The sequence below is a fragment of the Streptomyces sp. CA-294286 genome, assembly GCF_050947155.1.
Taxonomy (GTDB): Bacteria; Actinomycetota; Actinomycetes; order Streptomycetales; family Streptomycetaceae; genus Streptomyces.
The window spans coordinates 905455-962477 of the sequence record NZ_CP192004.1 but is presented as its reverse complement, the minus strand read 5'-3'; the positions used below and the strand labels follow the sequence as shown (position 1 = coordinate 962477).

Below are 57023 nucleotides of genomic sequence, written 5' to 3'. Positions count from 1 at the left end.
CCCAGGGGTCGTCGAGTCCCATGGCGTCGGCGGGCCTGGCCAGGGCGGGATCGTAGGAGTAGGCGACCGCGTCGAGGTCCTGGGGCCGCAGGCCGGCTCTGCGCAGGCACCAGGCGGCGGCCTGCTCGGGCAGTTCCCAGGCCGAGAACGGCAGCGGCCGTTTCCCGTGCTTGCGCCGGGAGAACCGTTCCTCCTCGGCGGCGGCAACCGTTCGGCCGTCGATCACGAGGGCGGCGGCGGGGTCGTGGAAGAGGGCGTTGATTCCTAGGACGCGCATGGGGTGTCCGAGATTCTGTCGAGGGTTCGTGGCACGTGCCGGTGTACGGTCCTGCGCGGTCGCGCGACCGCGGCACGGACATGACCGAATGGAGTCCGCGCGGTGGTTCTCGCGCGGCGAGCGGCGCGGTCGACGCGCCACCGAGGGGTGGGAGGAGCACTCCGCCGATCGGCAGGGGTGAACGCACCGACGGCCGGCGGAGCGCGGCGCCACGTGTGCGCCGCGCGGCCGATCAGCGTTCCGCTGTGGCGCGGAACCAGTCGATGGTCCGCCCCAGGCCCTCCCGGGCCGCCACTTCCGGTTCCCAGCCGAGCTTGTCGCGCGCCAGGGTGATGTCGGGGCAGCGGACGGCCGGGTCGTCCGTCGGCCGGGCGATGAAGCGGATCTCCGAGCGGGACCCGGTGAGTTCGATGACCAGGCGCGCCAGTTCGAGCATCGTGATCTCGGTGGGGTTTCCGATGTTGACGGGGCCGCGCATCTCGTGAGCGGCTGCCGCGAGGATGCCGCGCACGGTGTCGTCGACGTAGCACAGCGAGCGGGTCTGGTTCCCGTCGCCGGTGACGGTCAGGGGCTCCCCGTCCAGCGCCTGCCGGACGAAGGTGGGCACCGCCCTGCCGTCGTGTCCGCGCATCCGCGGGCCGTAGGTGTTGAACAGCCGCACGATGGCGGTGTCGGTGCCTTTCGCGTCGGCGTGGGCGGTGGTCAGGGCCTCGCCGAAGCGCTTCGCCTCGTCGTACACGCTGCGCGGTCCGACCGGGTTGACGTGTCCCCAGTACCGCTCGTTCTGCGGGTTCTGCTGCGGGTCCCCGTACACCTCCGACGTCGAGGCGAGCACGAAGCGGGCGTCGGAGCGGTGCGCCAGGTTCAGGGCGTTGCGCGTGCCGAGACTGCCGGTGTCCAGGGTGTGCAGGGGCAGCCGCAGGTAGTCGGTCGGCGACGCCGGCGAGGCGAAGTGCAGGACGAGATCGGGTCGGCGCTCGACGGTGAACTCCTCGGCCACGTTCGCCCGTACGAGCTGGAAGCCGGGACGGTCCAGCAGCGGCGCCAGGTTCTCCCGGCGTCCCGTGCTGAAGTCGTCCACGCAGGTCACGGCCGTTCCTTCAGCCAGCAGGGCGGCGCACAGATGCGAACCGACGAAACCGCCGCCGCCGGTGACGACGGCGTGCTCCCACTTCCCTGGCGAAGCTGTGGTCATCCGAATCTCCTCCGTACGGGGGACGGCGCGCCGCGGCGCCGGCCTCCGGTCGTCGAGTGCGCTCAGGACCGCCGAGTTCCCGATCAGCCTCTGTCATCCGTGCACGGACGGCTCGACGGGACGGGGCATACGGGTGACCGCGCCGGGCCGGGCCTCCTGGCACACGCGCCCACGCGCGCACGGCCCCGAGCGCCCCCGGGCACGCGCGATGCCCGCTGCCACCGCGCTCGGGGCGCGGTGGCAGCGGGCATCGGTCGTGCCGGGTGCGGTCTCTTCCGGAGCGGGAATGCCTGAGACCGCGCGGAGGGGCGCGGCTCCGTCCGTCAGTCGTTCTCGCCGGTACGGGCGCGGGCGCCGGCGCGGGTGCGGGACGAGCTCTGGGCGCGCTGCGGGTGACGGCGTACGTACTCGCGTTCCAGCTCGTTCATCCGTTCCGTATGCGTCGACAGGGCGTCGTCCGACGCGTGCAGCAGGGTTTCGTGCCGCGTGCGGTGGATGGCCTCCAGTTCCTTCAGAAGCTGTCCGTCCTCCAGGTTCCGGGCCGACGGCCCGCCCTCGTGCACGGTCATCTCGGATGCGACTCCTTCGCCTCGACAGGTGCGGGCCGGCGGTGGACGTCGTGCCGGCCCCTTCCGCCTCCGATCTCATCCTGCCCCGTGGCGCGGCCCTGCGCACAGGAAGCCGTGCCCGGTATGTCCACGCGGCCGGCGTGTCCGGGCGCGGCCGGCGGCGGGCTGCGGCACGCACCTCGTGCACCGCGAGCACCTCGCCAGGGGGGCGCAGGCGGCCGTGCCCGTGCGACACGCACGACCGGCCCGTACGACCGGCCCGTACGACCCCCGCGGCGGTCGGCCCGGATGCTCCCCCTGCGGAATCGGCACCCGCCCCCAAGGGGCCGACACCCTCACCCACAGCAGGGCGAATTGTCATGAGTTATGCATCGCGGTCGCCGGGGAACGAGTGTCACGTCATGTTCAGCGAACACACCCGTCGCGGAGGGCCTCCGCGGGCGACGGTGGCACAGAAATGGGGAATGTCCCGATGACGAAGGCGCGCGACATCATGACCGGCAACACCGAATGTGTCGGAGCGGACGAGACCGTGCTCGACGCCGCCCGCAAGATGAAGGATCTGGGCGTGGGGGCCCTGCCGATCTGCGGAACCGACAACAAGCTCAAGGGCATGCTCACCGACCGCGACATCGTCGTGAAGGTCCTGGCCGCGGGGAAGGACCCCGCCACCTGCCCGGCCGGTGAGCTGGCGCAGGGCGAAGCGGTGACCATCGGCGCGGACGACGACGCCCAGGAGATCCTGCGCACGATGACCGCGCACAAGGTGCGTCGGCTGCCGGTGATCGACGGCCACGACCTGGTCGGCATGGTCGCCCAGGCGGACGTGGCCCGTTCCCTGCCCGATCCGCAGGTCGGGGAGCTGCTGGAGGCGTTGTCCACGGACTGACGCACCGACGCCCCAGGGCCCGCCGTCCGTCGTTTCCGCCCGGAGACCGCGGCATCCGTCGGGAGCGACGGCAGGGCCCGCGCCCGGAAGACACCGACACCTGGCGCCCACAGCGGCCGACGACCGAGGACTCATGAGCGACGCGGAGATGACCGTCTTTGCCACGCTGGCCGACTTGACGCAGTTGGTGAGCGGCGACCGGGGCCTGTACGTGCGCTGGTCGCGCGGCCCCTCGCCGGACCTGGGCTCGGTCTCCAGCAGGGACGACCTCACCGGCGTGCCCCTGCCCGGACTGTCGGTCAATTCCCTCGACGTCGCCGACTGGTGGGGCGAGCGGCCCGTGCACGTCTGGGTGGCGCGACGGCTCTACGACTACTCGCACCTGCCACGCCTCAAAGGGGCGTTCACGCGCCCCTGGGTGCTGCGCGGTGTCGAGACGGGCAGGGGCCCGGACAACGAGCCGCTGGTCAACGAGGTCGTACCGCTGGGCTGGATCGAGCCGTCGGTCATCGCCGAGGCCAACGAGGTGATCACCAGCCTGCCGGGAAGCTGGGGCCCGGTGTGCCGACACAACGGGTTCTGACCCCAGGGAGTCACCGCATGTACGCACGCACGCGGTACGGATGTGAGGAGAGCGTCGTGCCGGATGACCTCGGGTCGCAGGAACTGCATGAGCAACTCGCCGCGCAGGCCGAGGTGTTCCGGCGACGCGCGGCCTCCGCCGAGGCAGTGATGGCGGATCTCCGGGCCGACTGCGACCTCGACGCGGCGGACGCCGCCTCGACCCGCGCCGCCCTCGCGGAGGAACACGGCCGCGCCGAAGAAGCGCGCCGGCAACTCGCCCGCACGACGGCTGCCCTGCACCGCTTGGACGAGGGCACGTTCGGACTCTGCGCGACCTGCGGCGCCGCCATCGACCCCGAGCGGCTCCTCGCCGTGCCGCACACCCGGTGGTGCGTCGCCTGCCGCCGTGACGCGGAGGACCGCCCCGCGAGGTGAACGGCGACCCCACCCCGCACGGGTGCCGCACCACGGTGGGGCGGCCGAGCCGGGGACATCGCCAAGCCGGCAGTCACCCGTCCGCACGAGCGACGCCCGTCCCGGCGCGAGGGGCGGCCCACCCGATCGTCCAGCGTCCTCAGCCGCCGAGCTTGCCGACCGCGTCGTCCAACGACGCCGCCATCAGGGCGAGGTCCTGCGCGGTGGGACGCGTGGTGCCCAGTCGGTCCACCAGGTCCGCCCGGGTCAGCACCACCACCGCCCCACGGAGGTCGTCGCCGTCCAGGGCGGCTGGTCCGGCCACCCTGGCGCGGCCTTCCAGCAGGACGAGGGCACAGTCGTCCGCCGAGTCCAGCAACTCGCGGACCAGAGTCTCGCCGATCATCACGTGTTTCCCTCCTTGTTTCCGCTCTCGCTTCGCGTCGCCCGTGTTCGCGCGGACGGCCCGCCCCGGAGGGCGGGCCGTCTTCGTCACGCGGTTCAGCCGTCCTTGCCCATGGCCTGGCGAACAGCGTCCTTGGTGCGGTCCATCAGTGCGGCGACGGGTCCCAGCGCCATGTTGGCCGCTGCCGACTCGACTCCCGGGTGGGGGCGGGTGGGAGCCACCGCCTCTGCCGCCTTGACGGCCTTGGCCATCGCAGCCAGGTGGGTGACGTCGGTGCTGCGCCGGATGTGGGTGAACTCGTAGCGTTCCTCGGCCCGGGCGTGCGCCTGCACTTCCGCGCGCAGCTTCAGCAGCTGCGGCATGAATTTCGGGTCGTCCGTGTCCAGGTCGTCGAGGGCCGCCAGCGTCTCCTTGGCCGCCTTCTCCTCCGCCAGCCGGTCGTCGGCGACCTGCCCGCCGCCTGCCAGGTTCTGCCGGGTGAAGGGATGGACGACCTCCTCCTCGGCCGTCTCGTGCACGGCCAGCAGGCGCACCAGCCGACGGAACGCGTTGCGGCGCTCGTCTCCCTTGGTGGCCTCGACCTCGTCGAAGAGGTTGCGGATGTCACCGTGCTGGCGCATCAGCAGGGACACGACATCGGTGTCGGGAGCGTGGTCGTCCCCGGCGTGGGGGGTCCGGAGGTCGCTCATGCCCCGGCACCGCCCTTCTCCCGCTGCGAGGGGTCGGGGTGCTCGCCCTCGGTCTCGACCCGGTACTCGCGGCCGAACATCGCGTCGTGCTCGACGATGACCCGGTCGCTGGGGGGCGCCTCGCCACCGTGGATGTCCTCCTGCATCTTCTCGAACCGCTCGTGCGCGTCCCGCACGTAGCCCGCGCCGAGCGTGGTGAGGTCCATCTGCGTGTCCAGCAGTTCCCGCAGATAGGCCTTGTTGGGCTCGAAGGTGAGCACGTTCGGCAGCTCGGGCGCGAGGACGGACTCGGGGTCGCGGCCGTCGTGGCGGCGCATCAGGTCGCAGGCGACGTGGAGGTGTTCCAGCTCCATGTTGAGGTGGAGCTCCCAGATGGCCTTCACCCTCGGGTCGCTCTCCTGCTCCATGAAGGAGTGGTAGAGGTAGCACTCGTTGTACTCGTGGTTGACCAGCTGCTCCCACCACGTCTCGCCCGGGTCGACCAGCGACTCGTAGTGGGTGACGTGTTCCTCCTCGATGAGCCCGATCTCCTGGTAGAGCTGGCGGGCGATCGGCTCCATGTAGGTGGGGCCGGTGTTCATGTAGAAGTTCATCGTCTGCTGCTCCGCCGACATGATCGTCAGTGCGTGCAGCTTCGAGAGCGGGTTCGTCTCGTCCTTCACGTACGGGTCCCGCACGTTGTCGACGGGGTTGCGGTGGTGGAAGCGCGTCGGGCGGCCCGGCATCACTTCGGTGAGGCCGTCGACGATCGCGTCGGCCTTGCGGTGTTCGATCATCTCGTACAGGTTCGCGTACCGGTACAGGTGGTCGAAGTCCTCCAGCACACCGAACTGGTACGCCTGCTTCAGGTACGGGTCCGGCTCCATCCGCGCCACCCACGCCGTCAGGTCGACCGCCACCTGCTCGTAGGCGATCGTCGTCTCCAGCACCGACGAGACGCCCGGCAGCAGCCAGTTGACCACCTTCTGCTGCTGTGCCTCGATGTAGCGGGTCCGGGCCAGAAGCCTCTTCACCTCCGGGTCCTTGGTGTGCCGGGCGAGCTGGTGACTGAACATGATCGCCTCGACCTCGATGCCGTTCATCGTGATGATGCGGCACCGGGTGTACGGGTCACAGTGGTCCGGGTCGATCGGCTTCACGTTCAGTTCACGCCAGTTGCGCAACTGCCGGTCCAGTGGAATTCCGCGCTGCTCAAGCGGATTGAAGGACACGCCGCACTCCTCAAAGGTCGGTCTACGGACAGAAAGCCGGAGTACCCCCGCAACCTCATCCCAATCCGCTTCCGCGGAGGGCACCGACTGCCCATGCTTCGCCCGCCCGCCGGAATGCGCTCCCATGACCAGGCAGACGGGTGTACGGAAAGCCGGGTGGCGTAACGCCGACCGCAACACGCGGTCGCACGGTCCTTGCGGGCGGGCGAGAGGCCGCTTCCACCACCCCGCGCACTCGGGCGCCGTTGCGGGACCCGGCATTGCCGAAAAGCACGCGTCGGCCATGCCGGTGACGTTTCCTCAGGTCGCGTTTGTGGGCGTGGCGGCAGGGTACTCCGCTGCCGCTTCGTTCGTACTCGCGCTGGGAATACGTATGACCTTGCAAACCGAGACCGAGAACACCGCGCCCGTTCCGGTGAAGGGCCGCGGTCTGGGCGCGGTGGTCATCAACTGGCTGACCACCACCGATCACAAGAAGATCGGCCACCTGTACCTGATCACCTCCTTCACGTTCTTCCTCTTCGGCGGGGCGCTGGCCCTTCTGATGCGGGCCGAACTCGCCCGTCCCGGAATTCAGCTGATCTCCAACGAGCAGTACAACCAGTCGTTCACCATGCACGGCACGGTGATGCTGCTGCTGTTCGCCACCCCGACGTTCGCCGGGTTCGCCAACGCCATCATGCCGTTGCAGATCGGCTCGCCCGATGTGGCGTTTCCGCGGCTGAACATGCTCTCCTACTGGCTGTTCCTGTTCGGCGGCCTGATCGTCGTGGCCGGGATGTTCACCAGCAACGGAACCGCCGACTTCGGCTGGACCGCCTACACCCCGCTCAGCGGGCAGGAGCGCTCGCCCAGCGTCGGCGCCGACATGTGGATCATGGGCCTGGCCCTGTCCGGCTTCGGCACCATCCTGGGCGCCGTCAACTTCATCACCACCATCATCTGCATGCGCGCTCCTGGCATGACGATGTTCCGGATGCCGATCTTCACCTGGAACGTGCTGCTCACTTCGGTGCTCGTCCTGCTGGCCTTTCCGGTGCTGGCCGCGGCCCTGCTCGTACTGGAATCGGACCGGCGTTTCGGCTCGCACGTCTTCGCTCCGGAGAACGGCGGAAGCCTGCTCTGGCAGCACCTGTTCTGGTTCTTCGGACACCCGGAGGTCTACATCCTGGCGCTGCCGTTCTTCGGCGTGGTCACCGAGATCCTCCCGGTGTTCTCACGGAAACCCATCTTCGGCTACGTGGGACTGGTGGGCGCCACCATCGCGATCACGGGGCTTTCGGTGACGGTGTGGGCTCACCACATGTTCGCCACCGGAGCGGTCCTGCTGCCGTTCTTCTCCTTCATGACGTACCTGATCGCGGTGCCGACCGGGGTGAAGTTCTTCAACTGGATCGGCACCATGTGGAAGGGGTCCATCAGTTTCGAGACGCCCATGCTGTGGGCGGTCGGGTTCCTGGTGACGTTCCTGTTCGGCGGGCTGACCGGCGTCATCCTGGGCTCGCCGCCGCTGGACTTCCACGTCACGGACTCCTACTTCGTGGTGGCGCACTTCCACTACGTGCTGTTCGGCACGATCGTCTTCGCGATGTTCGCCGGATTCCACTTCTGGTGGCCCAAGATGACCGGCACGATGCTCGACGAGCGACTCGGCAAGATCCATTTCTGGACGCTCTTCGCCGGCTTCCACCTGACCTTCCTGGTCCAGCACTGGCTCGGCGCCGAAGGCATGCCGCGCCGCTATGCCGACTACCTCGCGGCCGACGGCTTCACCGCCCTCAACACGCTCTCCACCATCGGCTCCTTCCTGCTCGGTCTGTCCACCCTGCCGTTCCTCTACAACGTGTGGAAGACGGCGAAGTACGGCGAGCGCATCGAAGCCGACGACCCCTGGGGATACGGCCGCTCCCTGGAATGGGCCACCTCCTGCCCGCCGCCGCGCCACAACTTCACCACCCTGCCCAGGATCCGCTCCGAATCCCCCGCCTTCGACCTGCACCACCCCGAAATCACCGCCCTCGACCAGGCCCGTTTCACCGGTCAGCGCGACGTCCTGGAACCGGACGACAACATCGGCACGACGTTCGGCGGGAAAGAGAAGTGAGGATGCGGGACCGCGAGCAGAGCGACCGCGAGACGGCGGCGGGCATCAGCCGACTGGAGGGGTACCTTCTGGGCCAGGCAGAAATCCAACGGGCCCGGTCGCAGGGCGAGGACTTCGCGGGACGCCTGCCCTGGCTGACCACCGCCCAGCACGAGGAGGTGGCCCGGCAGTACGCCCGGGACCGTCTCGCCACGACCAGGCAAGCACTGGCCGCCGTCCACGCACGCCAGGCGGAGCTGCGGGAGGAGTACACCGCCCGCTACCAGGCCCTGCGGCAACAGTTGCTGTGCCGTTGCGTAGCCCTGCTCGTCACGGCGCTCGCCCTGTGCTGCAGCACCGTTCTCCTCGTCGCACTGCGGTGATCACCGTCCGGCGGGGCACTCGGCACCCCGCCGGACCTCCGCCGGGGTGAGGTCGCCGCTCGCACGTGGTGATCGTACGCCGGTCATCGGAATTCCGTGACCGGGCACACGAGACTCTCCCTCGGGGCCCACAGGGCCTGCTGTCAGGACAACGACGTCCGGCATCCGCGACAGCAGGCCCGACGCGGTCAGCGGGTGAACGCGTCCGCCCGTGGCACCGGGCCCACCCCGCTTTGCCGACCGGGCCGGAGCGCCGCATGGTGCTGTCCGGGTCCGGCACCGTCGCGCGCGGCCAGACGATCGGCGACGAAGCCGGTGGCGAAGGCGTAGGCCGCCTTGTGCAGCAGGTCGACCGCCAGTTCCCTGCGCGGCCAGGTCTGGGGCGGAGCGCCGACGCCGGTGGCGTTCTCCAGGAGCTGATCGTTGGTGAGGCGGACCACGGCGAACTTCGCGGACGAGAGCGGGCCGCGGAGCCCCGCCTGCGCCATCGCCGACCGCAGTACGCCCAACACGGCGGCCTGCCCGTAGTGCATGGCCCAGTTGCGGGCGAGCGGCTGCTTGCCGGGGCGCTCGTCCATGCCCGTCAGCCTTTCCAGGACCCTGGCCGGTACGTGCGAGTCGGGCCGACCGGTCAAGTGCTGCTCCAGCTTCTCCCCGGCCGTCATCACCACCGCGCCCGCCGTTCCGGCGAGCAGTCCTTGCCACAGTGCGCGTTTCATCATGCGCACCCGGATACCCGCAGCCGGGCACCCGTACCCCACACCCTCGGCTGTTCGGACGTTCCGTCGTACCCCAACGCCCCGGCTATTCCGGCGTTCCGGCCGTCTGGCGGACACGGCTGAGGGCCTGGTCCAGCGCGTCCCGGATCGGGCGCGAGGGCGCAGGGCCCTGCACACCGTCGACGAGACGTTGGGCGACGGTGTGCAGGGCGACGCCGGTGTGCTGGGACACCTCCACCAGCACGTGCCACGCCTGCCCCCGGGAGCACGGGGCCGACGCCATCAGGATGCCGCGCGCCGTGTCGATCACCGGGTGCGTTTCCAGCGCCCGCCGGAGACCCTCGATCTCCTCCCTCAGCTCTGCGGAGGACTTCGAGGACAGCGGCGACCACGTCGGCTCGTCGGCCGGGGGCTGCGGTGCGGTCCGTGCACCCTCGTCGGCCGGGGGCTGCGATGCGGACCGTGCACCCTCCTCGGACGGGTCACGCATGATGTCGTACGTGCTCGTGCTCTGCGGTCTCACCGCATTTCTCCTTCCTCCCACCGCTTCACATCGGTGAGATTTTTCCTCCGGTATCTCGTACCCGCTCTCACGCCTCCGGAACGAGGAGCCGAGCCAATCAACGCCGTTTCCGGGACATTCCCGCTTCCTGGGCTCGGATCCCCGACCGCCCGTACGGGGCATCCGCCGCGGCGCCCCGCTCCGCCCGTCGTCCCGCGGAGCAGTCCCGGGTGGCAGAGTGGGGGTACGTGGACAACGGCGGCCTTCCGGCGCAGCGCGGACGTCCTCCCTCGGACAGGGCCCTCACCGGCCCGGGTGGGACCGACATGACAGAGGAGGCACCCGGGCCGCAGACCCCGGACCTGATGGAACTGCTCCTGGAGACCGACAGCCTGGACGGGTTCCTGCTCTCGCTGGCGCAGCGCGCCGCGGCGCACACACCGGCTTCGGACGGCTGCGGGATCACCCTGGAGCGAGGAGGCCGCCCGCTGACCGTGGCGAGTGCCGGCACCAGCGCGGCGCGGCTGGACGAGAAGCAGTACGGGCAGGACGACGGCCCGTGTCTGACCGCTCTGCGCACCGGCCGGGAAGTGAGCGTCCCCGACATGCTCACCGAGCAGCGGTGGGGTGGCTATCCCGCGTACGCCCTGGCCAGCGGGACCCACTCGTCGCTTTCCCTGCCGATCGCCGCGCACAGCGACACGGCGGGCGCGCTCAACCTCTACTCCGCGAAGGAGGACGCCTTCGCGGACGCCGATCTGGTGATGCTGCGGGATCTGGCCTCTCAGGCGACCGGCGCGCTGGCGCTCGCCCAGCGCACCGCCGATGCCCAGGAGTTCGCCGCCGACCTGCGGACGGCCCTGGTCACGCGGGCGGTCATCGACCAGGCCATTGGCGTGATCATGGGGCAGCGGCGTTGCACGGCCGACGAGGCGTGTGCCGTCCTCCGGGCGGCGTCGCAGAACAGGAACGTCAAACTGCACGCGCTGTGCACGGAGCTCGTCACCAAAATCGGTGGCGGGCCGCCGTCGACGGACGGCCCGCAGCCACGCCCGTGACGTGCGGCGGCAGGGACCGGTCGGCGCCGCGGCCACCGGGCCGCACCCGCCCCGCGCGGCCGACGCGGCCGGTCGCGGAGCAGCACGGCCGACGCGGCGTACCGGATGCCCCGCCCGAAGGCATCCAGGACATCACCACGGAGCAATACGGCCGACGCGTCCGGTCACGGAGCAGTGCTGTGGGCCGCCATCACTTCGCGGGGGTGGAGCGTACGACGGATGAGCAGCCGCGCGGTCTCCGAGGGCCGCAGGTCGTGCACGCGGCTGTAGTGGTGCAGGGCTGCGTCCGCCTCCTGCACCGAGATGTCGGCGGCCGCGGCGAGCAAGCCCTTGGCCGTTTCGACGGCCGCCTTGGCGGACACCGCGGCCTGTACGCGGGTCAGCACGTCGCGTGGCCTGGAGGGGTCGGCCTCCCAGCGGACGACGGCCACGGCGGTGACGTCCGCGAACGCCTGCATCAGGCCGAGTTCGCTGTCGGTGAGCGTTCCGGGGCGTTCGCACAACAGGTTGAGCGCGCCGACACCGTGCCCGTTCACACGCAGGGGCAGCCCGTGGGCCCCGTGGAAGCCCAGCGCACGGGCGCGCGGTACGAAATTCGGCCACTGGGACTCCCGGCCCGCGAGGTCGGGAGCGTCGAGACGGTGCTGTTCCCGCCAGACGTCGATGCAGGGGCCCTCTCCGCTCTGCGCCTGCAGCAGTTCCAGCAGGGCGGCCCGGTCGTCGGAAACCGCCATGGTGCGCAGGCTTCCGCGTGCGTCGACCATCATGATTCCGGCGGCGTCCGCGCCCGTGAGAGCCACGCAGTGGGCGGCGAGGCGGTCCAGGAGCACGGTCGGGTCGACGTCGTGGGCAAGGCTGTCGGCGAGGCTGACGAACGCCTGGGCGATGTGCTGTTCGCGGCTGATCATGCGAGTTCACCGTCTCTGTCCTTGCCGGCAAGGCCGACGGGCGCCGGGCTCCTGGTTCGTGCTGCGGCCCCGACCTCCTCGAACGTGCCCGAGAAGAGGGGGTGCTCGTGCTGGATGTGCGTCTTCCGCGGCGTACGCAGCACATCCCGTCGGCTACGCATCGAAGGTCACCTTCCGCTCGATCACGTCGCGCGCGGCCTCGCTGACACTCTGGTCGTGGACGAAGGCATGCGCCCGCAACCGGGCCAGGGCCTGCTGCGGGTCCGTGTCCAGATAGAACATGATCATGCCAGTCGCCTGCTGGACCTCGTCACGGTTGTCCTCGGCGTGCTTGAGCCAGGAGTCCGCGCCGTCGGGGAGGACCGACGCCTGGAGGTTCAGCAGAGCGAACATGATGGCGTCCGCCGCCAGCAACGCGTTGCTCACGTCCTCCACGTCCATGTCACCCGGTACGGCCCGGTAGAGGTCCAGCGTGCCGGCGACCGCCGTCTCCGCTCCCAGGGGGAACGAGAACACCGCCCGTACACCCATCTCGACGGCCTGCCGGGCGAAGAGCGGCCAGCGCCGCGCGTCGGGCCCGGTGCTCAGGTCACTGGCGAGCACCGGGGCGGCCAGGTCCGTGGCCCGCTGGCAGGGGCCGTCGCCCAAGGTGTACTGCGCCTCCGCGAGCCGTCCGGCCACCGCGTTGCTCGACCACCAGGTCATCCGGCTCGTGCGGCCTCCGTGCAAGGAGATGGAGGCACCGCTCACCGGCAGGTGGTCCACACACACCTGGCACAACCGGGCAGGCACGTACTGCGCGTCACCGCCCTCGGCCAGAGCCCGCCGCAGGGCCCGCTGCACGGGCGACCCCGAGGGCCCGCCGCCCCCGGGAGCACGCGCGCCCGAACCCGAATCCGTCACCCTCCACCTCCGCCCACACGTCCGCCGACGTTCACGATCTCACAGGGGCCGGTCCCTCGGCCCCTTGCACGGCACTCTGCGCCGCCCGGCGGGCGCGGCCTTCCGGGGGCGCGGAAAGAACAGGTCCGCGTCCGTATGCTGCCGGTACGCGCAACGGTCCCGAAAGAACGCGCCCGGAGCCGACCCGGCCCACTGCCCGCGGGCGTGTTCTCGGTCCGTGCTCGTCCGGAGTCGCGAGGTACGGGGTCTCCCGCGCGGAGGCGGCCACCAGGTTGCGGGGATGCGTGCCCGCGCATCCATCGACGGATGCCCCCTGGCGGGTGTCCTGTCCTGCCCCGCCCGATCCGCTGCTCGACGTCTGGGCCGACGCCACCCCTCCCCCCGCACCGGTGCACGTGCCGACTGTCCCGCCGGATCAAGGGAGCGGCGTGCCTCCGGTGGCGTTCATGATCTCCGCGGTGATGAAGCTCGCGTGCTCCGACGCCAGGAACACGTACGCGGGTGCCATCTCGGCGGGCTGGGCAGGGCGGCCCATCGGGGCCTGCTTGCCGAATTCCTCGGTGTCCGGCAGCGTGGCCGGAATCAGCGGCGTCCACACCGGCCCGGGAGCCACGGCGTTGACCCGGATGCCGTCCTCGACCAGCATCTGCGCCAGTCCCTTGGTGAACGTGACGATGGCGCCCTTGGTCATGGCGTAGTCGAGCAGGTGCGGGCTGGGCTGGTAGGCCTGTACCGAGGTGGTGTTGATGATGGATCCGCCGGAGGGAATGTGCGGCACAGCCATCTTGCACAGCCAGAACATGCCGTACAGATTCGTGCGCACCACCCGGTCGAACTGCTCCGTGCTGATGTCCTGGATGCCTTCGGGCTGGGACATCTGGTACGCCGCGTTGTTGACCAGTACATCGATTCGTCCGAACTCCGCGACGGCCCGCTCGACGAGGCGACGGCACTGGTCCTCGTCCCGGATGTCGCACGGCACGGCCAGACCGCGTCGCCCGGCTTCCTCGACGAGGCGAACCGTCTCCTTGGCGTCCTCCGCCTCGGCGGGCAAGTAGGTGAAGAGGACGTCCGCGCCCTCGCGTGCGTAGGCCAGAGCGACAGCCCGGCCGATGCCGGAGTCTCCACCGGTCACGACCGCCGCCCGGTTGTGCAGGAGTCCGCTGCCCCGGTAGGAGTCCTCGCCGTGGTCCGGGCGCGGATCCATCGAACCCGTCCGGCCCGGCGGCTCCTGGTCCTGCTGCGCGAAGTCCGGCTGCGGGTGCTTGGTCGTCGGGTCCTGCGGGGTGTCACCCATCGGTGCTGTTCCTTTCTCGAATCCGCTGTTTCCAGCTTGCGCCGCACCTGGCGAAGACGCGAACGCCCACCGCTCGCGGTGATCGACTTGTGCGGAATCGTGCCGTCGCAGCATCGGATGTCCCGTGATCCGCAGTCCCACACACGCGGGGCGAAGTTTTTTCACCGGCTGTGACGTCGAGGCAGGCGAGACGCTCCGGGGAACGGACGGCGGCTCGCCCCCGGCGGACCGGTCGGCACCACCTGAGCCACTGCCCATCTGACTTCGTCTTCGCGTCTTCGCGTCTTCGCGTCTGCGCGTCTGCGCGTCTGCGCGTCTGCGCGTCTGCGCGTCTGCGCGTCTGCGCCATGGTCGTACCAGGCGGTGAGGCGGAGCGGCCGGGGGCAGGCAGCTGCTCCGCCGTTGCGTCGAGCACGCCGAGGGGGCGAAGCCGGTGACGCCCGGCATCCGGTGCTGTGCGGAGCCACCGCATGCCGATGCCGTGACACGGCCCCTGGTGGGACGTTGGCGCGGGTACGGCGCGCCGAGGACGACGTCGGTGGCCGACGGCAACGGGCTCGCCGTACGTCGACGCACCGTCGACGGCGACCGAAGACGCCCTACGAAGCCGTACCCCGCTGCCCGCGGCCGTAGACGTCAGTGGCCGACGGCAGCGGGCTCGCCCTACGTCGACGCACCGCCGACGGCGACCGAGGACGCCCTACGAAGCCGTTCCCCGTGGACTTCGGCCGTATGGGACGGCGAGCGCGGCCCCTCGTCTACCAGTCCCCGTCCTCCACCGGCTCGCCCCGTGCGTCCTTGAGCGGCCGGACCTGCTGCGGTGCCGGCGCCTGCCACGGCTCGTGGTCGTCCCCGATCCAGTCGCCGGCCGGCTTGACGTCCTGGAGCGATTGGGTGGGCTTCAGGTCGTGGGCGTCCTGATCGTAGTAGTCGTACCAGGGCAGGCCCGCCCGCGTGTACGCGGCCCGGTCCACCGGCGAGGGCGGCGGCGCCTCGCCGGTGATGCGGTGCCACTGCGGCGGCGTCACCAGGTGCACGAAGACCCGGCCCTCCGGTTGCTCGGCCCAGTCCGTCAGCGGCCGCTCGTCGCGATAGACCTCCTGGCGCATGGTGCCCCCGACGCCGAGTCCCATGGCCGGTGCCGGCCGGCCCCGGGCCGCACTCGGTGCCGCCGGGGCCGCACCGGGCGCGGCCGGGGCGGCCATCGCCATCGGCGCGCCGTAGGCCCCGCCCGGCCCCGCCGCTCGGCGCGCGAGTTCGGCACGGCACCGTTCCTCCTCCCGCCAGCGCGCTCGCTCGGCGTCATTCAGCGTGAAAGCCTGGAGCTGGACCCCGCCCCAGACCTCCTCACCGGTGACCTGGCCCTCGACCGTCGCCCCCAGCCCGAGCGGCACGGCGACGAACTGGCGGACCGTGCCCGTCCCGGAGTTGATGCCGTCCAGCCAGGGCTGGCGGGGCAGCACGACGTAGTTCTGCGGATCGCGCGAGAGCCGGTCCCGCCATGGCTTGCCCGAGACCGCGCACACCTTGCCGACCCCGACCTGGAGCGCGGCCGGCTCCCTGGTGCCGGAGAAACTCAGCCACATGGCCTCGCGCAGGTACACCGGCAGCATCACACCGCCGCGCGCCCGCCACTCCTCGGGCACGGTGTCCGCGTGGTCGGCGACCCGGCGGACCGGGAACTCGCCGAGCCCCGGCGGCAGCGGATGGGTACCCGTCTCGGGCAGCCGCAGGGTGCGGATGAAGCGCACCGACGCACCGCCCGGCAGCAACAGCCGGTTCCCGTCGATCCGCACGCTCACTTCGGTCATGCCCACTCCCCCTGTTGCGGCTGTCGTTCGTCGCGCGGTGGCCCTCCGGCCGTCCCGGTCGTCACCCGGTCGGGTCGGCGTCCGTCGCCCGGTATCCGGCGTCCGGTGTCCATCGCCCGGCGTCCGTCGTCCGTCGTCCTCAGTGAGAACGCCGCGCGGCACCGCCGCGGTTCCGCTTCCGCAGTCGCGACCGTGCCCCGTCGCGGAGTTCGGTCAGCCGTGGCATGCGTTCGCGCTGTTCACGCGTATGCCGGTCCAGTTCCTCCATGAGCCGACGAGAACGGTGCTCGGTGTCCATCTCGTCGATGATGCGGTTGACCTCGCTCAGCACCGCGCCCTGCAACTGCCATTGCCGAGGGTCGCGCCGGACGTCGTCGAGGAGCAGCACGGCCAGCTTGTCCCGGGTGACCGCGGCCTGCCGCAGCTCGGCGGAGAGGCGCTCCTCCGCGGACTCGGCGTCCTCGCTGGCGCTCGTGGTGACCAGCACCGCGAAGCTGACCACGGCGTCGGCGATCTCGGACAGGAGCTGCTCGATCGTGGCGCCCGTCTCGGGCGGGAACAGTGGCTCGGGTTCCCGTTCCTTCGCGAGGTCGGTGAGAGTGCGGGCGAGCACCCGCATGACCACCGTGCAGATCTCCAGCGTGTCCAGACCGGAGCGCAGCACCACCCGGTGCAGCAGCCCCTCGCGCACGCGGGGATTGAGCCGCAGACTGTCCTCGGCCTGCCGCAGGTCCTCGTCCACCTCGCCGATCTCGTGGTCGAGGCGGCGGGCCTCGTGCAGCCGGGCCGCCGCCTCGTGGAACGCCGTGCTGCCCGCGGCCTCCTCGCCCATCCGCAGCATCAGCTGCCGCACCCGCCGGGCCAGCCTCTCGATCGACTCGCCCGCCTGCTCCACCCACACCGGAGGCGCGAGCACGAGGTTGAAGGCGAGACCGACGATCGCACCGATCAGCGTCTCCACGACCCGCGCCCATGCCAGGGCCCCGTGCGAGGTCACGCCGAGCACCAGCATCGCGCTGATCGCCACCTCGGCCACGAACTCGTGCGCCCGCACCAGGTGTCCGACGCCCAGCGCCGCGACGATCAACAGCGCCAGACTCCACCAGCTCAGGCCGACCAGCTGGCTGAAGGCGATGGCCACCAGGACACCGGCCACCACGGCGTTGACCCTGCGGAAGCTCATCTTGAGCGTCGCGTACAGGGTGACCTGGACGACGAGCAGCGCGGTGAGGGGCGCGGTGAGCGGCGCCGCCGACTTGTCTGGGGTCAGCCGCACCGCGATCACATAGGCGATCGACGCCGCGGCGGCCGACCGCAGCGCCTGTACGACCAATGGGTCCCGAAGCCGCTTCACCCGCCGCAGGGCCTCCGCCGCACTCTCACGTACCTCGTGCATCCTCAGGCTGTGCTCCTTTCCCCAGGCGCCTCGAACGTATCCGGACAGGACGGTAACCGGACATCGAGTGAAGGGAAGGGTCGTACGCGCCGCACACCATCGTGCATCCACGATGCGTCGGGCTTCCCGACCTCGGATGTTCAACGCCACCGGGTGCGCCGGCGGTGGCAGCTCAAGGAGGGTGTCTCGCCGACGGTCCCGCGAATGGACCGTCCTGCCGGGACGACGGGCAAGGCATCGCCAGGGACCGGGGCGCTCCCGACAGGAGCCGGCCGGCAGGGGCAGACCGCTGGGCGGCCCTCCCGGGTCCGGCAGGCGTTTCAGCCTGGTCTGGCGCCGGGGCCGGGCGCTGTGTCGTCGTGGCCGCCGCCTCCCAGCAGTCCGGTCGCGTCGAAAGTGTGGTGCTTGCCGATGCGTGGCAGTTCGGTACGGGAGAGGCGGGTCACCAGTGGCGGCAGAACCGCTCGTACGGGCTGGACCGCCCTGAGCCAGACCGGGGCGTAGACCGCCGGGGAGCGTCGTTCGACGGCGCGGACCAGCCGGTCGGCGACCTCCCGCACGGGATAGACCTTGCGCGCGGGTGCGGGCATGTGGGCCCTCAGTTCCCTCAGAACTGTGTGCTTGTCGGCGTCGCGGATCATGTCGGTGTCGGTCCAGTTCAGGTACGCGACCCCCACCCCGACGCCCTGGTGGGCGACTTCCGCCTGCAGGGCGTGGGCGAACGATTCGACTCCGGCCTTGGACGCGCAGTAGGCACTCATCATCGGCGAGGCGCCCATCGAGGCCAGGGACGCGATCTGCAGGTAGTAACCGTGGGTCGTCCGCAGATCGGGCAGGAAGGAGCGGGCAGTGATCGAGCTGCCGACCAGGTTCACCTCGATCACGCGTCGCCATGTCGTGGGGTCGGACTCGGCGAAGGGTCCTCCCTCTGCGATCCCGGCGTTGGCGACGACCACCGACGGCGGGCCCAGCTGGCTGCGCACCCGGGCGGCAGCCCGCTCCATGGCGGCGTCGTCGGTGACATCGACCTCCCACCAGCCGGCCCGCACGGGCAACGACTTCGCGACGCGCTCAAGCGCCGGTGCGTTGTGCCCGAGCAGCGCCACCACGGCACCCCGCTCCGCCAGCCCTCTGGCCACGGCCTCGCCCACACCCCGTGCGGCTCCGGTCACGACGGCCACCCGCCCCTCCAGGGGCCGCGACCGCGGTCTTCCCATTGCCCTCATTGAGCCAAGGTAGACCAGGTCCCACGGACCAGCACACGGAAGATCCGGATCAGCGCCGCCCTCCTCACGCTGAACGGTGCTCCCTTTGCGTGTTCAAGGAGCAAGGAGACGGGGCCGGAGGGCTGGAGGAGCCACTCCGCGCCTGGGTACGAACGCTTCGACGAGGAAGCGGTGCGCACGGTCGTGAAGCTCTTCGTGACGGCGGCCGTGGATGACGACGGCACCCACCTGAGCCTCCACCTGACCGACCATCAGGACCACGCCCTGGTGCTCGTCCTCAGCAGCGGCTCCCCACACCGGACGTCCCGACGACGGTTCACTTCTGCACGCCGTCGCCCCCCAGGGCGCCACGGACTGCGGCACGGAATCCGCCCCGGACGGCCACCGCCGGTGGGCGCTCCTCAACCTCACGCCCCTCGCCCCGGGCCTGGCCGCGCTACCGAAGAACCACAACCCGGAGCGCCGCCCCCGGAGCGGCGAGGAGACGGCATAGGTCCATCACCGCAGGGTTGGGCACTTCGCCGTGCGGGCACCACGTCGGCCGACGCCAGCCGGGGGACTGCCTTCCCTGCCGCGACCCCACCCCGGGCGACGGGCCCGCCGACACCGTGAAAGGTCACCCTCCGGTAGTGCCGGAGCAACAGTGACCCCGCGTCCGGACCGCACGGGGGCACCGGCAACGGGCGTCGCTCACGCCGTGGTGAGCATCCCGGCGCGGAGCTGGCCGAGGATGCGGGTGAGCAGGCGGGAGACCTGCATCTGCGAGATGCCGAGTTCCTGGCCGATCTGACCCTGGGTGTACTCCTGACCGAACCGCATCGACAGGATGCGGCGGTCGCGCTCGGAGAGCTTCGCCAGCAGCGGGGCGAGGGTGTGCAGGTCCTCGAAGAGTTCCATGTCCGGATCGACGTCGCCCATGAGGTCGCCGTAGGACGCCGACTTGCCCGTCTGCCCCTCCCCCGTGTCCGCGGGGAGATCCAGGGAGCCCGCGGTGTAGCCGTTGGAAGCCACCAGCCCGTCGACGATCTCCTTCTCCGGAAGGTCCAGGAGCTGCGCGAGTTCGGCGACGGTCGGGTCACGGTCCAGGACGGTCGCGAGCTGCTCCTTGGCCTTGGCGAGCTCGGTGCGCAGTTCCTGGAGGCGGCGCGGGACGTGCACGGCCCAGGTGGTGTCGCGGAAGAACCGCTTGATCTCACCGGTGATGTAGGGAATCGCGAAGGAGGTGAACTCGACCTCGCGGGACAGGTCGAACCGGTCGATCGCCTTGATCAGGCCGATGGTGCCGACCTGGATGATGTCCTCCATGTCCCCCGAGCCGCGGTTGCGGAAGCGGCGGGCGGCGAACTTCACGAGGGAGAGGTTCATCTCGATGAGGGTGTTGCGGGCGTAGGCGTACTCGTGCGTGCCCTCCTCCAGGACGCTCAGCCGGTCCAGGAACAGACGCGACAGGTCACGGGCGTTCTTCGGCGCCACGGCCGCCGGGTCCTGGATCTGCGGCAGCACGGCCTGCCGGGCGCCCTGTTCCCTCGTCATGTCCTGTACTGCTGTCGTCATCATCGTCCCCACCTCTGCTGCCCCGTGCTGCCTGGCCTCAAGCCACACCTGCCCTCGAACAGACGTCGCATGCACCGGGGCATACGGGGAATTCGAGGAGCCGCACACACGCCATGGCGCCGAGGCGCAACGAATGCGCCGCAAGGGCCGCCAATCCCACGTCCCCACCGCCGGATCTCGGGCCGGGAACTTGGCTGTGCGACCGGGGCGGAGAGAACAACCGAGGGGGCCGGGTCAGGCACACTTCTGGACGCCCGCTACAGACGGGGGCCGGTCGGGCGCGACGGAGCCCGGAGGCCGCTGAAGTTGCCGGCAGACGCCCCGCCCGAGGCAACGACGCTCGGGGGAGGGGCGGATGACGCTGTCGGCAGATGTGCTTCGCCCAGGGAAACCACTTGAGGGAACGGGGCGGACGAACCTGCGCGGGGACGGTACGAACGCCGGGGAAGCGAAACGTGGCCCCGCGTACGTGCGAAGGGACGCGGGGCCACCGGTGCTTCGTCCTGTCGGGAACGCGCACTCACGACCGTACGCCCCCACTCCCCCACCCGCACCCGGGCGAGCGGCCGTACGGTTGCACGCGGGTGACAGCCGGTCAGGATTCCCGGGGCAGCCACGCCGTGCACTGCGGCGTCGGCCGCACCGTGCGCTGAGGCGTCGGCCGCACCGACAAACCGGGCGAGGTGGAGCGGCACCGAGAGGGCAGCGCCACAGTCAGCACGTCCTCACTCGACCCGGATCCGCCACGCGTAGCCGACGGCACTGGTGGCGTACGGGGGAGACAGCGAGTGGCGACGCCTCGCTTGCCGGTGGCTGGTCGGGTCGCGCCATGGGCGGCCATGTCGTACACAGAGGTCATGAGTGAGCACAAGACGTCCTGGCACCCCGGTGAGATCGTGCCCGCCAGCGGTATCTACGCGTGCGACTGCGACGGCGAACACCACTGGAGCACCGATGTGAGGGGGCACCGCTTCCCGCCCCTGCCCACGGGCTGCACGGGTCGGTCCTGGGCACTGCACAAGCCCACGCATGCTGAGGACTCCCGCGGCTGAACGCGCCTGCGGCCCGGACGGGACCTGGACCACGCTGCCGAGCCGACCGTCCTTCTCGTAACTCCGTTTGCGCTGCATCTCGTTGAGCCGAGCATGCCGTCCGATCCTCTGCCATGACGCTTCCACGGAGGCGGCCGCCCGACCCGATGATCTTGCAGACGGCACACGGCTCGCCCCGACACGGAAGCGGTCCTGCGTGAGCTGACCGCGCGTCCGGGACGCGGTCGTCGGGCTGGACGCGCCCTGGAGGTGGTTTCGCCGCGCGGCGATGCCTTCCTGACGTCGGCCACGACCTTCACGCGTTGTCCACGCCGCCGCATACCGGGACCTCGACCTTGGTTTCGTCTTCACATTCCGGGTACCTGCGCTGAACACCACGCACCACCTCACCCTCGGGTGCGACGCGCCTTCAACTCGGTTGCGCGGCACGCTGGTTGGGGCCTGTCGGTGGAGTGGTGCGGTCCTGTTCGCTCGTGAAGGGATACACCGTGAAGCGCAAGGCGACTCGTGCGGTCAAGCGGAACATGCTGGTCTCTGTGATGGCGTGCGCTGCCCTGGGGGCAGGTGTCACGGGATGTGCCGGCTCTTCCTCCGACGCCAACGACGACAAAGCCCCTGACAAGGAGAGGCAGGCGCAGGAGAAGCAGGCATTCGAGGGGCAGAGTGCCGATGAGATAGCCGACAAGGCCATCGCCGCCACCAAGAAGGCCCAGTCCTTACGTCTGTCCACCGAGACTGCCGCCGGCGCGCAGACCTCGACCGCCGATTACGCCGTGGACACCAAGGGCAGCTGCCAGGGCACGAACACCATGCAGGACGCGAAGGCGGAAATGCGGCGGATCGGCCCCGACACCTACGTCAAGGGCAATGCCGCCTACTGGACGGCCACCCTCAAGCAGCAGGGTGGCGGCGCCAAGGCGCAGAAGCAGGTGGCCGCGTTCAAGGACAAGTGGGTCAAGCTCCCCGCGGCAGAGGCCAAGGCCGCCCAGGCCAGGTGCGACAAGGATTCGCTCCTGGCGGCCATGGACAACGACAAGTCCGAACGCCAGGGCATGACCCGCGGCAAGGACGCCCAGGTCCAGGGCAAGAACACCGCCGTCCTGCACAAGAAGACCGACAAGGGCGAAACGCTCACCCTCCACGTGGCCACCGAGGGCGACCCGTACATCCTCAAGCTCGACGAAAAGGGCGCCAAAGGGACCACCACCACGTCCTTCAGCGACTACAACAAGCCGGTCGACGTGACCGCGCCCCCCGCCGGCGAGGTCGTCGACGCGGCACGAGCAGCGAAGGCCGCCTGACACAGCTTCTGCCCAACGGCCCTGCGAGCCCTCACGAGAGCGGTGGAGGCTTGCAGGGCCGCGGTCGTACCCGACGGCGCGGCCAGCCCGCGCCGGGCAGGCCCGGGGGCGGGGTCACCCTGCTCGCTCCCCGCCGCCAGCCACCCGCCAGGCGGCCAGGCCCCTGTCGGGTCCACGGACGAGTCTTCCTCTTGCCCACGCATTGCCCACGAACAGGCCAAGGAACATCGAACATCCGGGCCGACCGTCATACCCGCGGGCAGCACTTCTGTACGCACCTCTTACCCGTCGCGCACCTCTTACGTGTCGCGCACCTCTTACCCGTCGCGCACCTCTTACGCGTCGCGCACCTCTTACCCGTCGCGCACCTCTTACGCGTCGGGGTGCTCCGGCAGGGCGAGCCAGTCCGTCCAGGAGATCTCTCGGCCGAGGAAACGCGGCTGCTCGAACGGCCAGTCGGCGGCGATCCACTGCGGCACCAGCTCATCGAGGGCGTGCTCGACCTCGCTGTCCACCAACTCGTCCACCACCCACCAGGAGATCTCACCGTCCGCGCCGACCCTCCCCGGTGGGTCGATGTAGACGCAGCCGAGCAGGGCTGTCTCCGCCGCGTCGAACAACGCGTAGTTGAACGACTGGTGTGCGGCTATCTCCTTCTCGTGCCGCGCGAGGTCGGCCTGGTCGGCCTCATAGGTCATGGTGGCCGCGGGCCAGCCCCAGGCCGGGCCGAAGAGGGTCCACAGCCGCTCGCGCGAAGCCATCACGGCCGGGTAGTCCAGCGCGGTGTCCGCCTCCCGGATCGGCCTCAGGTGATGACCACTGCCCGGCAGCGGTACCAGGACGGGGTGGACGAAGGTGTCCGGGAGCCAGCTCATAGCGCCCGACCGTAGCAGTGCGCGTCCCTCCGGATTCCGACAGGGCAGGCACAGATGCTGCGGCAGTGCCGGTCGCACTTCCCGGCCTCCGGGGGGTTGCGCTCTCGAAAGGTCAGGTGGTGGCGGGCAAAGGGCCGGGCTGCTCGTCGGCCTGATGTCCGGCCTTCGCTTGGGCCTCCTCGTAGGCCCGCTGATGCGCCTGTGCCGCCAGTCGCCGGCCCGACTGACGGGCGGCCCACACGACCACCAGGAGGGCCAGCGCGAGCAGCGGGTAGCCCATGGCGATCCTCGCGAAGGCCAGCCAGCCCGTGGAGTCTTCCTCGTACAGCCACTGCTGGACGACGAACCTGGCCGCGAACACACCGGTGAGCGCGAGGGTGGCGATGTCGTAGTAGCGGACCGACGGCTTGTCCTTGAGCCAGGCGGTACCGGTGCTGTTGAGCGCTCCCCAGACGATTCCGGCCAGGGGCCGACGTACCAGGACGGACAGGAGGAAGACCGCTCCGAGCGCGAGGCTCGACCAGATACCCAGGAGGAAGAAGCCCTTGGCCGAGCCGGTCTTCCAGGCGACCAGGGAGGCGACCGCGACACCGAACAGGCCGGACAGGGCGGGCTGTACGGGTTCCTTGCGGACCAGTCGCAGTACGGCGAGGGCGAGGCCGACGCCGACGGCGGTGTAGATCGCGGGCGTCAGGCCCAGGGAGGCGTTGGCGAGCACGAAGGCCACGATCGGCACCATCGTGCAGACCATGCCCGTGGCGCCGCCCATCTGTTCCAGGGCGGTGTGCCTGGACCGCGGGGGCGTGGGATCGACGGGGCGTATCGGTTCGGTCATGGCGGGATCAACTCACCGAGTGGTGGTGGGGGTGCGTCCGGCATGTGCTGACTGTCGCTGCTGCGCAATGCCGGCTACCGCCCGCCGACGCCTGCGTGTGCGTCTTGGTCCGTACCGCGGCGAGTGCCCAGGTGGCGGGCGAGAAAGCGGTCGGCCGCGTGGTACATGTCGATGTTGTTCTCGGGGTTCACAAAGCCGTGGCCCTCGTTGTCCTTGACCATGTACTCGACCGCGACGCCGCGACCGCGGAGCGCCTCGACGATCTGGTCGGACTCGGCCTGTGTGACGCGGACGTCGTTGCCGCCCTGGATCACCATCAGCGGCGTGCGGATCGCGTCGACCCGGCTGATCGGCGAGCGGGCGAGCAGTTCGGCCTCCTGCGCGGGGTCCTCGGGGTTCCCGGCGTAGCGGTACCAGTTGTTGTACAGCGACGGCTTGACGAACTCCGGTACGTTCCGCAGGAAGGTGACGAGGTTGGAGATGCCGCAGAAGTCGATCGCGGCGGCGAACACGTCCGGGGTGAAGGTGACGCCGACCAGGGTGGCGTAACCGCCGTAGGAGCCGCCGAAGATCCCGACGCGGTCGCGGTCGGCGAACCCCTCGGCGACGGCCCAGTCGACGGCGTCGATCAGGTCGTCGTGCATCTTGCCCGCCAGCTCCCCGACGCCTGCCTGGAGGAAGGTCTTTCCGAATCCGGTCGAGCCGCGGAAGTTCACCTGGAGCACGGCGCAACCGCGGTTGGCGAGCAGTTGGGCCGTGGGGTCGAACCGCAGGCTGTCGCGGTGCCAGGGACCGCCGTGCACCAGGAGGACCAGGGGCAGCCCGCTCGGCTCGGCCCCGCGGGGCAGCGTCAGGTACGAGGGGAGGCTCAGCCCGTCCCGCGCGGTGATCGTGACCGCGGTCACGGGGGCGAGGGTCTCGGGCTCCAGTCCCGGCAGGGGGCGGAAGAGGAAGCGGCTTTCGCCGGTGGAGTGGTCGTAGAAGTAGGTGACGCCCGGGTCGAGGGGGTGGCTGAAGCTGACGACCCAGCGCCGGCCGCTCATGTCGCTGGAGACGGAGGCGAGTTCGCCCTCGGAGAGCTTCTCCAGGTTCTCCAGGACTGCGGCGAAGTGGGGGTCCAGGGCGTGGACGACCTGGCGTTCACCGAGGTAGCGCACACCGAGGAGGTCCCCGGTACGGCGGTCGAGGATCAGCGGTTCCGGCATGGTGGGGAAGACGCTGGAGCGGGTGTCGAGGTCGAGGCCCGGGTGACGGTCGACCTGGGTCTGCGTGCCGGTGGCCAGGTCGAGCCGGGCGACGCCCAGGTGGTCGGTGTCTCCGTAGGAGGCGATCCAGACGCCGGTGCCGTCCGGGGTGGGCTGGAACGGGTTGATTCCCACGGGGTGTTCGGCGCCGTCGAAGGTGGCCACCGGGCGCAGCGTTCCCGTTTCCGGGTCCCACTCGGCGAAGTCGATCTCTCCGTCGGGCGTCCAGGTCTGGGCGTACAGCTTCCCGTCCGGTGTCGGCAGGAGTCCGGCGAACTGGCCCGGGTTCTGCGCGACGACCGTCAACTCGCCGGTGGCGATGTCGACGTCGCAGAGGTCGAACTCGGCGGGATTGCGGTGGTTCAGGTGCACGGTCATCCTGCCCGGACGGGCGGGCGTGGTCTCCCAGGCCACGGCGGTGGCCCCGGGGTAGGGGGTGAGGTCGAAGGCGTCGGCGTCGGGATCGTCCAGGTCGACGCGGTAGACGTGCCAGTTCTCGTCGCCGTCGCCGTCCTGGGCGTACAGCAGCCACCGGGCGTCGTCGGTCCAGCGGAAGGTGTGCACACTGCGGTTGGCGTCGGCGGTGACGCAGCGCGCCGGCTCGCCCTCGTCGAGGCTCTCCACCCATACGTTGAGCCGCTCGCGCCAGGGGGCGAGGTAGGCGATGCGGGTGCCGTCGGGCGAGATCGAGGCCGCGACGCGGACGGGAGAGGCGAAGAAGTCCTCGACGGCAATGAGGGGAACGTCGTCCGGGACGCTCGGGGCCGGATTCGGGACGCCGCTCGGGGCCTGGTTCGAGACGTCGTTCTGGACTTGTTTCGGCGCGTCGCTCTGGGCTCGGTTCGGCGCGTCGCTCTGGACTTGATTCGGCTCGTCGCTCTGGGCTCGGTTCGGCTCGTCGTTCGGAACAGTGGGCATGAGCGCTCCTTGTCGGATACGTGGTCCGTTGGTCGATGTGCGCTCCCCCGGGAGCGCGGCGGCGGGCTCGCCGATGCGCGCTCTCCCGAAGGCGGAGGAACCGTGCCGCGCAGCTTGTGGCGATGGGCGACGGGGCTTGTGGAGCCGGCGGCGGGGGCCGCCGCGTCAGGCGACGGGCGAGGTGTCCGCGACGTCAGGCGACGGGGTCTCCGACCACTCCCCCGGTGACGGTGCGAATCGCCTGGGCGAACCGGCCGGCGAGCTCCGGCACGTCGGAGAACTCCGTGAGGTCGGCGTCGGAGAGGACGGCCGCGCCGATGTGCTCCTCCAGAACCCGGATGACCGCCGCGGCTGCCGCCGCGTGCACCCGTACGTCGAGGTCGTCGTCGGGACGGTTCAGACGGCCGCCGATGATCGTCCGCAGCTGGCGTTCCGTCTGGTCGCAGGCCATCAGCCAGGCCGTTCGGAGCGCGGGTTCGGTGTCGGAGAGCCGGATCATCTGCATGGCGAGCATCTCGTCGGCCAGGCTGACGGGCGGCACCTCGTGCCGGAGCCGGGTCAGTTCGGCGGTGAGGTGAGCTTCCAGGGAACTCTCGCGGGGCCAACTGCGCAGCACGCTCAACAGGGTGACGACGCCCTGCATGACGATCGGCTCGGCGCAGCTCTCCTTGCTGCGGAAGTGGCGCCAGATGGTCCGCGTGGACAGGCCCACCGCCTCGGCGATCTGGTCGCCGCCGGTGGCGGCCACACCCTGCTCCCAGAACAGGCGCGCCGCTTCCCGCGAGATCTCCAGCCGCAGCCGCTCACGCCGCTGGTCACTCATTCCTCCCGCGTTCCGCTTCGTCTCCGCCACGGCGTGCTGCCACCTCTCTCGCGAATGTCTCTAAACGACGTTATGTCATTAAGTGACATTCAGCAAGAGGCAGCACGCCCGGAGCGGTCACCGCCATTCCTCGGCCTGCGCCTGATCGGAACAGCCTCGTCCGGGGCGCTTCGGCGTCGCCGTCGGCGCGGTGGAGACGGTTCAAGCGGTAGAGACGGTTCAAGCCGTCAGGCCCTGGTCGAGCGGGGGCCGGGTAGAGGGAGGGAGCGGTCATCCACTGCATGAAGTCGCTGCTGTCCGGAGACCCCGGCTGGGTGGTGCCGGCCTCGGCGAGGCGCAGCGTTCCGGCGGTGGGGCGGGGCGTTGCCAGCGGGTTCGCCCCGTACGCGAATACCGAGATCGCACGGAAATGACCTCACCCCGTGTCTGCCTCACCCGTATCTGGGAGGGGCGCGACGACGGCACTCCTCTGCCGGGTCGTACCCCATGGACCTCGGTGTCCCGGATACAGCCCCCGCTCCCACCGAACGGACGGACTCCTGAGCGTGGAGAGCAGTTCTGCGCCGAGGCGACGCGGAGCCGACCTCACTGCATCCGTAGGCCGGCTGTCGTCAGTACCGACCGGGAGAGGTCCAGCATCGGGGCCCCACCCTTGCGACACCGGGCCGAAGCGGGGGTGCGCAGGAGGAGAGAGCAGAGGAGGCCGCGTCTGTGATCATAGGCAGGACGATCCGCGCCGTTCTCGCTCCCGTCCGCCGGCGGGGCGAGTGGGACAGAAATGGATGCCGAACATGTCCGAACAACGTGACCGGTGGGCGGAACTGACCGCCGGACAAGCCGGAGAGGGCTACGCCCGGCGCTTCGCACAGCTCGCCGACGCGGGTCACGACGTCCACGGTGAGGCCGCCTTCTGCACCGCCGTGCTGAATCCCGGCGCGCGCGTGCTCGACGCCGGCTGCGGCACCGGCCGGATCGCGATCCGGCTCACCGAGCTGGGCCACCACTGCACCGGTGTCGACATCGACTCCTCGATGCTCGCCGTCGCCCGTCGCGAGGCCCCCACGCAGGAGTGGCACCTCGCCGACCTGGCCCGCCTCGACAGCCTCGGTCTGGGCTCGGACTTCGACCTCGTGCTCGCCGCCGGAAACGTCGTCCCCCTGCTGGCCCCCGGCACCGAAGCGACTGTCGTCCGACAGCTGGTTTCCGCCCTGCGTCCCGGCGGTCTGCTGGTCACAGGCATGGGGCTGGACGCCGCACACCTCCCCCTGCCGGAGCCGCCACTGACCCTGGCGGAGTTCGACCACTGGTGCACCCAGGCCGGGCTCACTCTGCAACAGCGCTATGCCACCTGGAACGCCGAGCCCTACGAGGACGGCTGCGGCTATGCCGTCAGCGTGCACGCCCGTCCCGCTCCTTGAGTCCGCGCCCATCCCCCCGGCCCGGTACGTCCGCGCACCCGCGCGAACGCTCCCGCGCCGTGAGCCGTGACATGCCGCAGCCCCGAAGAGCCACCGCCGTTGTCTTGGTGCGGGAGGGCACGCAGGCAGGCGCAAGACACCCTCTGGCGCGATGCCCCCTCCGGAGGAGCCACACCTGATCGAGCCATCCAGTCCTTCCGGTCCTTGTGGAGACCGCAGCAGCCGGGGTCCGTCAGCGCATACCTACCGCGTGGTGCTGCGGGAGCGCGCACCTGCCCTCGACGGCCCGTTCCCCAAGGACAGGTGCGCGGTTTCTCAGCTCAGCCGGGTGGTGGCGTAGGCCTCGATGGCATCCCGCTGGTACGCGGCCAGCCCCGGGGTGATCGCCTCGTACGCGGCGCGCCACTGCTCGTTCTCCACGCAGGAGCGCCCGATCGCGCGGTACTCCTCAGCGGTGAGCGTCCTGAGCTGGGACACTGCCCGGTACTGGGCGTGGACCTCTGCCTGGACCGGGGCCGCGTCATACGGCGTGCCGGCGGTCAGCAACTCGGCCAGCCGGATCATCTGTGCGGTGCGCTCGCGCTGCCCGGCCTCCATCTCGGCTTCACTCATCGCCGAGGTGCGCCGCTCGGCGTCCTCGGCCAGCTCGGGGAAGTCGCGCAGGCTCTCCTCGTACTGGGCGGGCTGGACGCCCTCGAAGAGGTTCTCCGGTCGGTTGATGGCGCTCATGGTTCTGCCGTCCTTCCTGGACCGTTCCAGTTCGGCGATCGTGCGGGAGACAGTGCCGGCCAGGGCGTCGAGGCGATCGCGCTCCGCGAGCAGCCGCCGGTGGTGCCCCCGCAGGGCCTCCACCTCGTCGACCTGGGCGTCGAGGATCCGGCCGATCTCCGGCAGCCCCACGCCCAGCGCCCGCAGCACGAGGATCTGCTGCAGCAGCAGAAGTTGGCGTTCCCCGTAGTAGCGGTAGCCGTTCGCGCCGGTCCGGGCCGGCCGCAGCAGGCCGGTCTCGTCGTAGTGACGGAGTGTCCGGGCGCTTACGCCCGACATCCGGGCCACCTCCGAGATCGGCCAGTCCATTACGACTCCTGCACGTGTGTGTCGCCGGGCCGGTTTCTCCGGCCCTGGTCACGACGGTAGGAACTGCCGTAACGGCAACTACAACCCCGCAGCCGCATTTTCCTCGCGGGCCTTCGGACCTTCGGACCTTCGGGCTGTCGGGCTGTCGGCCTGAGGCACCCGCTTCGGCTTGCGGTCCGCGGGAGGGGTGGACGGCCTTGGCACCGAGGGGCCGGATGTGGCAACTTGTGGCTCCACTGGGCCAGTTCGTGAGACCGGCGACCACGGCCAGGGCCTGACGAACCGACGGCCTGACACAGCGACCACGGGGGAAACGATGCGCCTGCGGACGGCCCGTTACGGAGCCGCGATACTGACGGCTGTCTTCTTGACGGCCTCGACGGGATGCTCCTCGAAGGACGAGACGCAGCGGCTGGCCATGGGTGAGCCGGCCACCGTGCCGGCCAAGGGTGACGGCACGGTGACCTTCACCGTCCGCCGGATCGAGAAGGGCAACGCCTCCGATCTGAAAGCTCTCGACAAGACGGAGCAGTACGTCGGCAAGACGCCCTACTACGTCCGCTTCGCCTACACCAAGACCGAGGCCGACGGCGACTACGAGGCCTGGCGCCTGAGCCTCCTGGCCGGGGAGACCTCCCTCACCGGCCTGAGCGTCCTGCCCAGCTTCGACTTCCAGGATCCGATGAAACCGAAGACCCGCCGCTTCGACAGATGCCTGCCCGCCGACTCCGAGACGTACAGGAAGGCCGGGAAGGGCGACACGGTCGAGGGGTGCGCCGTCTACCTCGCCGAGGAGGGCACGGGCGAGGCGTCCCGGGTCGCCCTGATCGACGGGAACTACACGAACTCGCCGCAGAAGGTCACCTGGGAATAGCGAACGGGCCTCAACGCAGACGTCACCCCCGCGACCCGAACGGCGCACCACCGCCGTCCTCGACGACACCTGCGGCAGCTGGAACCGGATCGCCACGAAGTCGCGGGAGGCGGTGGCCACGGGCGCACGCACGAAGCGTGCAGGAGGCGGTGGCAACGGGCGCACGTACGAGGCGGTCGCACGGTCGGGATGCCGCACCGTGCGTACCGGGGAGCCTCGAAGAACACCGGGGGCGCGCCGGCCTTCGCCGCCGCGAGCGGGCTGCGGATCGTACGGGGCAATCCTCGGTCGCTCTCGCGCGCGAGGCGCGGCGGACCTCCCCCGTGCCGGTACAGCTGCACCGCCTGCTCCGCCGGGGCGGGGGTCGGCCCTTCGCTGTCGTCGACGGGGTCACCGGCTGCGGACGCGTCAGACCTGCGGGTCGAGCTGGTGGGCGCGGTGGCGGTGGAGGACCACGGGGTCGGCCTCCTCGTCCCGGAACGCCTCGATGGGGCCGCCCACCAGGAGGGTGTGGTCGCCCACCTCGATGGACCGTTCGACGGCGCAGGTGAACACGGCGGAGGTGTGGGTCAGGACGGGCTGGCCGTCACGAAGGGTGTGGGCGACGCCGTCGAAGCGCCGCAGGGCGTCTCCCTGGGCGAACCGGCGGTAGAGCTCCCGCTGCTGCCAGGAGACGACGTTGACGGCGAAGCCGCCGGTGCGCAGGGCGTGGAGCAGGGTACGGCTGGTGTTCGCGAGCGACACCAGCAGCGAGGGCGGCTGGACGGACAACGAGATGACGGAGTTGACGGTGCAGCCCAGCGGACCGTCCGGACTCTGCGTCGTGATGATGCTGACGCCGCTGGGGAGATGGGACATGGCGGCGCAGAAGGTGTCGCGGTCGGCACGCCGCCCGTGCTGGGGGCGGCTGCCGGAGGCCGACGGCAGGGACGTGACAGTGGGTGCGGGAAGGCCCATGAGGTGACTCCTCGGGAGGTGGGGGGGCAGAGGGGCGCGACGGACACGGGATCGGAGGTCCGGTGACGGGCCTCGGCGCTTGCTCCACGGCCGGCACCCGCGCGTGAGGTTCGTCGCGGCTGCCGGCAGCGGCGACGACGTGTCCCGGACGCCCGTGGCTGTGCTGCCGGACCGGCGGGCGGTATGCGGGGTGCGGGGACGGGTGGTCGGCGGGTTCGGCGGGTTCGGCGGGTTCGGCGGGTTCGGCGGGTTCGGCAAGGTAGCGCGGGCCCCGGCGGTCGGCGCCCCGGACGGACTCGGCGACGCGAGGGAAGCCGTCCGTGCCCAGTCCGTCCCCGCCGACGTCGCCGGGGACGGGGTCGGGGACGGGGTCGGGGGCAGGTGTCCCGCAGTGCCCGGCGCCTGACGAGCTCGTCCCGGCTGCGTCGTACGGCGCACCCGGATCCTGACGGCGGTCCCGGCGCTTCGGAGCGTGGGGCGACCGGGGGCGGGCCGAAGTCCGTGCAGAGGGCGACCGCCGCGGTGTCGCGCGGCGGCACCTCCGGCAGGAGCGGCGGGTTGTCGCGGTCGGGAGCGGCGCGGCGGACGGCGAGGACGCCCGGTCCGCGCTGCGGCAGGGGCTCGCGGGGGACGACGCCACGGACGGTGGGTCCCCGGTGGGACGGGTGGCGTGGCCCTCGGCGGGGCGGGCTCCGGCGAGGGCCACCGTCGGGCGACCCGTCATCGGAACTCCTTGGCCGGTGTCTCTGCGGGCTCGTCCTGCAGCAGGGCGGCGAGGGCCGCTCGGTCCGTCTTGCCGTTGCCGTTCAGGGGCAGTTCGGGGCGAACGTGCAGGAAGGAGGGGACCATGTAGGCGGGCAGCCGTTCACGGAGCGCGTCGAGCAGGGGGTCGGGGTCGGGGTCGTCGCCGGTGCACACCGCGTGCAGTTCGGTGCCGCCGTGCGTGGTGGGCAACGCGAGGACCACGGCGTCGTGCACGTCGGGCTGGTCGCGCAGTGCGGATTCGATCTCGCCGAGTTCGACGCGGTAGCCGTCGACCTTCACCTGGTGGTCGAGGCGTCCCAGGTGGAGGAGTCCGTCCCGGCCGACCGGGCGGACCCGGTCGCCGGTGCGGTACCACATGCGGGCCGGGATCCCGTCCGAGGGCCGGACGGCGGGACCGCGCGGCGCGCAAGCGGGGACGGCGGGACAGTCGCCGTCCAGGTCCCAGAAGCGTCCGACGTCGTCGGCGGGGTCCAGGTAGCCGGGGAAACGCTGGGGGCCCCGCACGCACAGTTCCCCCTCCTCCGTCGGCCGCCCCGCGGCGTCGAGGACGCGGTGCTCCAGGTGCGGGTAGACGTGGCCGATCGGCACCGTTCCGTTGGCGGTCGCGGACCAGTTCCCCATGTCGGTGTCGAGGGCGAACTCCGAGCAGGTAATGGTCAGTTCGGTGGGGCCGTAGAAGTTCTCCAGCCGCGACGACGGCGCCGCCGCCTGCCACGCCTGGGCCTGCTGGAGGGTGAGCGGCTCCCCCGCGAAGAGACTGTGCCGCAGCCCCGGCATGGCGCTGTGGCGCAGCGCCCGCAGCCGGCGGGCGAAGGAAATCACCGAGGGGACGGAGCACCAGTGGGTCAGGTCACGCTCGTTGACGAACCGTACGGGTGCCAGGATCTCGTCCCGGCTGGGGACGACCAGGGTCGCACCGCCGCCCCACGCGGCGAACATGTCGAACACCGAGACGTCGAAAGTGAGATCGAAGGTCTGGGAGAGGCGGGACCCGGGCCCGACCTCGTAGCGGTCGATGACATGGGCGAGGTACGGGGCGACGTTGCCCTGGAGTATCGGCACGCCCTTGGGGGCGCCGGTACTGCCGGAGGTGAACAGGATGTAGGCGGGCTCCCCCGGCTCCCCCGGCCCTCCCGGCCCTCCCATCTCCCCCGGGGACGCCGTGCCGTCGGCGGAGCCGCCGACCGCGTCGGCCAGGTCGAGCAACGGCACAGGCAGCCCGTGCGAGCCCTCGGGCCCGTCGGTCAGCACCAGGTCGAGCCCGGCCAGGCGGGCGACGGAGGCGTTGCGGGCTTCGGGCCATGCGGTGTTGAGTGGGACGACTGTGGCGCCGAGCCGTTGGACGGCCAGGTAACCGGCGTACGCAGCGGGCCGCCGGCCGGCCAGCAGACCGACGCGGCGCGGCGGGCCGGGGCAGGCCCGGAGGATACCGGCCGCGACACGGGCGCTGTACTCGTCGAGTTCGCGGTAGGTCAGGGCCTGCCCGTCGGCCTCCAGGGCGACGCGGCCGGGGTGGCGTCCGGCGGACGCGGCGAACCACGCGTGCAGGGTGCCGGGGTGGTCCCCGGTGCGGGCGGTCACCAGGCCGCTCCCGCGCTCACCGCGGCGGGACGGGGGGTGGCCGCGTCGCCGGGGCCGATCGCGGTGAGGATCCGGTCGAAGGCGGTGCGCACCAGGGAGGCGCGGGGCCTGCCGCGTGCCGCCGACTGGGCCGCGTAGCGCAGGGAGCGGGACAGCTCGCCCCACGCGGCGGCGGTCGCCGGTGCGGCGCCGTTCAGGTACTGGTGGTGGCGTGCCGCGGCCCAGAGGTCCTCGGCGTAGCGGACCAGTGCCTCCGGGTCGGACGGCAGCAGGTCGCGGAGGAGTGCGAGCGAGGCGGCGGTGCCCCGGACCCAGTCGCCGGGGCACGGGTCGAAGCGGCCGGCCCCGTGTTCCAGCCAGCGGTGGTTCCCCGGATCGGGCACCCAGGCGGGGCCGCCGCCGAGGGCGTACACGTCGCGCTGGTGCAGCACGGTGTCCAGGCCCGGCAACGGGGCGAGCAGTGCGCGCAGTTCGGCTTCGTCGGCCCAGCCGCGGTGCGGGAACTGACGGCCCTCGGGCAGCAGGGCGTCGAAGTCGTCCACCACCAGCCAGCGGTCGCCGTCGCGGGCGGCGAGGCGAAGCCAGTGCGGCACGTCGCGCACGCGGTGGGACGGGCTCCACGGCAGGTTGCGGCAGTTGGCCACGGCGAGGACGTCGCCCCGGCGGGCGAACTCGCTCCGGAGGGCGGAGAGGGTGTCGTCCCAGCGGCGTGCGCCGCGGTAGCCGAAGTCCGGTGCCACCCGGTCGTGGTGACTGAAGGCCAGGGTGCCGTCGAGGCCGTCGCGGCGGAGGGAGAGGGTGAAGCCCGCCGCCAGCTTCCGTTCGGCAGCGGGGTCGACGAGACGGAGGTGTTCCTTGAGGTTGGTGGTGTAGCAGCTCAGTGCTTCAGCGGGCACGGCCATCTCCAAAGGCGCAACTCACGGGGTGGATGCTGAGGTGACGCAGGGCGATCCAGGTGAGATCGCCGAGGGTGCCGGTGCTGGGCCGCACCGGGATGTCGAGGGACCACGGGCGGCCGGCGATACCGGTGCCGTCGGCCTTCACACAGGCCTCCTGCACGGTCCACACCCAGGCGAATTCCAGGGCGCGGCGGTCGGCGGGCAGCGGGGACAGTTCCGCGGCGCGTTCGCGCAGACACCGGCGGACCAGACCGGGCGGCAGATCCGGGCCGGGGGGCAACTGGACGTCCACGCCCACACGTCGGCCGGGGGCCACCGCGGCGGCCACCAGGTCACCGCCCGCGGCGTCGTCCGCTCCGTCGTGCGAGAGGCTGACCCCCAGGCCGGGCAGCCCCTCCAGCACGGGCCGGCCGCGGGCGCCGGCGGTCAGCGGGACGTCCTGGGCCGCGGGGCACACTGTGGCGAGCAGGGAGCGCAGCAGCCCCCGGGCGGCGAGGGACTGGCGGTGTTGCCACTGCGGCCGGCCCCTCACGTCCGCCAGGTCGTCGGGGTGCGTGCTCGGGGCGGCCGCGCGTGCCCAGGCCACCCACACGCCGGGCGCCGCCTCGACGGTGACGGGGCCGGCCTGTCGGGACGCGGGGGCAGGGCGCGCCGGGGCGGGGACGCCCGTCACGACGCCACCCCGCAGGGCCGGGGCAGCAGGGCCTCGGCCTGGTCGGCGACAGAGGCGAGGACGGTCTCGGTGCTGCCGCCGGCGATGCCGAACAACGCGGCCTCGGCGCGCCGGTGCTGCATGCCTGCGGCGGCGAAGCCGTCGGCACCGCTCAGGTGCGCGCAGACGTCGAGGACGTGATCGGCCGTCTCTCCGGCTGCCGCCTTCACCAGCGCCGCAGCGGTGTGGTCGTGTTCGGCGGCGACGGCGGAGCCCAACGTCTCGACCAGGGCCTCCAGTTGGCGGGTGCGGACCAGGGCGGCGGCAAGCCGTTGGCGGATCGCGGGCTGCTCCCAGAGGCCGTGTTCCGCCAGCCGGTCACGGGTGTCGGCCAGCGCCCGGCGGCAGGCCGCCGCCGCCCACAGACCGCCGGCGAGACGCTCCACCGCGATGTGCCGGGCGAACAGGGGCAGTCCGCGCCCCGCACCGCCGACCGGTCCGTCCGCGAGCACCGGGACGCCGTCGAGGTGGACGTGTCCGGTGCCGGATCCCGTGAAGTACGGGCTCGGTGCCGCCTCGACCTGTACGCGCGGGTCGTCGGCGGGCACGAGGTACCAGCTGAAGTGGGTGAAGTGGGGGCCGGGGCGGCGGCGGGCCAGGACGAGCAGCAGGTCGGCGTGGACCGCGTTGGTGATCCAGCGTTTGGTGCCGCGCAGCACCGTCCCGGTGCCCGTCTCCTCGGCGTGTGTCGTCAGGGCGGTGAGATCGGAGCCGGGGCCGCTGTCGGTGGCGGCCAGGGCCACGACCGAGCGGCCGTCGAGCATGCGCCGTCCGACGTCTCCCACGGCCGGACCGCGCCGACCCGCCTCCGCCAGCAGCGGCAGCACGGTGGCGGCCTGGACGCAGACCGAGAGCAGCGGGCCAGTGCCCTCCTGCGCCTCGGAGCGGACGATCAGGTCGCGGAGCCGGTCGGGCACGATCCCGCGTTCGGGCTGTCCCTCCTGGTAGAGCCCGCGCAGTGCACCCGCCGCACCCAGGCGCGCCCACAGCTCCCGCCCGGACCCGGTGCCGGCCGGCGCGGACCGCGCCGTCGGCCCGGGGCGGCTGCCCCGGAGGGGCTCCACGACCTCAGACAAGGCGTACCTCCGCGTCGAGGAGGGTGAGCTTGCCGTCGGCCAGCAGCAGCCGGTCGTTGCTGAAGTTGAGACTCGCCGACCGCAGGTCGCGCAGGGCGCGTTCCAGCGCGACGGGCGAGTCCCGCAGGTAGCCGTGGCGCAGCCCGACCGCGTCCACCAGTTCCTGCACCGCCGAGTGGCACTGCTCGGATGCGGTCACCTTCAGTCCGTTGACCAGGAGTTGGACGCGGGGCCGGGAGACGTCCTCGTGCACGACTGTGTCCAGGGTGTGGGCCAGCAGCGCGGCAACGGCCTCCAGGCGGTGCCGTACCCGGGCGAGCCGGGTGAGCAGCAGTTCGGAGTCGAGGCAGGCGCCGCCGCGGGTCCGGGGGGAGCGGAGCATGCCGACGGTGCGCGCCAGCGCACCCTCGGCGGTGCCCAGCCAGGCGGCGCTCCAGCCGAGGTGGGCGAGGGGTCCGAAGGTGTGCGTGACGACGTCGCGGAAACGGCCGTGCTCCCCCACGACCTGGTGGTCGGGGACGGTGCCGCGCAGGTGGAGCGCACCGCTGTGACTGGCCCGCATGCCGTGCGGGTCCCAGCCGCCGGCGGAGGCCACCTCCAGCTGGCTCCGGTCGGCGTACACCAGCGAGACGTCCTGCTCGTTCTCGGAGTCCGGGCTGCGCATGGTGACGAGGAAGCCGTCCGCGTGGGCGCCGCCGGTGACGATCGGCGCGAAGCGGTCCAGGAGGAGGTGGCCCTCGCGCTGTTCGAGGGGCGCGGTGGCGGTGAGGAGTGCGCCGCCCTTGCCGGCCTCGGTGGTGACCGAGGCCAGGTACACCCCGCCCGCTCCGATCCGGGGCAGGAGTTCCTCGCGCAGCGTGCCGTCGGCGTGCTGCACCAGGGCGGCCACCTGCTGGCAGTGCATCGCGAAGATCATGGCGAGCGACATGTCCTCGCGGCCCAGTCGTCGGGTGGCGGTGAGCACGTCGCCCAGGTCGCCGCCGAGTCCGCCCTCGGCGGTGGGCACGAGCAGGCCGAGCAGCCGGGTGTCGCGCAGCGATCGCAGCGCCTCGACGGGGAACGCGGCTTCGGTGTCGGTGCGGCGCGCGTGTACCGCGGTGACCTCGGCGACCTCCTCGACCAGCGGCGCGAGGAGGAGCGAGGACGGGCCCCGGTCGGCCGCGTCGGCGACCGGGTCGGGCGCGGTGGTGGTGGCGCTCACGCGACCGCCTCCGAGGTGCGCGCGGCGTCCACGGCCCGCCACAGCGAGCCGGCGGTCGCGAAGGTCTCCTCGTTGAGGTCGTCGTCGGGCAGCGAGACGTCCATCTCGTCCTCGATGGCGAACAGCAGGTCGACCGACTTCATCGAGTCGAGCCCGAGGTCGTGCAGCCGGGTGTCGTCGGTGAGGGCTTGTTCCTGGAGGCGGGGCAGGTGGTCGCGGAGCACTTTCTCGAACACGGCGTTCATGGGGTTCAGTCCTTCCGGGTGAGCGTGAGACGGGTGAGGTGCGGTGCGGCGTCGCCGTCGACGGCGACTTCGAGGGGGGCCGGGTGGCCCAGGAAGGCGAGCAGGCTGGCGGACAGCCCGTAGGCGCCGACGTTGGGGACGGCGAGCAGGTCGCCGGGGCGCAGCGGGGGCAGCGGGGCCTGCCGGGCCCAGGTGTCGAGCGGGGTGCACAGGGGGCCGGTGACCAGGGTGGGCCGTGGTGCGCCGCGTCCTGCCGCTCCGGTGAGCAGGGTCGGGTTGAGCGGGGGCAGGCGGCGCAGGCCGGCCATGCCGCCGAGGTGGTTGATGCCGGACTCCAGGACGGCGACGTCCCGGCCGTGCGACCGCTTCACGTCGAGCACCCGGGTGAGGAGGGTCCCGGCGGTGCCCACCAGGTAGCGGCCGGACTCGTATGCCGGGCGGGGTGCTCCGTCGCGCCAGCCGGGTGCGGAGGTGTCGAGCAGTTCGGTGAGCCCTTCGCGCAGGCCGGTCAGGTCGGCCGCCCCGCCCTCCTTGGCGAAGGGGGCGCCGAAGCCGCCGCCCAGGTCGAGGGTGGTGTCCAGCCTCGCGGTGTGCGGGCTCAGGGCGGCGCGGATCCGGGCCGCCGTGGTGAGCGACTGCCGGAACTGCGCGAGCAGGTCGGGTACGTGGGTGAGGTTGGTGCCCATGTAGAGGTGCAGGCCGGTGACCTCGACGTGGGTGCGGTCCCCGAAGCGCTCCGGCTCGTCGGTGATCCACCGCGCGTCGGCGCCGAACTGGGAGGCGACGCCGGTCATGGCGAGGCCCTGCCCGGCTGCGGGCCGGTCGTCGTTGACCCGCAGCAGGGTCCGTGCCCGCACTCCCGCCCGGCCGGCGAGCCGGTCGAGCTGGTCGAGGCCGGTCGGGGAGTCGGCGCAGAACTCGCGGACGCCCTTCTCCAGGGCCCGTTCGATGTCCTGGTCGCGTTTGCCGGGCCCTGTGTAGAGGACCTGCCGGGCGTCCCACCCGGCGTCGAGAGCGGCGTCGAGTTCTCCGGGCGAGCACACCTCGGGCAGGGTCCCGGCCTCCCTGAGGGTGCGCAGAACGCCGGGGTGGGAGTTGGCCTTGAGGGAGTAGTAGAGGTCGGCCGGTTCGGGGAGGGCCCCGCGCAGCCGGGCGGCGTTGTCCCGGACGCGTGCGAGGTCGTACACGTAGGCGGGCGTCTCGGCGCCCGCGTCCAGTGCGGCGGAGAGCGCAGCGGGCAGGGTGTCGGGAACGGTTTCGGCGTCGGGCCGGGCGGTGGTCGTGTCAGACACGGTCGGCCACCTCCCGGGCGAGGGCCTTGCGGTCGACCTTGCCGTTGCGGGTCAGGGGCAGGGCGGGCAGCGGCACGCAGCGGCGGGGCACCTTGAACTCCTCGATCTCCTCGCGCATGGCGTCCAGGACGTCCGCGGGTCCGCGCTCGGAGACCATCACCAGGATCGCGGGCGAGCCGTCGGCCGGTGGCAGCACGGCGGCCTGTTCGACGCCCCCCACACGCCGGGCGGCGGCTTCCACCTCGGTGGCGCTGACCCGGAAACCGCGCTCCTTGTAGAGGTCGTCGCGGCGGCCGGCGAAGTGGACGAAACCGTGTTCGTCGAGCCAGCCGTGGTCGCCGGTCCGCAGCTCGGGGAAGAGCCCGTCGCGGCGCGGGAACCGCTGGGCGGTCAGCTCCGGGCGGCGCCAGTAACCGGCCATGACGTGCGGGCCGCGCACCACCAGTTCGCCGACCTCGCCCGGGGGCCGTCGCTCGCCGTCCGGGCCGGCCGCGTAGATCTCGGTTCCGGGCAGGGCCCGGCCGCAGCTCCCGGGGTGCTCCAGGTCGGCGTCCGGCGGGTTGATGGCGGCGCGTTTGCACTCGGTGAGCCCGAACATGAGCTGCACACGCAGCTCCGGGACGGCGGCCCGCAGCACGGCGAGGGGCTGCGGGGGCATGGCGGCTCCGGTGTTGGTGAGCAGCCGTAGCCGCAGGCCGTGGTCGGGCGAACGGCGCACCAGTTTGGCCAGCGTTTCGGCGACGGCGGGCACGGAGGCCAGGACGGTGGCGTCCACGGCCTCGATGTTGCGCAGCAGGGTGGCTCCGACTTCGGCGGGCAGTCCGAGGTGTACCGCCGCCCCGCTCAGTGCGCCGAGGAACAACTGGTAGAGGCCGTAGTCGAAGGAGAGGGGAAGCGGGCTGTAGACCACGTCGTCGGGGCGGTACTTCAGTTCTCCCTGGATGGCGTGGAGGGCGAACAGCGCCTGTTGGTGGGTGCTCACCACGGCTTTCGGGGCCGCGGTGGTGCCGGAGGTGTAGATCAGGCAGACCGGGTCGACCGGGAGCGGAGCGTCCACGTCGGTCGCGTCGGCGCCCGGTCCGGGCAGGCCGGGGGCCGGTTCCGGGGCCGGGCTCCGTGGGACGTCGGAGAGGCGGGCGGTGGTGATGCCGCGCTCGACGGCCAGGCGCCGGGCATCCTCGTCGTCGGTGAGCAGGAGGACGGGTTCGGCGTCGTCCAGGACGTGGGCCAGGGCCCGCCCGCGGGTCTGCTCGTGCAGCAGCGCGAAGGGGGCGCCGATCCGGGAGGCGGCGTAGACGACGACGGCGACCTCGACGACCGAGGGAGCCACCACCACGACGCGCTCCCCGCGGTGGACGCCGAGGGTGCGCATCCAGTCGGCGGCCGAACGGCTGGCGACGGCGAGTTCGCCATGGGTGAGGGAGTCCTGCGAGGTGGTCACGGCGGGCGTGTCGGGTGTGCGGTTCGCCGCGGTGTCGATGAGATCGTGCAGCAGGATCACGACGTCTCCCGGTGGGCGCGGGCGGTGATGCGGCACAGGCCGCTGAGATCGTGGAGGTTCTCCGGGACGAGATCGGCGGCGTCGAACTCGATGTGCAGCCGTTCCTCGATCCGCTCGACGATGTCGACCATGCGGAACGAGCTGAAGTGCGGCGTCCCGGTCAGCGCTCGGCCCGCCAGCAGCTCGGCGGCCGGGACCCGGAGCACGGCGGCGGCCTCTTCGGCGACGGCCGTGCGCAGCGCATCCGCGTCGTCCGGGGAGCCGGTTGCCGCTGCCCCGGCCCCGGCGGTGGCCCGGGTGGTCTCGCGGACCGGTGACGACGCGGTGAACACCCGGGAGTCGGCGTACAGGAGTTCAGCGAGCCGTTCCAGCGGGCCGGTGGGTTCCGGTCGGCCGCGCTGGACGCGGCGGTGGGCGAGGAAGGTCTGTTCCGCCAGCTTGCCCCAGTCCGTCAGGTGCTCCTCGACAACCGCCGCCGGGGAGCCGGCAGCGGCCAGGTGAGCGGCGTGCAGCCGCCGGGCCCGGACCAGCAGCCAGGTCTCCAGGGTGAGCCGGGCAAGGGCCTCTTCGCGGTCGGGGTGCTCGCGATAGGCGCGCACGTACGACTCGACAGCCGCCGCGGTGGCGGGCGCGAACTCGGTGGTGAGCTGCGGGACCCCGGCGCGGGCCGTGCGGTGGACGCGCGCGCCGTCGGGCAGGGCCTCGGCGAGCTCCTCCTCGGTGAGGGTCCAGGCGCCCGGCCGGGCCGGGCCGTACGGGGTGTCGTTGTGGTAGCCGTCGCGCACCACGGTCCGTCCGGTGACGTCCCTGGCGAGCAGGAAGCTGTGGTCCATGTGGGCGTGGCCGTAGTAGGGCACCCAGGGCAGGTGGTAGGCGTCGGCGATCACGTACACGGTGCCGGGGCCGGCCGGCGGGATCCCGGTGCCGGGCGGCAGGGTATGACGGTCCGTGAGGGACAGCCCGAGTGCCGCGGCGGTGCCCTCGACGTGCGTGCCGGTGTCCGGCTCGACGGTCGGCAGGCGGCCTGGACCGCGGTCGCGCGGCGCGAATTCCAGACGCGCGCCGAGGACGAGCGGCGACACGCCGTACTCCGCGCGGGCCAGCCAGGCCAGGTTGACCTGGAGACAGTCCATCAGCTCGGCGTGCAGGTCCTCCGGCGGGGCGGCCTGCGGGAGGGCGGGGGCGGTCATCGCACCTCCTTGAGCCCTACGGGACTGCCTGTCGGCTGTCGTCCGGCCGTCCCGGCGCGCGGAAGGGTGGTCCGGTCGGACGCCGTGTCGGTGTGCACCGGTGTGCCGAGGGGGGCGAGGCCCGCGACGGCGTCGGTGAGCGCCGCCGGGTCCGGCGCGCGGTCGGTCAGTTCACCTTCGAGGAACTGCTGGTAGGCGCCGAGGTCCAGGTAGCCGTGGCCGCTCACGCAGACCAGGACTCCGGTGCGGGCGCGGCCGGCGCCGCCGTCCGTGTCGCCGTCGCCCGCCGCGCGGGCGGCAGCGGCCAGGGCGTGTCCGGACTCCGGTGCGGGCAGGGTCATCTCCGCCGTGGTGAACGCGCGGCCCGCGGCGAGGGCGGCGACCTGGTCGACGGCGGTGGCGGAGACCTGTCCCGCGTGCCGCATCGCGGAGATGAGTTTGGCGGCCCCGTGGTAGCGCAGACCCGCCGAGTGGGAGTCGGGGATGGCGTACTCGCTGCCGATGGTGTACATGGCCTCCAGCGGGGACGACCCGGTGGCGTCCGTGCGGTCGTAGGCGTACACACCGCGGGTCAGTTTCGGCGTCGCGCTGGACTCCGCGGCGATCAGGGCCGGCGGTTCGGTGCCCCCGGCGGCGGCCAGGGCGTGGAAGGGCAGGGCGATGCCCCCGAAGTTGGAGCCCGCTCCGACGCAGCCGACCACGGCGTCGACCTCGCCCCCCTGTTCGGCGAGCTGGTCGATGGCCTCCAGGCCGATGACGGACTGGTGCAGGATGCTGTACGTCTCACCGCTGCCGATGCAGAACGCCGCGCCGTCCGTCCGTGCGGCGTACTCGACGGCCTCGCCGATCGCGAGCGAGAGGCTGTTGCCCGCCGACCGGCCGGAGCGGGCGACTTCGGTGAGGGTGCTGGGGCTGGAGATGACGCGCGCGCCGAGCATCCGCATCAGCACGCCGCGGTACGGCTTGCGTTCCAGGCTGCCGCCGACCATGAAGACGGTGCACCGCATGCCGAAGCGGGCGCAGGCGGCGGCCAGGGCGGTGCCCCACTGGCCGGCTCCGGTGCCGGTGACCAGTTCCCGCACGCCCGCCCGGTGGTAGTAGTAGGCCTGGGCGAGCGCGGTGTTGAGCTTGTGACTGCCGGAGATGTTGCCGCCCTCGTACTTCACCCAGATGGGCACCCGGGCGCCCACCGCCTTCTCGAAGGTGCGGGCTCGCCACAGCGGGGTGGGACGGAACCGCCGGTAGGCGTCCGCGACTTCCGCGGGGATGTCCCAGTACTCGCGTGACTGCACGTTCTGGCGGACGAGTTCCATCGGCAGGTTCGCCTGCACGCTGCCGCCGTCGCCTGCGGAGTGCTGGGTACGGTCGGCCGGCAGCGGCTGACCGAGGTGGGGCAGGACGCTGCGCCACTGGCGGGGGACGTCGGTCATGCGGCGGCCTCGCTGCTCTGCTCGACGATCGCGGTGATGTCGGCGACGGTGGCGAAGGACCTGCCGACGAACAGTTCGTCGGAGAGGGCGACGCCGGTCTCCTCCTCGACCTGGACCAGAAGGCCGATGAGGGTGAGGGAGTTGATGCGCAGACGTTCGCCGTTGAGTGGTTCGTCGTCCGTCAGGGCGCGCGGGTCGGCGGGGGGTTCGGAGGCCGCCGCGACGACCTTCTTGACGACGCTGGTGAGGTGGTGCGGCGTGATCTGTGCGTGCTGCATGCCATTCCTTTGACGGAGCGGGAAGGGGATACGCGATACGCGGAGCGTCCGGGAGGGCTGGGCGCGTGACCGGACGTGGGGAGTCGCTGCCGAAGGGCAGTCGTGGGTGCCGTCCGGGGCGGAGGCAGTCGTGTGCCTCGCCGGAGGGAGGGAAGGAGGAGCGCGGGCGGGGATGCCGGGCGCGGGCCCGGGGCCGCATGGCGGCGCTGTCAGCGCGCCCGCGCAGCGGCTTCGGTCAGCGGAGGGGAGCCGCGTCGGCTCTGTACCGTTCCGCGCCGGTGCTGAGGTGCCGGGCCCGGCCGCCGCCGAGAGTGCCGGTGAACTGCTGGATGTGCGAGGAGAGTTGTTGCAGGTGCGGGGCGCGCAGGACGCCGAAGTGGCCGGTGTCCAGGGAGTGGACGAAGACGTCCGCGAGGTGTGGCGACCAACGTCGGGCCTGCTGCGGGTCGTCACTGCCGGTGCAGGTGATCAGCAGGGTGCGGCCGGGATGCCGCCCCTCCGCGCGATAGCGGGTGCGGGCCTCAAGGTGGGCGTCGACGGTGCGCTCCATTCGGGCGAGAGCGTCCGTGTCCATGTGGGCCGCCGCCTCGGTCAGCACCTGCTGGCGTACGGCGGCGTAGGCCGCGGGGTTCCTGCCCACCGGTGCCGGGCTGCTGTCGATGAGCACCAGGTCGGGCGGGAGCACGCCGGTCAGTCGCCGCGCCGTCTCGAAGGCGAGCAGTCCGCCGAGCGACCAGCCGACGAACAGGTCGGGACGGGTGGGGAGGGCGGCCACCGCCTCGGCGTAACGGTCGGCCATGTCCGGTATCCGGGTGTCCGGTTCCTCGCCCTCCTCCAGGCCGAGCGCCCGGATGCCGTACACGGGGCCGTGGCGGGAGAGGTGGGCGACGAGACCCAGGCAGGGAAGGAGGCCGCCTCCCAGGGGAGGGAAGACGACGGTGCGGATGTCGCCGGCCCGCCTTCCCAGCGGTAACAGCAGCGACCTGCCTAAGCCGGCCCTCGTTTCGGTCTTCGCGCTGTGGCTCACAGATCCCCCCGGCTCGACGAGAGTGCGATCGGGACCGGTCGGTCTCGACCCGATGGTGTGCGGAGCGCCGAAACGCCGTGCGGTCCTTCGAGCGGTGCGCCGCCCTCCGGGTGGCCTCGGGCTTCGGCGGCCCGGCTCACCAGTTCCGCGTGCATGACACGTCACTTGAGTAACCAGCTGCGCGGGCATCACACACCACCCAGGGGCAAATGTGATCCACCTCACACCCTCCGGCGGGGGTGGGCATCCGGCTTGTCCGGGCGTTCACGCGCAGTCCACCTCGCAGGCCCCGGACCCCTTCGGGCACCCCTGCCCGGTCGCCGGCCGACCATGCGATTCTCCGGTCGGCCGGGCATGAATCCCGCTCAGCGGGAGACTCCTAACCTGTCCCGCGCCATCTCGTACCCCTTCGGATCGATCTCCCGCCGCCGCGCGGCGAGGAAGGGCCGCCATGTCTCACCTCCTCTTCGTGGAGACCACGGGTCTGGGCGTTCAGGCACTCGCCCACGCGAAGCGAAGCGGTCACACCGTGACCTACCTCCACTGCCCCCTCTACGACTTCACCGCCGCCCCTGCCCAACGCAGGGAAGCCATCCAACTCGCCGACCACGCGGCCCCGTTCACCGATCCCCTGGACGACGACGCGGTGTACGGAGCACTGCTCGCCTCCGGGGCGGATCCCCGAGGCGTCGACGCCGTGCTCTCCACGCTGAGCTACGGGGCGCAGGCCGCCGCAGACCTCGCCGCCCGCATCGGTGCGCGCGGCACCTCCCCGGCCGGCACCCTCGCGGCCCGGGACAAGGGCGAGTGCCGCCGCATCCTGCGCGAGCGCGGAGTGCCGAGCGTCGGCTTCCGCGTGGTCACCGACGCCGCCGAAGCGCTGGAGGCCGCCGAGGCGATCGGCTACCCGGTGATCGTGAAGCCCGTCCTCGGCATCGGGAAGGCCGTGACCTCCATCGCCCGCGAGCCCTCCGCCGTACGTGCCCACTTCGCCGCCGCGGCGGCGGAACGCGAGGAGCTCACCGAGGGCATGGCCCGGCAGCTCGACGAGCGGTACCTGGTCGAGGAACTGGTGACCGGGGACCTGTACTCCGTGGAGGTCGCCGCCTCCGAGGGACGCCTGGTCCCCCTCGTGTGCGCGAGCCGCAAGGTGAGCCGGGAGAACCCGGTACTGGAACTGGGCTGCACCGTCCCCTCCGGACTGCCGGCCGCCGACGAGGCCGCCCTCGGCCGCTACGCCGTCGAGGTCTGCCGCGCACTCGGACTCGACCTGGGCGTCTTCCACGTGGAGGTGATGCACACCCCGTCCGGCTTCCGGCTCATCGAGGTCAACCCGCGGCTGACGGGCGGCTCCCTGCCCGACACCATCAGCAGCGTCGCCGGGGTGGACGTGTTCGCCCTCCTGGTCGACCTGTTCCTCGGCGGGCCGCTGGACGAAGGACCGCTGCCGCTGCGGGGCTCGGCCTCGCACTCGTTCCTCGCCGCCCCGGAGAAGTTCACCGTGCCCGCTCACCTTCCCGACGACTGGTTCGCCCCCTTCCTCGCCCGACTCCACTCCGGCTACGCACGGGTGGGGGCCGGTGACGTGGTACCGCCCATGCGCACCAACTTCGACTCGTTCGGGATGCTGCGCGCCCTCGCCCCCACGCCGGCCGAGGCCGAGGCCGCGTGCTCGGCGGTCAAGGCCGACATCGAGGGCCTCTTCGGCTTCCCGCTGCTGGCCGAGCGGACTCGCACCCCGGCTCCGGTCGTGTGAGGCGCGACGGCCACCGGCGGACCACCGCGAACAGCGACAGCGCGTCCGGACGCGACGCGACCGGACCACACCGAACGGAGAAGACGTGCCCGACCGCCGCAAGCGCGCCGACGGCGACGCGACGTCCGGCACCCCACAGGCACCGGGCCCGACCCACGCGGCCACAGAGCAGGAGCCGACCGACACCGCACCCGCGCCCGACCGGGCCGACGGCCCGCCGGCACCGGAACCACAGGAAAACCAGGGGGACTTACCGCCGCGACGAGGTCTGTCGCTCGCCGTGTACCTCACCTCGGCGACGCTCGTGCGCTCGGCGAGCGGCGGCGCGCCTGTCGCGCTCGTCGCGCTGACGCTCCGGCCCGGTCACGGCGGGGCCGCGCTCGGCGGCGTCCTGGCGGCCCTGCTCACGCTGCCCAACATCGTCGGACCGTGGATGGCGCGCTGGCTGGAGGACGCCCGCGACCCCAGATGGCGGCTGGCGGCAGCCTTCGTCGTCTTCGGCGTGGTGCTCGCCGCCACCGGTCTGACACTCGACCGTCTGCCCGTCGTCCTGGTGGGTCTGCTCGTCGTCGTCGGCGGTCTCTGCAATCCACTGATGACGGGAGGGCTCAGCAGCCGGCTCGCGCTGATCGTCGGCGGGGACACCCGCGCCCAGCGCCGGGCCGAGGGGTGGGACTCGGCGACCTACGGAAGCAGCAACATCCTCGGTCCGCTCGCGGTCGCCGCGATCACCGCCGTCGCCGGGGCCCTGCACGCGGTCGTCGCGCTGGGCGCAGCCGGTGTGCTGGCCGGCCTGCTGATGTTCGCGCTCCCCAAGGAGCACCGGGACGCCGCCACGAGGCAGCGCTCGATGCCTGTACGGGATGCCCTCAAGGTGATCGTCCGGAAGGGCCCGCTGCGGCGCGTCATGGTCGCCACGATGATCACCTCGGTCAGTACCGGCGGTGTGATGGTGATCGCGGTGGTCTTCGGCCACCAGCTCCAGGGCTCGGCGGGCGCGGGCGCCGCCATCGGCGCCGCCTACGGCGTCGGCAACCTCTGCGGAGCGCTGCTGACCGGCGTGTTCCCGCTCACCGGGGAACCGGAGCGCTGGGTGCTGCGGCTGATCGCGGCGAACGCCGTGGCCGTCGGCCTCTGCGCGCTGGCACCCGGTTACGGCTTCGCCCTGGCGACCTTCGCCCTGGCGGGAGCGACGAGCGCGGTCCTGTTCACCGCGTCCCTGGCCGTGCGGTCGGTGCACTCTCCACCCAACGCCCGAGCGCAGGTGTTCGTGACGATGGCGGGGCTGAAGATGGCTGCCGGTTCGGCAGGCACGGCACTGGCGGGCACGCTGGTCGGCATCGGCCCGCGTCTCGCCCTGTGCCTCAACGCCCTCGTGGTCGCCTCGGCCGTCTCCCTCGCGCTGACCGACCTCTGGCTGTCCCGCCGCCGGTCGACCGCCGCGGGTCCCGAGGCCCCCTCGTCGCCAGCACAATGACGGTTCCCGGGGGCCGGGCAGCACCCGCGGCGGCGACTCCGACGCCTGATGCGGGTCCGCCCGGCTCGGACTCGCGCGGTCGGATACGTCAAGGCACGTGCACCGGCCGTGCACCGCGATGCACAGGGTGCGGCTTTCACAGATCGATGACCACTTTGACGTCGTCCGGCTGCGGCTGGAACGCCTCGACGGCGCGTTCCAGCGGCACCCGCCTGGTGATCAGACGCTCCAGCCAGGCCGGGTCGGCCTTCCCCAGTGCGTCGGCCGCCTGCCGGTAGTGCTGGAGGTTGGCGTTCACGGATCCCACGACGGCGTCGTTCTGCAGCACGATGTCCCGGTTGATCAGGCCGGCGTCCACGCTGAGGCGGCGGCCCGCGGGTGACACTCCGGTCAGGCACACCACCCCGTACGAGGCGGTCCCGCTCAGCGCGGCGAAGACCAGGCTGCCTGCTCCGGTGGCTTCGACGATGACGTCCGGGCACACCTTGTCGATCACCTGTGCGACGTCCCCGCTGTGGTAGGTGGCACCGAGATCCCGTACGAGCCGGGGCTTCGGCCCGTCGGTCACGCGGTCCAGGACATGGACGTCCAGGCCGCGCTGCGTACCGAGCAGAGCGGCCAGCAGACCGATCGGCCCGGCGCCGGTGACCAGAACCCGCCGCGGCTCGAACCAGGAGCGTCCCCCGACCCGCTCCACCTGTTCCCATGCCTTCGCCACGACCGAGGTGGGCTCCATCAGCACGCCGACGCGCTCCAGGGACGGCTGCAGCTTCACCGCGTAGCCGGGCTCCACGCACCAGAGCTGGGCGCCGTAGCCGTCGATCTCCTTGATGCCGCGCTCGGTGTAGCGGCCGTTGCGGCACATGTCGAACTCACCGTGGGCGCACGCGCCGCAGGGGACGGGATCCGGTCGGCGTACCACCCCGGCCACCAGGTCACCGGCCGAGAACCCGCTGCCCGGAGCGGCCCGCTCCACCCGGCCCAGGGACTCGTGCCCCAGGACGAGCCAGTCGCGGCCCGGCGGCGCCCAGCCGTACTCGCCGTTCGCGATCTCGCGGTCCGTTCCGCACACACCCACCGCCAGACCGCGCACCAGGAGCTCCCCGTTCGCCGGGGACGGATCGGGCAGTTCTCGTGCTTCCAGGGAGTTCTTCCGGCCGGGGCGTACGGTCAGTGCGCGCACGGGTGGCCCGCCTTTCTCCTCGCTCGTTCGTCATGCCTGTCCGTTTCCTCGACACGGGCATCCTGACGCGGGTACCCGTCGGGCGGGCCGACTCACCCTCCGGACGAGCGGCCCACCCGCACGGCCCACGGCCCCCTCGATCCGGTGAAGCTTCCCCGGGCAGGGTGACGGCCGGCCCTGCGGCTTCGGTGGCCGGCGGCACAGAACCTCCTCCGTTCGGCAATCCTGGTCGGAGCAGCGGTAGCTGACGCCCCGTCAGGGAAAGAGGGTCCGCAGCGAGCGGCCGGGCTCCTCCGTGACTTCGTGCAGGAGCTCGGTGAATCTCTTGCCCCACCCCTCGACGGTCGTACGGGCGAACAGGTCCGTGGAGTACTCGAAGGTGACCGTGAGGGCGTCCTGCCCGGGAACCAGAACGGCGTACAGCTCGTTGCGTGCCACACCCGAGGAGGGGAGGCTCCGTACCGATGCCGACACCGACCGCAGCTCCAGAGCGGGTGGCGGCGTGGTGACCACGGTGAACAGCACGGTCGGGAACAGGGAGTCCCCGGTACCGGGCGCGACCAGCTCGACGACCTCGGTCAGCGGCAGGTCCTGGTGGTCGAGGGCGGTGAAGAGGGCCGGCCCGAGCTGGGCCACGAGGTCGGCGAAGGTCGTGGCCTCACCGAGCCGGGCCCGCAGGAGGACCGCGTCGCCCAGCAACCCGACCACGTCCGCCCGCTCCCGTCGCGCGCGGTTGGCGCTCGACGCGGCCAGCACCACGTCCTTCGGGCTGCCGCACAGTCCGCCCAGCCAAGTGGCGAAGGTGGCAGCCAGCACGACGTACGGCGTGGTGCCCAGGCGAGTGGCGGTCTCCGCGAGCAGCCCGGGAACCGGCCCGTCGATGACCCAGGTGTGCAGCTCGCCGCGGCCCGACAGGGTGTCGGGGCGGGGCCGGTCGTACGGCAGCGCCGGACGCAACGGTACGCCGTCGAGTTCGGCGTGCCAGAACCGCTCCAGCTCCGCCCGGCGTGCGCCGCCCAGCTCGTGTTCCGCACGCGCGCAGTCCGTGAACTGCACGGCGGGAACGGCCGGCACGTCCACGGCGCCGTGGTCCCCTGCGTGGTAGAGCTCCTGCAGTTCGCGCCAGATGATTCCCATGGACCAGCCGTCGCAGACGGCGTGGTGGAACACGGTCACCAGGACCCAGCGGTCGGGACCGAGCCGCGCCAGCCGGAAGCGGAACAACGGCGCGCGGTCCATCGCCAGCGGCCGACCGGCCTGCTCGGCGCACCACCGCTCGACGGCCTCCGGGGCGTCGGCGTGCGCGGTCAGGTCGTCGACCGGGACCTCCACCGGCACGTCCGCCAGCACTTCGACGACGTGCTGCCCGTCGCGCCGTACGGCCCTGCCGCGCAGGGCGTGATGGCGTCCCACCAGCTCCTTGAGGGCCCACTCCAGACTCTGGGGGTCGAGGTCACCGTGCAGGTCGATGCGGTGCGCGACGTTGTAGACGCCCGGGTCGGCATGCTCGTGGTGGCGGTGCCACAGCCTGCGGAGGGTGGAGGTCATCGGCACGGTGTCGACCACCTGCCCGGCGCCGGCGCAGGTCACCGGGGGCACGGTGTCGACCACCTGCCCGGCGGGCCCGGCGGAGGTCAACGGCACGGTGCCCACCACCTGCCCGGCGGGCTCGGCGCGTTCCCTGTGTGCCGCGACGCCCCGGATGGTGGGGTCGAGGAAGAACCGGGCCATGGACAGCTCGACGCCCAGCTCGTCCGCCATGCGGTTGAGCAGCTTCATCGCGCTCAGCGAGTGACCGCCGAGTTCGAAGAAGGAGCGGGTCACCGGTGCCTGGGACATGCCCAGTTCGTCGCACCACACCTCGTGCAGCGCCTTCTCCAGGCGGGTGGCGGGCGGTGAGTCGGGGTGCCCGCTGCCGGCGTCGGTCCCGGGGACGGGCTCGGGCAGCCGGTCCCTGTCCAGTTTGCCCGAGGCGTTCACCGGGAGCCGGTCCAGGCGCACCCAGTGGCGGGGCACCAGATGGTCGGGGAGCCGCGCGGCCAACGCCGCGCGCACCTCGCGGAGGTCGTCCGCCGGCGGTGCGGGACGCGGTGCGGGAACGAGGTCGTCCGCCGACGGTGCGGGAACGACGTAGGCGACGAGTTCCCTGTCGCCGTACCGGTCTCGGCGTGACACCACGGCCGCATCGCGTACCCCCAAAAGCGCGCCGAGCGCTCCCTGGACCTCGGCGGGTTCGACGCGGTGCCCCCGGATCTTGACCTGCTCGTCGACGCGTCCGCAGTACTGGAGCGAACCGTCCGTACGCCAGCGTCCGAGGTCTCCCGTCCGGTACAGCGGCGAGTCCGCGTCGCGCAGGAATGCCGCGGCCGTCTCCGCGGGCCGTGCGTGATAGCCGTGCGCGACCGGTGTGCCGCCCACGTGGATCTCGCCGACGGCTCCCGGGGGCACCTCCCTCCCGGCTCCGTCCAGCAGCAGGATCCGGGCTCCCGGTATCGGCGTGCCGATCGGCGGCAGTTCCTCACCGCGGGGGTCGACGCGGTGGGAGGTGACGATGACGGACGTCTCCGTGGGCCCGTACTGGTTGTACAGCGCGCAGCTCGGGTGTGCGGCGAGGAAGCGGCGGAAGGCGTCGGACAGCCGCAGTGCCTCGCCGGCCGAGAACAGCTCGCGAAGGGCGGGCAGTTCGGGCCCGGTCTCGATCAGGTACCGCAACGGAGTGCTGGGCATGAAGATCCGCTGCACCCCGTGGCGGCGGGCCGTCTCCGTGACGGCCACGGGGTCGTGCCGGAGGTCGTCGTCGATCAGGACGAGCGCCGCTCCGGATCCCAGCGTGGTGAAGATCTCCTGCACGCTGACGTCGAAGGCGGCCGAGGTCCATTGCAGGGTGCGCAGCGGGGGGTGCCGGTCCAGGTGCCCGCGTACGAGGTTGACGGGGCCGCGGTGCGGGACGACGACCCCCTTGGGAAGGCCGGTCGAGCCCGAGGTGTAGATGCAGTACGCGGGGTCCTCGGGTCCTGGCCCGTCGGCCGGGGGATCCTCCGCGAGGGCGGTGTCGGCGTCGTCGACGAGTTGACGGGGCAGCCCGGTCGCCAGCTGGGCGTGCCCGGCGAGAGCGGCCTCGGAGGTGAGCAGCAGCACGGGCGCGCCGTCGTCGAGGAGCGCCGCGAGCCGAGGGGTGGGAACGGAGGGGTCGAGGGGCAGATAGGCGGCCCCGCTCTTGAGCACGCCCAGCAGGGCGGTGATCAGCTGCGGGCCGCGCGGCAGCAGCAGTGCCACGCGCTCACCGCGTACGGCTCCCCGTGCGCGCAGACGCCGGGCGAGTGCGTTCGCGCGCATGTCCAGCTCGCGGTAGCTCACGCTTCCCGCGTCGCTCACCAGGGCGACGCCGTCCGGAGTGCGCCGGGCCTGCTGTTCGAACAGCCCGTGCAGGGTGTCGGCGACGGCGGGCGTCGGCTCGTCCAGACGTCCCAGCCCGGCCAGGAGCGTGCGGTCGGCTTCGGTCACGGCGGTCAGCGCGTGCAGCGGTGCGCCGGGGTCGTCGAGCGCGCGGCGCAGCACCTGCTCCATGGAGTGGACCAGGCGGCGTACGAACGGCTCGTCGAAGAGGGCCGTGTCGTACTCGACCATGCACCGCACGCCGGTGCGGTGGTGCGTCAGGTAGATGCTGAGGTCGAACGGGGCGCGTGCGCTCGGCACGTCGAGGAGCGTGGCCGTCAGCCGGGGCGGATCGAAGCTCACCGTGCTCTCGTTCTCGTACTCGACCATCACCTGGAAGAGCGGGTTCCGTCCCGGGTCGCGGCGTGGGTTGAGCGCCCCGACCAGTTCGTCGAAGGGGACGTCACAGTGTTCGTACGCCGCGGTGCTGCTGGCCCGCACCCGGTGCAGCAGCGTCGGGAAGTCCGGGTCGCCCGTCAGGTCGAGCCGCAGGGGCACGGTGCTGAGGAACAGGCCGATGGCATCGTCGGCGCCGGCGGGCCGGTCGGCGACCGCGGTGCCGACGACCACGTCCTGCTGTCCGCTGAACCGGCTGAGCACCGCTGCGACGGCACTGGTCAGCGCCATGAAGGGAGTGGCCCGGTGCGCGGCGGCGAACGCCTTCACTCCGCGTACGAGCTCGGCGTCGAGTTCGTACGTGAGGGCGGCTCCCGCACCGCTTCTGACCTCGGGACGTGGCCGGTCCGTGGGCAGGGAGAGGTCCGCGGCCCCGTCGAGTTCACGCCGCCAGAAGTCCAGGGAACCGGCGTGGTCCGAGGGGCGGGCGGGGAGCACCGGGGGCAGGGGCGGCAACTGCAGTTCGCCGTGCGGGAAGCCGCGGTAGAGGGCGGCGAGGTCGCGGACCAGTACCGCTGTGGAGGAGGAGTCGAAGGCGATGTGGTGGACCAGCAGGAAGAGCAGGTGGCGCTCCTCCGACAGGCGCAGCAGCCGGGCGGTGAGCAGCGGCCCGTCGCAGAGGTCGAGCATCCCGTTCGCTTCGTCGGCGAGGGCGGCGCGCAGGGCTTCTTCCTCCGTGGCCCCGGTGCGGTCCACGAGGGGACACTCGATCCGTAGGTGGTCGTGGGTCTCCTGGTAGGGGGTTCCGTCGGTGTCGCGGAAGACGGTGCGCAGCACCGGGTGCCGGTCGGCGACCCGCTGCAATGCCCATTGGAGCGCCGGCACGTTCAGCCGGCCGTCCAGGCGGATCGCCTTGGGCTCGTGGTACATGGCGGTCCCGGGGTGGAGCTGCTCCAGGAACCAGATGCGGCGTTGCGCGGGAGAGAGCGGCGACCGCTCGGGCGCGGACGCCGTCTCCTTCCCGGCACCGGAGGGCGTCCGGGCCCGGCGGCGGACCCGGTCGAGCACCGGCAGAGCGGCGAGGACCTGTTCCTTGGGCACGCCGAAGTCCACGAAGCAGGCGATCTCGTCCGCTCCGGCGTCCACCAGGCGGCGCACCGTCTCGGCCGCGGTGTGCTCGTCGCCGATCAGGGCGCGTGAGTCGCAGTAGCGTGCGTAGGCGCGCTCCAGCAGGAACTCCACGTCCTCCTCGGGCGTGTTGTCGAGGTCGGCGGTGAGGCCGAGGCTGTTGGCGACCTGGTCGAAGAGGGACAGCGAGGAACGCAGGTACGACACGAACGGCCGGAACGCCTCGGCGCGTGCATGGTCCGCGTCGTCGGCGAGGTAGGTGTGCACCAGCACCACGACCCGGCCGGCGGCGGGATCGAGTCCGTGCTCGGCGCGTGTGCGCCGGTACAGCGCGATGTTCTCCGCGAGCTGCTCCACCGTCTGGGTCATCAGGTTGGTGACCACGCCCAGGCCCTCTGCGGCTGCGCGGCGGTAGCTGTCGGGGTTGCCCACCACCGCGACGTACAGGGGCAGTTGTTGCTGCACCGGGCGGGGGTGCAGGCGTATCTCCACGGGTTCGCCGTCTCCCGCGGTCGCCCGCAGGGGCTGCCCCGACCACAGGTGACGCACGGTCTCCAGCTGCTCGTACATCACGTCGCGGTGCCGGCCGAAGTGCTGGGGGGCCAGCGCGAAGTCGGTGGCGTGCCACCCGCTGGCGACGCACAGGCCCGCGCGTCCCCCGGAGATGTTGTCCACCACGGACCACTCCTCGGCCACCCGGACCGCGTGGTGCAGCGGGAGGACGACCGAACCCGCGTGCAGCCGGATACGGCTGGTACGGGAGGCGAGCGCGGCGGCGAGCACGGAGGGGTTGGGGAAGAGCGCGCCGAAAGAGTTGAAGTGCCGCTCGGGGAGCCACAGGGCGTGGAAGTCGTGCGCGTCCGCGAACGTCGCGGCCTCCATGATGAGCGCGTACTTGTCGTGGTCGGTGTCCTGGGGGTAGTCGCCGAAGAAGTACAGGCTGAAGTCGGTCCCAGTGGTCGACGCACGGTCGGCGGGGGCCGCGAGGGCGGCCGGTACGGAGGGCGGAGCCGCGGCGCGCGGGCGAGCCGGTGCCGAGGCCGGCGTGGCGACGGGAACGGGGACAGGGGCGGGGGCGGCGACAGGGGCGGGAACGGGGACAGGGGCAGAGACGGAAGGAGAGACGGGGACGGCGACAGGCGCGGGGGCGGGTTCGGGGGCGGCAGGGGCAGTGGTGGGCTTGAGGACATCGAGTTGGCGGGAGATCACACCGGCCACCTGGTCGATGAGCTGTTCCGTCAGTTGCAGCTGCCTGTGGAACAGCTCATGGAGTTCCGCGGGTGCTGCCGGAGCGGGCACGGGAGCCGCGGGCTCGGGAGCAGGCGGGGAAGCGGGGGGCTCAGGAGCGGACGCTGCGGGCCCCGGGGCGGGGGCTGCGGGCGCAGGACCGGACGCTGCGGGCCCCGGGGCGGGGGCTGCGGGCGCAGGACCGGACGCTGCGGGCCCCGGGGCGGGGGCTGCGGGCGCAGGACCGGACGCTGCGGGCCCCGGGGCGGACGCGGGGGCTGCGGGCTGCGGCGCAGGGCGCGACCGCTGCCGGTCCTCCCCCTGGTACGGCTCCCCGCGGCCGGTCGTGTCGCCCCGCAACCGCGCCAGGTGTTCGGTCAGGCGGCGTGGGGTGTCGGCCGAGGAGAACAACTCCCGTACGGGGATGCGCACTCCGTACCGCTGCTGAAGTTCCGTCGTCAGTCCCATCAGGGAGAGCGAGTCCGCGCCGAGGGCGAAGAACGAACTGTCGGGTGCGACATCGGCTGCGTCGCTGCCGAGCTGGTCGGCGGTCAGCCGCCGCACTTCGGCGAGCAGGTCGTCCGGGGCTCCCGGTTCCTGGGAGGTGGCCGGTCGCTGCGGGGCGCTCTGCGGTGCCTTCGTCGGCGACGCGGCCCGGTAGGGCACCTGGCGCCGCCGCAGCGGGTGTCCGGGCAGAGGCACCCTGCCCCCGCCGCCGTTGACCGCTCGCCAGTCCGGTTCGGCTCCCCGGCAGTACAGCGAGCCCAGGGCCGTGAGGAGCCCGGTCAGTTGGCCGACCGGCCCGGTGCCCGGCCCTTGGCCGCTGAACCAACGGCTGTCCGGTCGGCAATGCCGGCCCATGCCGGTGAGGACGTGTCCGGCGCCGATCTCCAGGAAGTCCTCGCACCCCTCCCCCGCCGCGGTGTCCATGGCCAGGTCGAAGCGGACCGGTTCCCGTGCCTGGCGGCAGAGGTACGTGGTGTCGGGCGTCCAGCCCGCGGGGCGGAGCCGGCCGTCGAGCGCGGTCACCAGCGGTGTGTGCAGCGGGGCGAACGCCACGCGTTCGGCATGGATGCGGAAGTCCCGCAGCGCCCGTTCGACCGAGGCCGAGTGGAACGCCCTGTCGACGGGCAGCGCCTGCCATCGCAGACCCTCCCGGTCGAACAGCCGCCCCGCCTCCTCGACGGCCTGCGGCGATCCGGAGATCACCTGGGCGCGCGGGCCGTTGACCGCGGCCAGTTCGGCCCCGGCCGCCTGCGCGAGGGCCTGCGCCCGAGCCGGGTCGGCGACGACCGCGAGCATCCCGCCCGGCGGGCACGCCGCGTGCATGATCCGCCCGCGCCATGCCGTGAGCCGCAACCCGTCGTCCAGGCTCAGCGCGCCGCCCGCGTACAGGGCCGCGTATTCGCCCACGCTGTGGCCGAGCAGCAGTGCGGGGCGGATGCCGTGGGCGCGCCACGCCTCGACGAGTGCCGCCTGGTGGGCGAACAGGGCGGCCTGTGCGGTCTCGGTGGGCCAGACGCCGTCCTCGGCGCCGGACTCGTCGAGCAGCAGGGGAAGGAGGGAGACGCCGAACTCGGCGGTGTGGATCTCCTCGCACCGGTCGAGTGTCCGCCGGGCCGCCGGAGAGGCGGCGTGGATGCCGCTCGCCATGCCCCGGCGTGCGCTTCCCTGTCCGGAGAACGCGAAGGCGAGCGGGCCGTTTGCCGCCCGCGGCGGGACGTCCACGACGTGGCCCGGCTCGCTCGCCTGCGCGTGGGCGTCGAGCGCGTGGGCGAGCTCCGCCGCCGTCCGGCCGACGGCCGTGGTCCGTACCGGGTGGTGCGGTCTGCCGAGTGCCAGGGTGGCCGCCACGT

Annotated in this window: 48 protein-coding genes (2 of these 48 only partly in view); 13 read left to right on the top strand and 35 right to left on the bottom strand. The window is 72.1% G+C overall.

Annotated features, from left to right (window positions below; genetic code table 11):
* The 3 genes from ACQPZG_RS04200 to ACQPZG_RS04190 all read right to left on the bottom strand — a co-directional run.
* Positions 1–277, bottom strand: partial view of a carbamoyltransferase family protein gene (locus ACQPZG_RS04200; RefSeq protein ID WP_433544387.1) — the 5' end (the start) only. 1385 nt of this gene lie to the left of the window's left edge; the window shows 277 of its 1662 coding nt (coding positions 1–277); it begins with the start codon at positions 275–277; its stop codon lies off the left edge, out of view.
* A 232-nt stretch (positions 278–509) separates the two neighbouring features.
* Entirely contained in the window at positions 510–1472 is a 963-nt protein-coding gene (locus ACQPZG_RS04195; RefSeq protein ID WP_433544386.1) for an NAD-dependent epimerase/dehydratase family protein, read from the bottom strand.
* Between the two features lie 323 nt (positions 1473–1795).
* Complete coding sequence (locus ACQPZG_RS04190; RefSeq protein ID WP_433544385.1) at positions 1796–2041, bottom strand: DUF6158 family protein; 246 nt, start codon at positions 2039–2041, stop codon at positions 1796–1798.
* Between the two features lie 472 nt (positions 2042–2513).
* Here ACQPZG_RS04190 and ACQPZG_RS04185 point away from each other — a divergent pair, with 472 nt between their 5' ends.
* From ACQPZG_RS04185 to ACQPZG_RS04175, 3 genes are all read left to right on the top strand, one after another.
* Entirely contained in the window at positions 2514–2930 is a 417-nt protein-coding gene (locus ACQPZG_RS04185) for a CBS domain-containing protein (protein WP_433544384.1), read from the top strand.
* Between the two features lie 133 nt (positions 2931–3063).
* Positions 3064–3513, top strand: coding sequence for a DUF6098 family protein (locus ACQPZG_RS04180; protein ID WP_433544383.1), 450 nt, complete (start codon positions 3064–3066; stop codon positions 3511–3513).
* A 17-nt stretch (positions 3514–3530) separates the two neighbouring features.
* Positions 3531–3929, top strand: a complete 399-nt coding sequence (locus ACQPZG_RS04175; protein ID WP_433544382.1) for a TraR/DksA family transcriptional regulator — start codon at positions 3531–3533, stop codon at positions 3927–3929.
* 139 nt (positions 3930–4068) lie between these two features.
* On the opposite strand, the gene ACQPZG_RS04170 is transcribed toward ACQPZG_RS04175, so the two are convergent.
* From ACQPZG_RS04170 to ACQPZG_RS04160, 3 genes are all read right to left on the bottom strand, one after another.
* On the bottom strand, positions 4069–4314 hold the full coding sequence (locus ACQPZG_RS04170; RefSeq protein WP_433544381.1) for a hypothetical protein: 246 nt from the start codon (positions 4312–4314) through the stop codon (positions 4069–4071).
* 95 nt (positions 4315–4409) lie between these two features.
* Positions 4410–5003: a hemerythrin domain-containing protein gene (locus tag ACQPZG_RS04165; protein WP_433544380.1), complete on the bottom strand. Its 594-nt coding sequence runs from the start codon at positions 5001–5003 to the stop codon at positions 4410–4412.
* Positions 5000–6214: a hypothetical protein gene (locus tag ACQPZG_RS04160; RefSeq protein WP_433544379.1), complete on the bottom strand. Its 1215-nt coding sequence runs from the start codon at positions 6212–6214 to the stop codon at positions 5000–5002. The genes ACQPZG_RS04165 and ACQPZG_RS04160 overlap by 4 nt, the downstream gene beginning before the upstream one ends.
* Positions 6215–6587: 373 nt before the next feature.
* On the opposite strand from ACQPZG_RS04160, the gene ctaD reads away from it, so the two are divergent.
* Together ctaD and ACQPZG_RS04150 are read left to right on the top strand one after the other, a co-directional pair.
* A complete protein-coding gene (ctaD, locus tag ACQPZG_RS04155) occupies positions 6588–8318 on the top strand; it encodes an aa3-type cytochrome oxidase subunit I (RefSeq protein ID WP_433544378.1) in 1731 nt (576 codons plus the stop codon).
* A 2-nt stretch (positions 8319–8320) separates the two neighbouring features.
* Complete coding sequence (locus tag ACQPZG_RS04150; RefSeq protein WP_433544377.1) at positions 8321–8680, top strand: hypothetical protein; 360 nt, start codon at positions 8321–8323, stop codon at positions 8678–8680.
* Between the two features lie 188 nt (positions 8681–8868).
* On the opposite strand, the gene ACQPZG_RS04145 is transcribed toward ACQPZG_RS04150, so the two are convergent.
* Together ACQPZG_RS04145 and ACQPZG_RS04140 are read right to left on the bottom strand one after the other, a co-directional pair.
* The gene (locus ACQPZG_RS04145; RefSeq protein WP_433544376.1) at positions 8869–9402 is read right to left on the bottom strand and encodes a hypothetical protein; all 534 of its coding nucleotides are present in this window, start codon (positions 9400–9402) and stop codon (positions 8869–8871) included.
* A gap of 82 nt (positions 9403–9484) precedes the next feature.
* The gene (locus tag ACQPZG_RS04140; protein WP_433544375.1) at positions 9485–9922 is read right to left on the bottom strand and encodes an ANTAR domain-containing protein; all 438 of its coding nucleotides are present in this window, start codon (positions 9920–9922) and stop codon (positions 9485–9487) included.
* A 305-nt stretch (positions 9923–10227) separates the two neighbouring features.
* On the opposite strand from ACQPZG_RS04140, the gene ACQPZG_RS04135 reads away from it, so the two are divergent.
* Positions 10228–10959 carry an ANTAR domain-containing protein gene (locus tag ACQPZG_RS04135; RefSeq protein ID WP_433544374.1) on the top strand — a complete coding sequence of 244 codons (732 nt, stop codon included), beginning with the start codon at positions 10228–10230 and terminating at the stop codon, positions 10957–10959.
* 164 nt (positions 10960–11123) lie between these two features.
* Here the strand turns inward: ACQPZG_RS04135 and ACQPZG_RS04130 are convergent, their stop codons facing one another.
* The 7 genes from ACQPZG_RS04130 to ACQPZG_RS04100 all read right to left on the bottom strand — a co-directional run bounded on the left by ACQPZG_RS04130 (position 11124) and on the right by ACQPZG_RS04100 (position 20057).
* A complete protein-coding gene (locus ACQPZG_RS04130) occupies positions 11124–11867 on the bottom strand; it encodes a GAF domain-containing protein (protein WP_433544373.1) in 744 nt (247 codons plus the stop codon).
* 153 nt (positions 11868–12020) lie between these two features.
* On the bottom strand, positions 12021–12572 hold the full coding sequence (locus ACQPZG_RS04125) for a GAF and ANTAR domain-containing protein (RefSeq protein WP_433544372.1): 552 nt from the start codon (positions 12570–12572) through the stop codon (positions 12021–12023).
* 613 nt (positions 12573–13185) lie between these two features.
* Positions 13186–14067 carry an SDR family oxidoreductase gene (locus ACQPZG_RS04120; protein WP_433544371.1) on the bottom strand — a complete coding sequence of 294 codons (882 nt, stop codon included), beginning with the start codon at positions 14065–14067 and terminating at the stop codon, positions 13186–13188.
* 758 nt (positions 14068–14825) lie between these two features.
* Complete coding sequence (locus ACQPZG_RS04115) at positions 14826–15878, bottom strand: hypothetical protein (protein ID WP_433544370.1); 1053 nt, start codon at positions 15876–15878, stop codon at positions 14826–14828.
* A 139-nt stretch (positions 15879–16017) separates the two neighbouring features.
* On the bottom strand, positions 16018–17274 hold the full coding sequence (locus ACQPZG_RS04110) for an FUSC family protein (protein ID WP_433544369.1): 1257 nt from the start codon (positions 17272–17274) through the stop codon (positions 16018–16020).
* A 320-nt stretch (positions 17275–17594) separates the two neighbouring features.
* The gene (locus ACQPZG_RS04105) at positions 17595–18491 is read right to left on the bottom strand and encodes an SDR family oxidoreductase (RefSeq protein WP_433544640.1); all 897 of its coding nucleotides are present in this window, start codon (positions 18489–18491) and stop codon (positions 17595–17597) included.
* 699 nt (positions 18492–19190) lie between these two features.
* Complete coding sequence (locus ACQPZG_RS04100; RefSeq protein ID WP_433544368.1) at positions 19191–20057, bottom strand: SigB/SigF/SigG family RNA polymerase sigma factor; 867 nt, start codon at positions 20055–20057, stop codon at positions 19191–19193.
* Positions 20058–20911: 854 nt separating this feature from the next.
* Here ACQPZG_RS04100 and ACQPZG_RS04095 point away from each other — a divergent pair.
* Together ACQPZG_RS04095 and ACQPZG_RS04090 are read left to right on the top strand one after the other, a co-directional pair.
* Positions 20912–21106 carry a hypothetical protein gene (locus ACQPZG_RS04095; RefSeq protein WP_433544367.1) on the top strand — a complete coding sequence of 65 codons (195 nt, stop codon included), beginning with the start codon at positions 20912–20914 and terminating at the stop codon, positions 21104–21106.
* 488 nt (positions 21107–21594) lie between these two features.
* Positions 21595–22407 (top strand): hypothetical protein, encoded by an 813-nt coding sequence (locus tag ACQPZG_RS04090; RefSeq protein ID WP_433544366.1) that lies wholly within the window; start codon positions 21595–21597, stop codon positions 22405–22407.
* 371 nt (positions 22408–22778) lie between these two features.
* On the opposite strand, the gene ACQPZG_RS04085 is transcribed toward ACQPZG_RS04090, so the two are convergent.
* The 4 genes from ACQPZG_RS04085 to ACQPZG_RS04070 form a co-directional block, all read right to left on the bottom strand.
* Positions 22779–23282 (bottom strand): N-acetyltransferase, encoded by a 504-nt coding sequence (locus tag ACQPZG_RS04085; RefSeq protein ID WP_433544365.1) that lies wholly within the window; start codon positions 23280–23282, stop codon positions 22779–22781.
* Positions 23283–23394: 112 nt separating this feature from the next.
* Entirely contained in the window at positions 23395–24117 is a 723-nt protein-coding gene (locus tag ACQPZG_RS04080; protein WP_433544364.1) for a DUF3159 domain-containing protein, read from the bottom strand.
* 74 nt (positions 24118–24191) lie between these two features.
* The gene (locus ACQPZG_RS04075) at positions 24192–26279 is read right to left on the bottom strand and encodes a prolyl oligopeptidase family serine peptidase (RefSeq protein ID WP_433544363.1); all 2088 of its coding nucleotides are present in this window, start codon (positions 26277–26279) and stop codon (positions 24192–24194) included.
* A 193-nt stretch (positions 26280–26472) separates the two neighbouring features.
* On the bottom strand, positions 26473–27102 hold the full coding sequence (locus ACQPZG_RS04070; RefSeq protein ID WP_433544362.1) for a TetR/AcrR family transcriptional regulator: 630 nt from the start codon (positions 27100–27102) through the stop codon (positions 26473–26475).
* 791 nt (positions 27103–27893) lie between these two features.
* Between ACQPZG_RS04070 and ACQPZG_RS04065 the strand changes: the two genes are divergently transcribed.
* The gene (locus tag ACQPZG_RS04065; protein WP_433544361.1) at positions 27894–28520 is read left to right on the top strand and encodes a class I SAM-dependent methyltransferase; all 627 of its coding nucleotides are present in this window, start codon (positions 27894–27896) and stop codon (positions 28518–28520) included.
* A 315-nt stretch (positions 28521–28835) separates the two neighbouring features.
* Here the strand turns inward: ACQPZG_RS04065 and ACQPZG_RS04060 are convergent, their stop codons facing one another.
* Entirely contained in the window at positions 28836–29597 is a 762-nt protein-coding gene (locus tag ACQPZG_RS04060) for a MerR family transcriptional regulator (RefSeq protein WP_433544360.1), read from the bottom strand.
* A gap of 316 nt (positions 29598–29913) precedes the next feature.
* Between ACQPZG_RS04060 and ACQPZG_RS04055 the strand changes: the two genes are divergently transcribed.
* Complete coding sequence (locus ACQPZG_RS04055; RefSeq protein ID WP_433544359.1) at positions 29914–30471, top strand: hypothetical protein; 558 nt, start codon at positions 29914–29916, stop codon at positions 30469–30471.
* A 408-nt stretch (positions 30472–30879) separates the two neighbouring features.
* On the opposite strand, the gene ACQPZG_RS04050 is transcribed toward ACQPZG_RS04055, so the two are convergent.
* Positions 30880–31428, bottom strand: coding sequence for a flavin reductase family protein (locus ACQPZG_RS04050; protein ID WP_433544358.1), 549 nt, complete (start codon positions 31426–31428; stop codon positions 30880–30882).
* A gap of 103 nt (positions 31429–31531) precedes the next feature.
* Here ACQPZG_RS04050 and ACQPZG_RS04045 point away from each other — a divergent pair, with 103 nt between their 5' ends.
* Positions 31532–31834, top strand: a complete 303-nt coding sequence (locus ACQPZG_RS04045) for a hypothetical protein (RefSeq protein WP_433544357.1) — start codon at positions 31532–31534, stop codon at positions 31832–31834.
* Between the two features lie 314 nt (positions 31835–32148).
* On the opposite strand, the gene ACQPZG_RS04040 is transcribed toward ACQPZG_RS04045, so the two are convergent.
* The 12 genes from ACQPZG_RS04040 to ACQPZG_RS03985 all read right to left on the bottom strand — a co-directional run bounded on the left by ACQPZG_RS04040 (position 32149) and on the right by ACQPZG_RS03985 (position 44814).
* Positions 32149–33774, bottom strand: a complete 1626-nt coding sequence (locus tag ACQPZG_RS04040) for an AMP-binding protein (RefSeq protein ID WP_433544356.1) — start codon at positions 33772–33774, stop codon at positions 32149–32151.
* Entirely contained in the window at positions 33771–34670 is a 900-nt protein-coding gene (locus ACQPZG_RS04035) for a hypothetical protein (protein WP_433544355.1), read from the bottom strand. The genes ACQPZG_RS04040 and ACQPZG_RS04035 overlap by 4 nt, the downstream gene beginning before the upstream one ends.
* The gene (locus ACQPZG_RS04030; protein WP_433544354.1) at positions 34660–35346 is read right to left on the bottom strand and encodes a 4'-phosphopantetheinyl transferase family protein; all 687 of its coding nucleotides are present in this window, start codon (positions 35344–35346) and stop codon (positions 34660–34662) included. The genes ACQPZG_RS04035 and ACQPZG_RS04030 overlap by 11 nt, the downstream gene beginning before the upstream one ends.
* Positions 35343–36461 carry an acyl-CoA dehydrogenase family protein gene (locus ACQPZG_RS04025; RefSeq protein WP_433544353.1) on the bottom strand — a complete coding sequence of 373 codons (1119 nt, stop codon included), beginning with the start codon at positions 36459–36461 and terminating at the stop codon, positions 35343–35345. Before ACQPZG_RS04025 ends, ACQPZG_RS04030 begins: the two co-directional genes overlap by 4 nt.
* A complete protein-coding gene (locus tag ACQPZG_RS04020) occupies positions 36454–37584 on the bottom strand; it encodes an acyl-CoA dehydrogenase family protein (protein ID WP_433544639.1) in 1131 nt (376 codons plus the stop codon). Before ACQPZG_RS04020 ends, ACQPZG_RS04025 begins: the two co-directional genes overlap by 8 nt.
* 74 nt (positions 37585–37658) lie before the next feature.
* Complete coding sequence (locus tag ACQPZG_RS04015) at positions 37659–37907, bottom strand: phosphopantetheine-binding protein (RefSeq protein WP_433544352.1); 249 nt, start codon at positions 37905–37907, stop codon at positions 37659–37661.
* Between the two features lie 5 nt (positions 37908–37912).
* A complete protein-coding gene (locus ACQPZG_RS04010; RefSeq protein WP_433544638.1) occupies positions 37913–39148 on the bottom strand; it encodes a type III PLP-dependent enzyme in 1236 nt (411 codons plus the stop codon).
* Positions 39149–39191: 43 nt separating this feature from the next.
* Entirely contained in the window at positions 39192–40697 is a 1506-nt protein-coding gene (locus ACQPZG_RS04005) for a class I adenylate-forming enzyme family protein (RefSeq protein ID WP_433544637.1), read from the bottom strand.
* Positions 40697–41890, bottom strand: coding sequence for a hypothetical protein (locus ACQPZG_RS04000; RefSeq protein WP_433544351.1), 1194 nt, complete (start codon positions 41888–41890; stop codon positions 40697–40699). Before ACQPZG_RS04000 ends, ACQPZG_RS04005 begins: the two co-directional genes overlap by 1 nt.
* Positions 41887–43320, bottom strand: coding sequence for a TrpB-like pyridoxal phosphate-dependent enzyme (locus ACQPZG_RS03995; protein ID WP_433544350.1), 1434 nt, complete (start codon positions 43318–43320; stop codon positions 41887–41889). The genes ACQPZG_RS04000 and ACQPZG_RS03995 overlap by 4 nt, the downstream gene beginning before the upstream one ends.
* Positions 43317–43598: an acyl carrier protein gene (locus tag ACQPZG_RS03990; RefSeq protein ID WP_433544349.1), complete on the bottom strand. Its 282-nt coding sequence runs from the start codon at positions 43596–43598 to the stop codon at positions 43317–43319. The genes ACQPZG_RS03995 and ACQPZG_RS03990 overlap by 4 nt, the downstream gene beginning before the upstream one ends.
* A 235-nt stretch (positions 43599–43833) precedes the next feature.
* Positions 43834–44814 carry a thioesterase II family protein gene (locus ACQPZG_RS03985; protein ID WP_433544348.1) on the bottom strand — a complete coding sequence of 327 codons (981 nt, stop codon included), beginning with the start codon at positions 44812–44814 and terminating at the stop codon, positions 43834–43836.
* Positions 44815–45076: 262 nt separating this feature from the next.
* Here ACQPZG_RS03985 and ACQPZG_RS03980 point away from each other — a divergent pair, with 262 nt between their 5' ends.
* Both ACQPZG_RS03980 and ACQPZG_RS03975 read left to right on the top strand, forming a co-directional pair.
* Positions 45077–46381, top strand: a complete 1305-nt coding sequence (locus ACQPZG_RS03980) for an ATP-grasp domain-containing protein (RefSeq protein ID WP_433544347.1) — start codon at positions 45077–45079, stop codon at positions 46379–46381.
* 85 nt (positions 46382–46466) lie between these two features.
* Positions 46467–47858 carry an MFS transporter gene (locus tag ACQPZG_RS03975; protein ID WP_433544346.1) on the top strand — a complete coding sequence of 464 codons (1392 nt, stop codon included), beginning with the start codon at positions 46467–46469 and terminating at the stop codon, positions 47856–47858.
* Positions 47859–47994: 136 nt separating this feature from the next.
* Here the strand turns inward: ACQPZG_RS03975 and ACQPZG_RS03970 are convergent, their stop codons facing one another.
* Together ACQPZG_RS03970 and ACQPZG_RS03965 are read right to left on the bottom strand one after the other, a co-directional pair.
* Positions 47995–49041 (bottom strand): glucose 1-dehydrogenase, encoded by a 1047-nt coding sequence (locus tag ACQPZG_RS03970; RefSeq protein WP_433544345.1) that lies wholly within the window; start codon positions 49039–49041, stop codon positions 47995–47997.
* A gap of 255 nt (positions 49042–49296) precedes the next feature.
* Positions 49297–57023, bottom strand: the 3' portion of a protein-coding gene (locus tag ACQPZG_RS03965) for an amino acid adenylation domain-containing protein (RefSeq protein WP_433544344.1). Its footprint extends 3616 nt past the window's final position; the window shows 7727 of its 11343 coding nt (coding positions 3617–11343); its start codon lies beyond the right edge, outside the window — the gene reads right to left on this strand; the stop codon is at positions 49297–49299.

Excerpts from the sequence above, each read along its gene's own strand:
- ACQPZG_RS04000 (WP_433544351.1), bottom strand. The coding sequence starts at position 41,890 with ATGACCGCCCCCGCCCTCCCGCAGGCCGCCCCGCCGGAGGACCTGCAC.
- ACQPZG_RS04095 (WP_433544367.1), top strand. The coding sequence starts at position 20,912 with ATGAGTGAGCACAAGACGTCCTGGCACCCCGGTGAGATCGTGCCCGCC.
- ACQPZG_RS04125 (WP_433544372.1), bottom strand. The coding sequence starts at position 12,572 with ATGACCTGGTGGTCGAGCAACGCGGTGGCCGGACGGCTCGCGGAGGCG.
- ACQPZG_RS03980 (WP_433544347.1), top strand. The coding sequence starts at position 45,077 with ATGTCTCACCTCCTCTTCGTGGAGACCACGGGTCTGGGCGTTCAGGCA.
- ACQPZG_RS04180 (WP_433544383.1), top strand. The coding sequence starts at position 3,064 with ATGAGCGACGCGGAGATGACCGTCTTTGCCACGCTGGCCGACTTGACG.
- ACQPZG_RS04165 (WP_433544380.1), bottom strand. The coding sequence starts at position 5,003 with ATGAGCGACCTCCGGACCCCCCACGCCGGGGACGACCACGCTCCCGAC.
- ctaD (WP_433544378.1), top strand. The coding sequence starts at position 6,588 with ATGACCTTGCAAACCGAGACCGAGAACACCGCGCCCGTTCCGGTGAAG.
- ACQPZG_RS04075 (WP_433544363.1), bottom strand. The coding sequence starts at position 26,279 with ATGCCCACTGTTCCGAACGACGAGCCGAACCGAGCCCAGAGCGACGAG.
- ACQPZG_RS04145 (WP_433544376.1), bottom strand. The coding sequence starts at position 9,402 with ATGATGAAACGCGCACTGTGGCAAGGACTGCTCGCCGGAACGGCGGGC.
- ACQPZG_RS04110 (WP_433544369.1), bottom strand. The coding sequence starts at position 17,274 with ATGCACGAGGTACGTGAGAGTGCGGCGGAGGCCCTGCGGCGGGTGAAG.
- ACQPZG_RS03990 (WP_433544349.1), bottom strand. The coding sequence starts at position 43,598 with ATGCAGCACGCACAGATCACGCCGCACCACCTCACCAGCGTCGTCAAG.
- ACQPZG_RS04190 (WP_433544385.1), bottom strand. The coding sequence starts at position 2,041 with ATGACCGTGCACGAGGGCGGGCCGTCGGCCCGGAACCTGGAGGACGGA.
- ACQPZG_RS04120 (WP_433544371.1), bottom strand. The coding sequence starts at position 14,067 with ATGGGTGACACCCCGCAGGACCCGACGACCAAGCACCCGCAGCCGGAC.
- ACQPZG_RS03995 (WP_433544350.1), bottom strand. The coding sequence starts at position 43,320 with ATGACCGACGTCCCCCGCCAGTGGCGCAGCGTCCTGCCCCACCTCGGT.
- ACQPZG_RS03985 (WP_433544348.1), bottom strand. The coding sequence starts at position 44,814 with ATGCCCGCGCAGCTGGTTACTCAAGTGACGTGTCATGCACGCGGAACT.
- ACQPZG_RS04115 (WP_433544370.1), bottom strand. The coding sequence starts at position 15,878 with ATGACCGAAGTGAGCGTGCGGATCGACGGGAACCGGCTGTTGCTGCCG.
- ACQPZG_RS04175 (WP_433544382.1), top strand. The coding sequence starts at position 3,531 with ATGTACGCACGCACGCGGTACGGATGTGAGGAGAGCGTCGTGCCGGAT.
- ACQPZG_RS04085 (WP_433544365.1), bottom strand. The coding sequence starts at position 23,282 with ATGAGCTGGCTCCCGGACACCTTCGTCCACCCCGTCCTGGTACCGCTG.
- ACQPZG_RS04135 (WP_433544374.1), top strand. The coding sequence starts at position 10,228 with ATGACAGAGGAGGCACCCGGGCCGCAGACCCCGGACCTGATGGAACTG.
- ACQPZG_RS04055 (WP_433544359.1), top strand. The coding sequence starts at position 29,914 with ATGCGCCTGCGGACGGCCCGTTACGGAGCCGCGATACTGACGGCTGTC.
- ACQPZG_RS04105 (WP_433544640.1), bottom strand. The coding sequence starts at position 18,491 with ATGGGAAGACCGCGGTCGCGGCCCCTGGAGGGGCGGGTGGCCGTCGTG.
- ACQPZG_RS04060 (WP_433544360.1), bottom strand. The coding sequence starts at position 29,597 with ATGGACTGGCCGATCTCGGAGGTGGCCCGGATGTCGGGCGTAAGCGCC.
- ACQPZG_RS04150 (WP_433544377.1), top strand. The coding sequence starts at position 8,321 with ATGCGGGACCGCGAGCAGAGCGACCGCGAGACGGCGGCGGGCATCAGC.
- ACQPZG_RS04100 (WP_433544368.1), bottom strand. The coding sequence starts at position 20,057 with ATGATGACGACAGCAGTACAGGACATGACGAGGGAACAGGGCGCCCGG.
- ACQPZG_RS04065 (WP_433544361.1), top strand. The coding sequence starts at position 27,894 with ATGTCCGAACAACGTGACCGGTGGGCGGAACTGACCGCCGGACAAGCC.
- ACQPZG_RS04015 (WP_433544352.1), bottom strand. The coding sequence starts at position 37,907 with ATGAACGCCGTGTTCGAGAAAGTGCTCCGCGACCACCTGCCCCGCCTC.
- ACQPZG_RS04195 (WP_433544386.1), bottom strand. The coding sequence starts at position 1,472 with ATGACCACAGCTTCGCCAGGGAAGTGGGAGCACGCCGTCGTCACCGGC.
- ACQPZG_RS04050 (WP_433544358.1), bottom strand. The coding sequence starts at position 31,428 with ATGGGCCTTCCCGCACCCACTGTCACGTCCCTGCCGTCGGCCTCCGGC.
- ACQPZG_RS04185 (WP_433544384.1), top strand. The coding sequence starts at position 2,514 with ATGACGAAGGCGCGCGACATCATGACCGGCAACACCGAATGTGTCGGA.
- ACQPZG_RS04170 (WP_433544381.1), bottom strand. The coding sequence starts at position 4,314 with ATGATCGGCGAGACTCTGGTCCGCGAGTTGCTGGACTCGGCGGACGAC.
- ACQPZG_RS04130 (WP_433544373.1), bottom strand. The coding sequence starts at position 11,867 with ATGATCAGCCGCGAACAGCACATCGCCCAGGCGTTCGTCAGCCTCGCC.
- ACQPZG_RS04080 (WP_433544364.1), bottom strand. The coding sequence starts at position 24,117 with ATGACCGAACCGATACGCCCCGTCGATCCCACGCCCCCGCGGTCCAGG.
- ACQPZG_RS04070 (WP_433544362.1), bottom strand. The coding sequence starts at position 27,102 with ATGAGTGACCAGCGGCGTGAGCGGCTGCGGCTGGAGATCTCGCGGGAA.